Source organism: Microbacterium oleivorans, from assembly GCF_023715745.1.
Taxonomy (GTDB): domain Bacteria; phylum Actinomycetota; class Actinomycetes; order Actinomycetales; family Microbacteriaceae; genus Microbacterium; species Microbacterium oleivorans_D.
Window position 1 is genome coordinate 566372 of the sequence record NZ_JAMBOV010000002.1, and the last position, 57671, is coordinate 624042.

At 70.4% G+C, this 57671-nt stretch carries 52 protein-coding genes and 2 tRNA genes (2 of these 54 running past the window's edge); 32 read left to right on the forward strand and 22 right to left on the reverse strand.

Features of this window, described 5'->3' with window-relative positions:
* On the forward strand, positions 1-2392 hold the 3' portion of the coding sequence (locus M3190_RS15380) for an ATP-dependent helicase (protein WP_285875932.1). It extends 686 nt beyond the left edge of the window; only the last 2392 of its 3078 coding nucleotides appear in the window; the start codon falls outside the window, past its left edge; the stop codon is at positions 2390-2392.
* On the forward strand, positions 2392-5673 hold the full coding sequence (locus M3190_RS07510; protein WP_439958020.1) for an ATP-dependent DNA helicase: 3282 nt from the start codon (positions 2392-2394) through the stop codon (positions 5671-5673). Before M3190_RS15380 ends, M3190_RS07510 begins: the two co-directional genes overlap by 1 nt.
* An 11-nt stretch (positions 5674-5684) precedes the next feature.
* On the opposite strand, the gene M3190_RS07515 is transcribed toward M3190_RS07510, so the two are convergent.
* On the reverse strand, positions 5685-6923 hold the full coding sequence (locus M3190_RS07515; protein WP_251580335.1) for a phosphotransferase: 1239 nt from the start codon (positions 6921-6923) through the stop codon (positions 5685-5687).
* Between the two features lie 64 nt (positions 6924-6987).
* On the opposite strand from M3190_RS07515, the gene nudC reads away from it, so the two are divergent.
* Positions 6988-7890: an NAD(+) diphosphatase gene (gene nudC, locus M3190_RS07520; RefSeq protein WP_251580336.1), complete on the forward strand. Its 903-nt coding sequence runs from the start codon at positions 6988-6990 to the stop codon at positions 7888-7890.
* Positions 7887-9599, forward strand: coding sequence for an ATP-dependent helicase (locus M3190_RS07525; RefSeq protein WP_251580337.1), 1713 nt, complete (start codon positions 7887-7889; stop codon positions 9597-9599). The genes nudC and M3190_RS07525 overlap by 4 nt, the downstream gene beginning before the upstream one ends.
* Positions 9600-10386: 787 nt before the next feature.
* On the opposite strand, the gene M3190_RS07530 is transcribed toward M3190_RS07525, so the two are convergent.
* Positions 10387-11808 carry a zinc-dependent metalloprotease gene (locus M3190_RS07530; protein WP_251580338.1) on the reverse strand — a complete coding sequence of 474 codons (1422 nt, stop codon included), beginning with the start codon at positions 11806-11808 and terminating at the stop codon, positions 10387-10389.
* 126 nt (positions 11809-11934) lie between these two features.
* Between M3190_RS07530 and M3190_RS07535 the strand changes: the two genes are divergently transcribed.
* Together M3190_RS07535 and M3190_RS07540 are read left to right on the forward strand one after the other, a co-directional pair.
* Positions 11935-13059 carry a YlbL family protein gene (locus tag M3190_RS07535; protein ID WP_251580339.1) on the forward strand — a complete coding sequence of 375 codons (1125 nt, stop codon included), beginning with the start codon at positions 11935-11937 and terminating at the stop codon, positions 13057-13059.
* 86 nt (positions 13060-13145) lie between these two features.
* Positions 13146-16073, forward strand: coding sequence for a UPF0182 family membrane protein (locus M3190_RS07540; RefSeq protein ID WP_251580340.1), 2928 nt, complete (start codon positions 13146-13148; stop codon positions 16071-16073).
* Positions 16074-16100: 27 nt separating this feature from the next.
* Here the strand turns inward: M3190_RS07540 and M3190_RS07545 are convergent, their stop codons facing one another.
* Genes M3190_RS07545 through idi form a run of 7 tightly spaced genes read right to left on the reverse strand, consistent with a single transcriptional unit; the run spans position 16101 to position 21659 of the window.
* Positions 16101-16976 carry a prenyltransferase gene (locus M3190_RS07545; RefSeq protein ID WP_251580341.1) on the reverse strand — a complete coding sequence of 292 codons (876 nt, stop codon included), beginning with the start codon at positions 16974-16976 and terminating at the stop codon, positions 16101-16103.
* Positions 16973-17281: a lycopene cyclase domain-containing protein gene (locus M3190_RS07550; protein WP_251580342.1), complete on the reverse strand. Its 309-nt coding sequence runs from the start codon at positions 17279-17281 to the stop codon at positions 16973-16975. Before M3190_RS07550 ends, M3190_RS07545 begins: the two co-directional genes overlap by 4 nt.
* A complete protein-coding gene (locus tag M3190_RS07555; protein WP_251580343.1) occupies positions 17278-17613 on the reverse strand; it encodes a lycopene cyclase domain-containing protein in 336 nt (111 codons plus the stop codon). The genes M3190_RS07550 and M3190_RS07555 overlap by 4 nt, the downstream gene beginning before the upstream one ends.
* 5 nt (positions 17614-17618) lie before the next feature.
* Complete coding sequence (gene crtI, locus M3190_RS07560; RefSeq protein ID WP_251580344.1) at positions 17619-19172, reverse strand: phytoene desaturase family protein; 1554 nt, start codon at positions 19170-19172, stop codon at positions 17619-17621.
* The gene (locus M3190_RS07565) at positions 19169-20053 is read right to left on the reverse strand and encodes a phytoene/squalene synthase family protein (protein ID WP_251580345.1); all 885 of its coding nucleotides are present in this window, start codon (positions 20051-20053) and stop codon (positions 19169-19171) included. The genes crtI and M3190_RS07565 overlap by 4 nt, the downstream gene beginning before the upstream one ends.
* Positions 20050-21114 carry a polyprenyl synthetase family protein gene (locus tag M3190_RS07570; protein WP_251580346.1) on the reverse strand — a complete coding sequence of 355 codons (1065 nt, stop codon included), beginning with the start codon at positions 21112-21114 and terminating at the stop codon, positions 20050-20052. Before M3190_RS07570 ends, M3190_RS07565 begins: the two co-directional genes overlap by 4 nt.
* Positions 21111-21659, reverse strand: coding sequence for an isopentenyl-diphosphate Delta-isomerase (gene idi, locus M3190_RS07575; RefSeq protein WP_251580347.1), 549 nt, complete (start codon positions 21657-21659; stop codon positions 21111-21113). The genes M3190_RS07570 and idi overlap by 4 nt, the downstream gene beginning before the upstream one ends.
* A 73-nt stretch (positions 21660-21732) precedes the next feature.
* Here idi and M3190_RS07580 point away from each other — a divergent pair, with 73 nt between their 5' ends.
* Positions 21733-22206, forward strand: coding sequence for a MarR family winged helix-turn-helix transcriptional regulator (locus M3190_RS07580; protein WP_251580348.1), 474 nt, complete (start codon positions 21733-21735; stop codon positions 22204-22206).
* A 69-nt stretch (positions 22207-22275) separates the two neighbouring features.
* Here the strand turns inward: M3190_RS07580 and M3190_RS07585 are convergent.
* A tRNA-Met gene (locus tag M3190_RS07585) sits at positions 22276-22349 on the reverse strand.
* An 82-nt stretch (positions 22350-22431) separates the two neighbouring features.
* Here M3190_RS07585 and M3190_RS07590 point away from each other — a divergent pair.
* Complete coding sequence (locus M3190_RS07590; protein ID WP_251580349.1) at positions 22432-22941, forward strand: DUF6328 family protein; 510 nt, start codon at positions 22432-22434, stop codon at positions 22939-22941.
* Positions 22938-23747 carry a carbon-nitrogen hydrolase family protein gene (locus M3190_RS07595; protein ID WP_251580350.1) on the forward strand — a complete coding sequence of 270 codons (810 nt, stop codon included), beginning with the start codon at positions 22938-22940 and terminating at the stop codon, positions 23745-23747. Before M3190_RS07590 ends, M3190_RS07595 begins: the two co-directional genes overlap by 4 nt.
* Positions 23748-23768: 21 nt before the next feature.
* Here M3190_RS07595 and M3190_RS07600 read toward each other — a convergent pair whose 3' ends face one another.
* Entirely contained in the window at positions 23769-24977 is a 1209-nt protein-coding gene (locus M3190_RS07600) for an aminotransferase class I/II-fold pyridoxal phosphate-dependent enzyme (protein ID WP_251580351.1), read from the reverse strand.
* A gap of 146 nt (positions 24978-25123) precedes the next feature.
* Between M3190_RS07600 and M3190_RS07605 the strand changes: the two genes are divergently transcribed.
* The 3 genes from M3190_RS07605 to M3190_RS07615 are packed head-to-tail and all read left to right on the forward strand — an operon-like array spanning position 25124 to position 29319.
* Positions 25124-26590 (forward strand): S1C family serine protease, encoded by a 1467-nt coding sequence (locus M3190_RS07605; protein WP_251580352.1) that lies wholly within the window; start codon positions 25124-25126, stop codon positions 26588-26590.
* 42 nt (positions 26591-26632) lie between these two features.
* Positions 26633-27877, forward strand: a complete 1245-nt coding sequence (locus M3190_RS07610; protein ID WP_251580353.1) for a CDP-glycerol glycerophosphotransferase family protein — start codon at positions 26633-26635, stop codon at positions 27875-27877.
* The gene (locus M3190_RS07615; protein ID WP_251580354.1) at positions 27874-29319 is read left to right on the forward strand and encodes a CDP-glycerol glycerophosphotransferase family protein; all 1446 of its coding nucleotides are present in this window, start codon (positions 27874-27876) and stop codon (positions 29317-29319) included. Before M3190_RS07610 ends, M3190_RS07615 begins: the two co-directional genes overlap by 4 nt.
* Before the next feature lie 11 nt (positions 29320-29330).
* Here the strand turns inward: M3190_RS07615 and M3190_RS07620 are convergent, their stop codons facing one another.
* The 6 genes from M3190_RS07620 to M3190_RS07645 form a co-directional block, all read right to left on the reverse strand.
* Positions 29331-30398: a glycosyltransferase family 2 protein gene (locus M3190_RS07620; protein WP_251580355.1), complete on the reverse strand. Its 1068-nt coding sequence runs from the start codon at positions 30396-30398 to the stop codon at positions 29331-29333.
* Positions 30395-32932: a glycosyltransferase gene (locus M3190_RS07625; protein ID WP_251580356.1), complete on the reverse strand. Its 2538-nt coding sequence runs from the start codon at positions 32930-32932 to the stop codon at positions 30395-30397. Before M3190_RS07625 ends, M3190_RS07620 begins: the two co-directional genes overlap by 4 nt.
* Positions 32933-32962: 30 nt before the next feature.
* Positions 32963-34105 carry an acyltransferase family protein gene (locus M3190_RS07630; protein ID WP_251580357.1) on the reverse strand — a complete coding sequence of 381 codons (1143 nt, stop codon included), beginning with the start codon at positions 34103-34105 and terminating at the stop codon, positions 32963-32965.
* Positions 34106-34182: 77 nt separating this feature from the next.
* Entirely contained in the window at positions 34183-34407 is a 225-nt protein-coding gene (locus tag M3190_RS07635) for an SCO4848 family membrane protein (protein WP_251580358.1), read from the reverse strand.
* 9 nt (positions 34408-34416) lie between these two features.
* Positions 34417-35238 (reverse strand): hypothetical protein, encoded by an 822-nt coding sequence (locus M3190_RS07640; RefSeq protein ID WP_251580359.1) that lies wholly within the window; start codon positions 35236-35238, stop codon positions 34417-34419.
* A 40-nt stretch (positions 35239-35278) separates the two neighbouring features.
* The gene (locus tag M3190_RS07645) at positions 35279-35968 is read right to left on the reverse strand and encodes a phosphocholine cytidylyltransferase family protein (protein WP_308222245.1); all 690 of its coding nucleotides are present in this window, start codon (positions 35966-35968) and stop codon (positions 35279-35281) included.
* Positions 35969-36153: 185 nt separating this feature from the next.
* Between M3190_RS07645 and M3190_RS15525 the strand changes: the two genes are divergently transcribed.
* The 3 genes from M3190_RS15525 to M3190_RS07660 are packed head-to-tail and all read left to right on the forward strand — an operon-like array spanning position 36154 to position 39337.
* A complete protein-coding gene (locus M3190_RS15525) occupies positions 36154-37500 on the forward strand; it encodes an ABC transporter ATP-binding protein (RefSeq protein ID WP_251580360.1) in 1347 nt (448 codons plus the stop codon).
* Positions 37476-39029 (forward strand): hypothetical protein, encoded by a 1554-nt coding sequence (locus tag M3190_RS07655; RefSeq protein ID WP_251580361.1) that lies wholly within the window; start codon positions 37476-37478, stop codon positions 39027-39029. The genes M3190_RS15525 and M3190_RS07655 overlap by 25 nt, the downstream gene beginning before the upstream one ends.
* A gap of 41 nt (positions 39030-39070) precedes the next feature.
* Positions 39071-39337: a DUF3039 domain-containing protein gene (locus tag M3190_RS07660; RefSeq protein WP_064001855.1), complete on the forward strand. Its 267-nt coding sequence runs from the start codon at positions 39071-39073 to the stop codon at positions 39335-39337.
* Here M3190_RS07660 and M3190_RS07665 read toward each other — a convergent pair.
* Positions 39316-40644, reverse strand: coding sequence for a nicotinate phosphoribosyltransferase (locus M3190_RS07665; RefSeq protein WP_251580362.1), 1329 nt, complete (start codon positions 40642-40644; stop codon positions 39316-39318). The two genes, M3190_RS07660 and M3190_RS07665, sit on opposite strands and share 22 nt — an antisense overlap.
* A gap of 56 nt (positions 40645-40700) precedes the next feature.
* Between M3190_RS07665 and murI the strand changes: the two genes are divergently transcribed.
* From murI to M3190_RS07690, 5 genes are all read left to right on the forward strand, one after another.
* Entirely contained in the window at positions 40701-41528 is an 828-nt protein-coding gene (gene murI, locus M3190_RS07670) for a glutamate racemase (RefSeq protein ID WP_251580363.1), read from the forward strand.
* Positions 41525-42268, forward strand: a complete 744-nt coding sequence (gene rph, locus M3190_RS07675; protein ID WP_251580364.1) for a ribonuclease PH — start codon at positions 41525-41527, stop codon at positions 42266-42268. The genes murI and rph overlap by 4 nt, the downstream gene beginning before the upstream one ends.
* Positions 42214-42852, forward strand: a complete 639-nt coding sequence (gene rdgB / locus M3190_RS07680) for an RdgB/HAM1 family non-canonical purine NTP pyrophosphatase (protein ID WP_251580365.1) — start codon at positions 42214-42216, stop codon at positions 42850-42852. The genes rph and rdgB overlap by 55 nt, the downstream gene beginning before the upstream one ends.
* A gap of 96 nt (positions 42853-42948) precedes the next feature.
* Positions 42949-43860 carry a cation diffusion facilitator family transporter gene (locus M3190_RS07685; RefSeq protein WP_251580366.1) on the forward strand — a complete coding sequence of 304 codons (912 nt, stop codon included), beginning with the start codon at positions 42949-42951 and terminating at the stop codon, positions 43858-43860.
* 17 nt (positions 43861-43877) lie between these two features.
* On the forward strand, positions 43878-44240 hold the full coding sequence (locus M3190_RS07690) for a bleomycin resistance protein (protein ID WP_251580367.1): 363 nt from the start codon (positions 43878-43880) through the stop codon (positions 44238-44240).
* A 7-nt stretch (positions 44241-44247) separates the two neighbouring features.
* Here M3190_RS07690 and M3190_RS07695 read toward each other — a convergent pair whose 3' ends face one another.
* Positions 44248-46626 (reverse strand): ATP-dependent DNA ligase, encoded by a 2379-nt coding sequence (locus M3190_RS07695; protein WP_251580368.1) that lies wholly within the window; start codon positions 46624-46626, stop codon positions 44248-44250.
* Between the two features lie 60 nt (positions 46627-46686).
* Between M3190_RS07695 and ku the strand changes: the two genes are divergently transcribed.
* Entirely contained in the window at positions 46687-47565 is an 879-nt protein-coding gene (gene ku / locus M3190_RS07700; protein WP_251580369.1) for a non-homologous end joining protein Ku, read from the forward strand.
* Here the strand turns inward: ku and M3190_RS07705 are convergent, their stop codons facing one another.
* Entirely contained in the window at positions 47566-48336 is a 771-nt protein-coding gene (locus M3190_RS07705; protein ID WP_251580370.1) for a DedA family protein, read from the reverse strand.
* A gap of 72 nt (positions 48337-48408) precedes the next feature.
* A tRNA-Leu gene (locus tag M3190_RS07710) sits at positions 48409-48490 on the reverse strand.
* 247 nt (positions 48491-48737) lie between these two features.
* Here M3190_RS07710 and M3190_RS07715 point away from each other — a divergent pair.
* The 7 genes from M3190_RS07715 to M3190_RS07745 are packed head-to-tail and all read left to right on the forward strand — an operon-like array spanning position 48738 to position 53138.
* Entirely contained in the window at positions 48738-49901 is a 1164-nt protein-coding gene (locus M3190_RS07715) for a CpaF family protein (RefSeq protein WP_251580371.1), read from the forward strand.
* Entirely contained in the window at positions 49898-50758 is an 861-nt protein-coding gene (locus tag M3190_RS07720) for a type II secretion system F family protein (protein WP_251580372.1), read from the forward strand. Before M3190_RS07715 ends, M3190_RS07720 begins: the two co-directional genes overlap by 4 nt.
* Positions 50755-51666: a type II secretion system F family protein gene (locus tag M3190_RS07725; protein WP_251580373.1), complete on the forward strand. Its 912-nt coding sequence runs from the start codon at positions 50755-50757 to the stop codon at positions 51664-51666. Before M3190_RS07720 ends, M3190_RS07725 begins: the two co-directional genes overlap by 4 nt.
* 23 nt (positions 51667-51689) lie before the next feature.
* Entirely contained in the window at positions 51690-51893 is a 204-nt protein-coding gene (locus M3190_RS07730) for a hypothetical protein (RefSeq protein WP_251580374.1), read from the forward strand.
* A gap of 9 nt (positions 51894-51902) precedes the next feature.
* The gene (locus M3190_RS07735; protein ID WP_251580375.1) at positions 51903-52292 is read left to right on the forward strand and encodes a TadE/TadG family type IV pilus assembly protein; all 390 of its coding nucleotides are present in this window, start codon (positions 51903-51905) and stop codon (positions 52290-52292) included.
* Entirely contained in the window at positions 52267-52734 is a 468-nt protein-coding gene (locus M3190_RS07740; RefSeq protein WP_251580376.1) for a TadE/TadG family type IV pilus assembly protein, read from the forward strand. The genes M3190_RS07735 and M3190_RS07740 overlap by 26 nt, the downstream gene beginning before the upstream one ends.
* The gene (locus tag M3190_RS07745; RefSeq protein ID WP_251580377.1) at positions 52731-53138 is read left to right on the forward strand and encodes a pilus assembly protein TadG-related protein; all 408 of its coding nucleotides are present in this window, start codon (positions 52731-52733) and stop codon (positions 53136-53138) included. Before M3190_RS07740 ends, M3190_RS07745 begins: the two co-directional genes overlap by 4 nt.
* 18 nt (positions 53139-53156) lie before the next feature.
* Here M3190_RS07745 and M3190_RS07750 read toward each other — a convergent pair whose 3' ends face one another.
* Complete coding sequence (locus M3190_RS07750) at positions 53157-54431, reverse strand: MFS transporter (RefSeq protein WP_251580378.1); 1275 nt, start codon at positions 54429-54431, stop codon at positions 53157-53159.
* 26 nt (positions 54432-54457) lie between these two features.
* On the opposite strand from M3190_RS07750, the gene prfB reads away from it, so the two are divergent.
* The 4 genes from prfB to M3190_RS07770 all read left to right on the forward strand — a co-directional run.
* A complete protein-coding gene (gene prfB, locus M3190_RS07755; RefSeq protein ID WP_251580379.1) occupies positions 54458-55567 on the forward strand; it encodes a peptide chain release factor 2 in 1110 nt (369 codons plus the stop codon).
* A 116-nt stretch (positions 55568-55683) separates the two neighbouring features.
* Complete coding sequence (locus M3190_RS07760; RefSeq protein WP_251580380.1) at positions 55684-56505, forward strand: DUF4397 domain-containing protein; 822 nt, start codon at positions 55684-55686, stop codon at positions 56503-56505.
* 9 nt (positions 56506-56514) lie between these two features.
* A complete protein-coding gene (locus M3190_RS07765) occupies positions 56515-57159 on the forward strand; it encodes a class F sortase (protein ID WP_251580381.1) in 645 nt (214 codons plus the stop codon).
* Positions 57156-57671 carry the 5' portion of an RNA polymerase sigma factor gene (locus M3190_RS07770; protein ID WP_251580382.1) on the forward strand. Its footprint extends 66 nt past the window's final position, so 516 of the gene's 582 nt are visible here — the first part of the coding sequence; its start codon is at positions 57156-57158; the stop codon falls past the right edge of the window. The genes M3190_RS07765 and M3190_RS07770 overlap by 4 nt, the downstream gene beginning before the upstream one ends.

Genomic DNA, 57671 nt, shown 5'->3' on the forward strand with positions numbered 1-57671 from the left:
GCTCGGGGCGGTGTCGGGTCTGCGCGTGATCCTCGTCGACGACGCGCAGGAGCTGACGCTGGGCGGCGTGGAGGTGCTCGAGGCCTGTCGGGCGCGGGGGGTCGCGGTGCTCGCGTTCGGCGATCCCGATGTCGGCTCCGGCTCCTTCCGCGGCGCGCGCCCAGAGAACTTCGCCCGCCTCGCGACGCAGACCCACGTCCTGGACCGCGTCCATCGCGGCACCGCCGCTCAGCGGGACATCGTCGCTCAGATCACCTCGCGCATCGGCGCTGCGGGCCTCGTGGCCCACCGGCATCCGCCCGCCGGCGTCGACCCGGACGACAGCGTGCGCGCCTTCTCTCTCCGCTCGGGGGCGGAGGAGTTCGATCTCATCGCCCGCGCGCTCCGCGAGCGGCACGTTCACGACGGTGTGCCCTGGGAGCAGCTGGCCGTCATCGCCCACGACTCCCGCCAGGTGAACGCACTGGAGGCGGAACTGTCGGCGCGGGACGTGCCGACGGCGGCCGTCGGTCCGGCGCGCGCCCTCGCCGAGACGCCGATCGTCCGGGACCTCCTTCGGGCCGTCGACCTCGCAGCGGTGACCGAGGAGGTCCGCACCGACGACGACGTCCTCGACGTGCTCGTCGGCGGCGGTCTCGACCCGGTCGAGCTCCGGCGGCTGCGCGCGGCGCTGCGTCATGCGGAACTCCGCGGCGGCGGCGAGCGGTCCGCGCGCGAGCTCCTCGCCTCGGGTGTGCGTCACCCCGTGGAGTTCGATGTCATCGACACCCCCGAGGCCCGGCGGGCCGCCCGTCTCGCTCGGACGTTGGCCGACGTGGCCGAGCAGATCCGGTCCGGTGCGACGGCGCACGAGCTGCTGTGGACGGTGTGGGAGCAGCGCGGGCTCGAGCGCCAGCTGCGCACGCTCGCCGACGGACAGGGGCCCTTGGCCGATCAGGCGCGCCGCGACCTCGATGCGGTGGTCGCCCTGTTCGAGGCGGCGAAGCGCCACGGCGAGCGGGAGGATGGCACAGCCCCCGTCGACCACCTGCGGGCGCTCCTGCACTCGGAAGTGGCCGAGGACCGCCTGCGTACGGGTACCGTCGCGACGGGCGTGCAGATCTCCACGCCCGCTGCCGCGCTCGGACTCGAGTTCGACACCGTCGTCGTCGCCGGGGTGCAGGACGGTGTGTGGCCGAACCTCCGACTGCGGGGCAGCCTGCTCGAGACGGCGCGATTGGCCGAGGAGGACACGGAGCTCGACACGGCGGATCGCCGCCGGAGTGTGCTGCACGACGAGCTCCGGCTGTTCGCGCGGGCGGTGTCGCGAGCGCGCTCACGACTCATCGTCACGGCCGTGGACGACGACGACACCGGACCGAGCGTCCTGTTCGACCTCCTGCCGCCCGCCTCGCCGGCACCGCGATCGGCGGAGCACCCGCTGACCCTCCGCGGCCTCGTCGCCGCTCACCGGCGACGCCTGACCGACCCACGGTCCTCGGACGCGGATCAGGCGGATGCCGCGGGTCAGCTCGCGCTCCTGGCGGCGGCCGGTGTGCCCGGAGCAGACCCGGCCCAGTGGTACGGCCTCGCCGATCCCACGAGCACCGCGGCGCTGCGAGACCTCGACGCGGCGCCGTTGCGCGTCTCGCCGTCCCGTATCCACGCGCTCGAGCAGTGCCAGCTGGATTGGGCCATCGGTGACCTGGGCGGAGACCCCGGGACCGCCGTCGCGGGCCTCGGCACCCTGCTCCACGGCGCCCTCGAGCACGTCGCCACCGCAGATGAGGATGCGCTCTGGTCGTACGTCGAGGCCGGCTGGGCGCAGCTGGAGTTCGAGGCGCCGTGGATCGACGAGGCCGAGCGCCGTCGTGCGCGCGATCTGGTCTCGCGCCTGGCCGCGTATCTGCGCGACACGGAGCGGGCGGGCACGACCCTGGTGGGCGCCGAGCCGCACTTCGAGGTCGAGCTCCCGGTTCCGGATGCCGCCCACCCGGCGATCCTCTCGGGCTACATCGACCGCGTCGAGCGGACCAGCGACGGTCGCGTCGTCATCGTCGACCTCAAGACGGGGCGCAGTGAGGCGACCAGCGATCGTGCGGCGACCGACAACCCGCAGCTCGCCGCCTACCAGCTCGCATTCGAGCGCGGCGCGATCCCCGCGGCGGTGGGTGCAGAAGCCGGCGGTGCGAAGCTGCTGGTGCTCAAAGGGACACGCAACGGACCCTACGCCGAGCCGCGGCAGGAGCCGTTCGACGACGAGACGCGTGCCGCGTTCCTCGGCCGGGTCGACGACGCGGTGCGGATCATGCGCGGCACCACCTTCATCGCCCCCTTCGAGGAGCACTGCCGCGACGACCACACACGCGGGCTGTGCCGCATCCATACGATCGGGCCGGTGAGCTCCGCGTGATCCCGGCCCCCCTCAGTCCCGAGGCCGTCGCCGCGGCCCTCGGGCAGTTCCCTCCCACGGCAGAGCAGTCAGCTGTCATCTCGGCGCCCTTGTCGCCTGCGCTCGTCGTCGCGGGCGCAGGCAGCGGCAAGACCGAGACGATGGCCGGCCGCGTCGTGTGGCTCGTTGCGAACCGGCTGGTGCGCCGCGACGAGGTGCTCGGGCTGACCTTCACGCGGAAGGCGGCCGGCGAACTCGCGGAGCGCATCGGATCACGTCTGCGACGGCTTGCGGAGTTCGAACAGCGCGGCCTGCTGCCGCACCTGGGCCGCCTTCACGCCGAGGGCCGCCTCGACGTGTTCGGCGAGCTCGAGCGGACAGGCGCGCCTGAGTCCGCACGGCGTGCGGCTCTGGATGCACTCGCCCCGCCCCCGGCGGCACCGGACGGGGCGGACGGCCTCCTGGAGCGGCCGGCGGTCTCGACCTACAACAGTTTCGCCGACGCCATCGTGCGCGAGAACGCCGTTCGGATCGGTCGCGACGCCGAAGCGGTCGTACTGAGTGAATCCGCGGCATGGCTGCTCATGCGGCAGGTCGTCCTGTCCTCCGATGATCCCCGCCTGCCCGATCGCGCGGAACGTCCGTCCACGATCATCGACGCCGCGCTGCGCCTCGCCCGCGACAGCGTCGACAACCTCGTCGATCCGACGGACATCGAGGCCTTCGCCGCCGCGTTCCAGGACGTGTTGGAGCGGCCGAGCCAGCGGGCCGGGACCACCGTCTACACCGACGTCCGCACGGCGGCCGAGAAGGTCTCGGGACTTTCCGTCCTCGTCGAGCTCGCCCGGACCTACGAGGCGGAGAAGCGTCGTCGGGGGCTCATCGACTTCTCCGACCAGGTCGCCGGCGCCCTGCAGGTCGTGCGGTCGCATCCGGCCGTCGCCGCGGAGCTCCGCGAACGCTACCGGGTCGTGCTGCTCGACGAGTACCAGGACACGTCGGTCGTGCAGACCGATCTCCTCGCGACGCTCTTCGGGGGCACCGCCGTCATGGCTGTGGGCGATCCTCATCAGTCGATCTACGGATGGCGCGGAGCGAGCGCCGGCAACCTCGGCGACTTCGCTCGGACGTTCGACCCGCATGCGGAGGGACGCACCTACGCGCTGCTCACCAGCTGGCGCAACGGCGTCGACGTGTTGCGCGCGGCGGGCGCGGTGCTCGCTCCTCTCGACGCCCCTGTCGACGTGGGATCACTCCGTCCGCGTCCGGGCGCTCCCGACGGCAGGGTCGACATCGTCGTCCGCGACGATGTCGACGCCGAGGCGGATGCGGTCGCCGAGTGGTTCGGGGTGGTGCGGGAGGAACGTCGCCGCATCGGACGGGCGACGACAGGCGCCGTCCTCCTGCGCAGCAAGAAGCACATGCTGCGTTTCGCGGAAGCCCTCGGACGGCGCGGCATCCCGCATCGCATCCTGGGGCTCGGCGGACTGCTGTCGACACCGGAGGTCGTGGATGTCGTCTCGGCGCTCCGGGTCATCAGCGACCCGCGGGCCGGTTCCGCCCTGATCCGCCTGCTCGGCGGACCCCGCTGGTCGATCGGACTCGCCGACCTGCGAGAGCTCGCGCAGGTGGCGGCACGCCTGGTCCGCCATGACACCGCCCTGCAGCCTCTTCCGCCGGAACTGGCGGAGATCATCCGCGGATCCGCGGGCGACGAGGGTGGCTCGCTCGTCGCCGCGCTCGACTTCGTCGCCCGCCAGAAGGCCGATCACGGGTGGCTGAGTGGCTTCACGCCCGCCGCGCGCGAGCGACTGCGTGAGGCCGGTGCCGTCTTCGCCGGGTTGCGGCGGGCGGCCACCTTGCCGATCCCGGAGCTCGTCCGGCTCATCGAGAACGAACTCCGGCTCGACATCGAGCTCGCGGCCAACGAGTCCCGCGGTCCCGCGCGCACGGCATCCGATCAGCTCCGGGCCTTCGTCGACGAGTTGCACGGCTTCCTGCAGACCGACGAGCGGGGATCGCTGCCCAGCCTGCTCGCCTGGCTGGACCGCGCCGAGCGGATCGACGAGTTCGCCCCCCGCACCGAGCCCCCCGAGGACGATGTCGTCCAGCTCCTCACGATCCACGGATCGAAGGGCCTGGAGTGGGATGCCGTCGCCGTCGTCCGCGCCGTCGAGGACGAGCTGCCCGCGGCACTCCGGGACGCACAGGGATGGCTCGGCTTCGGTGTGCTGCCGTACTCGTTCCGCGGCGACCGGGAGTGGCTGCCGGAGTTCCTCTGGCGCGCACACGACGCCCCGACGCAGCAGGACCTGAAAAAGGAGCACGGGGCGTTCAAGGACGGCATCCGCGAGCGGCATCTCGCCGAGGAGCGCCGGCTCGCTTACGTCGCGGTGACCCGCGCGAGGGAGCACCTGTTGATCTCTGCGGCGCCGTGGGCGGGGACGAAGAAGCCGCGAGAGGTCAGCCGTTTCGTGCGTGAGATCGCCGAGGAGCTCGGGACCCCGCTGCCGGAGTCCGACCTGACGGACAATCCCTACGAGGGTGCGCGGGCGACCTTGGCGTGGCCCATCGACCCGCTCGGCGCGCGGGCGACACGCGTGCGGGATGCCGCGGTGCGAGTGCGAGAGGCGATGTCGCTGCCGCCCGCGACGCCGACGCGCGACCTGGAACTCCTGCTCGCCGAACGTGCGGCACGCGCGGCCGGGCGCGCTCAGCCCGCTCCCACGCGCATCCCGGCATCCCGGTTCAAGGACTTCGTGGCCGACTACGCGGCCGCCGCGACCGCCGCTGCGCGGCCGCTGCCGGAGCGCCCGTACCGCCAGACCCGCCTCGGAACCCTCTTCCATGCGTGGGTCGAGCAGCGCTCGGGCCTCGTGGGGCGCGGACGTTCGGCGGACGACGTCCTGTGGGATGACGACGATGATGCGGTGTCGTCGACCTCGCCTGCGGATGCGGAGGCGCTGAACCGGCTCCGGCAGGCGTTCCTCGCGTCGGAGTGGGGAGACCTGCAGCCGATCGAGGTCGAGACGGAGATCGACTTCGTCGACCCCGACGCGCTGGGGGACGGTCGCCCCCACGTCGTGATCTGCAAGCTGGACGCCGTCTACCGCCGCGGCGACCGGATCGAGATCGTCGACTGGAAGACCGGGCGCCCGCCCCGCACCGAGACGGAGCGGACGGAGCGGATGCTGCAGCTCGAGCTCTACCGCCGTGCGTACCACGCGAAGCACGGCGTGCCGATGGAGCAGATCGACGTCGCGCTCTATTACGTGGCCGACGGCATCATCCTCCGCGGCTGACGACGAAACCCTCAGGCGGTGCCCGTCCACCGGCGCAGCGCGTTCTTCGCGGCGTCGTCGGGGTCGCGCTCTTCCGCGGCGGGGGCCTCGTCTGCACCAGGCCAGTCGCTGAACTCGATCGGTTCGGTCTCCTGGTCGAGGGTGCCGGCAGCGGCGGGCTCCGAGGGGGCGTCGTCATCGACGAGGTCGTCGATGAGTCCCGGATCGTACGCATCGGTGTGCATCGACGTGTCGACGGCGTCGGTGGCCCCTGCGGGCACCCGCCCCAGCGCCGCGATGGCGTCGTCGACGCTGACCGTCCCGCTGCCGATCGGCGGCTCGTCGCGCACACTCTCGTCCAAGGACTCGAGCAGCGTCACGGCGTCCGCCATGACGGACTCGGAAGCCGAATCGTGGCCGTGCACCAGCCACTTGGCGAACTCGAGCTCAGCGTGCAGGCGGGCCCGTTCGGCGAGCATCGGGTCGGGGGAGCGGCCGGCGGCGGAGCTGTACGCGACGATGACGTCGGATGCCGCATCGGGCGCGCTCGCGATCCACCGCAGGTCCTCGGCGGGATCGCCGATGCTCACACCGCCCCATGTGAGCAGGCCCGCGACCGTGGGAACCCCGTCGACGTCGGTCACGGTGAATGCGGACGGGTCCACTCCACCGAGGGTCACCGTGGGTTCGACGTGCCAGAGGGCGTCGAGGGCGACGGCGCGGCTCCACCGACGGAGGAGTCCGAACGGCAGGCGACCGGTCGCCTCGGCGCGATCGAGGAGTCGCTCCGTGTCCGCGCGGACCTGCGCGGCCGTGCGCACGGGGAGGCCCGCCCCCTGCACGATCGACGCCGGCAGATCGTGGATGCCGGCGATCGCTGCGGCGATGGCCGTGGCGACACCGCGTCCGGGCGGGATCTGGCTGGCGTCGACGCGGTAGCCGGGCAGGTGGGTCTGCACGCGCGCGGTGCGCGAGCCCAGACGCGTCTGGCCGATGTGCTCGGGGGCGCGGAACGGGATCATGGCCCGGACACCCGCCGTCAGCGCGGCCAGCGCGGTCGTCTCGCGGACGGCCTCCGCCTCGGCCTCGTCGCTCTCGGGCACCCGCACCACCAGACGGGTCCCGTCGTCGAGGTGCACCACGGCGCTGTCGAACCGCCCGCCGGCGCCCTCGGTGAGGGTCGCGGCACCCGTGATGCTCGTGCGCACACCCGTCGCCTGCGAGAGGACCGCCGTGGCAGCCGCGGCTAGAGTGAGAGGAGAGCGTGCCATGCCCCCCAGGGTAGGCGGGGCGCGCCCCGGCGCACCGGCGCCACGCCCGCAAGAGAGGTCCTCGATGACGACGAAGGACGTCCCGCCGCCACTGGCCCGCGCAGTCATCGACCGCGCGGCCGAGGAGCGGCTCGACGAGAATCTGCTCGAGCGCATCCGCGCCGATGCGAACACCCGCGTTCTCCTGCTGCACGGCGACCGTGCCCCCGTGGCGCCGTCGAACGCCCTGCGGTGGGTGGCACCCGATGTCGTGCCCGAGGGGGCACGGTGGGCGTTCCTCGGTCGTGACGACGCGCATCGTGCCGTCGCGGTCGCTGCACTCCCGTCATCCGCCGACGAGCCTGCGATCGCGGACGTCGAGTGGGGCGGCCTGCGTGCCCTGGGCGGCGACCTCGATCCTGATGAGGCCGGCCGCTTCGTGCAGGGTCTGAGCATCGGACGGTGGCTCATCGACGCGCCGTTCTGTCCGGCGTGCGGGGGAGAGACGCGCATCGAGCAGGCCGGGTGGTCCCGCCGCTGTCTGCAGTGCGGTCGGCAGCACTTCCCGCGGACGGACCCCGCCGTGATCGTCGCCGTCGCCAGTGCCGACGGCGAGCGGCTGCTCCTCGGCCGGAACGCCGCGTGGGGGGACATCCCCACGTATTCGACCTTCGCCGGATTCGTCGAGGCGGGCGAATCCCTCGAGACGACCGTCGAGAGGGAGGTCGCGGAGGAGGCGGGGGTCCGGCTCGATCGCGTCGTCTACCGCGGGTCGCAGGCGTGGCCGTACCCGCGATCGCTCATGCTCGGGTTCACGGCCCACGCGGTCGCCGACGACGAGGCGCGCGCCGACGGCGAGGAGATCCTCGACGTCCGATGGTTCAGCCGCGACGAGATCCGCGACGCCCTCGCCGGTCGAGGGGAGATCCGCCTGCCGGGCCGCGCGTCCATCGCGCGGAGCCTCATCCTCCGGTGGGTGGGGGAGTGAGCGTCGACCCCCTCGCGGACCTCGACGAGCGGCAGCGCGAAGCCGCATCGACCCTGCGCGGCCACGTGTGCGTGCTCGCGGGCGCCGGGACCGGGAAGACCCGTGTCATCACGCATCGGATCGCGCACGGCGTCGACACCGGCGCCTACTCCCCGCAGCGGGTCATGGCGGTCACGTTCACGACGAAGGCCGCGGGGGAGCTGCGCGGGCGTCTGCGGGCCCTCGGCGTCGAGGGTGTCGCCGCGCGGACCTTCCACGCTGCCGCCCTCGCCCAGCTGAACTTCTTCTGGCCGCAGGTCGCCCGTGACACCGCGCCCGCCATCGTCGACAGCAAGGTGCGGCTTCTTTCGCACGCCGCGGACGGGATCGGCCTCCGGCTGGACGCCTCCACGCTGCGCGACGTCGCCTCGCAGATCGAGTGGCGCAAGGTCACCATGCGGTCGATCGAGCAGTACGCGATCGACCGTCCCGGCGGCATCCCGGGTCTGGCCCTCGACCCCCTTCTGGCGCTGCAGCACACCTACGAGAAGCTGAAGGACGAACGCCGGCAGCTCGACTTCGAGGACGTCCTGCTCGCGTGCGCGGGGATGATCGAGTCGGAGCCGCGAGTCGCCGCAGCCGTGCACGAGCAGTACCGGCATTTCACCGTCGACGAGTTCCAGGACGTGTCACCGGTGCAGAACCGGCTCCTGGAGCTGTGGCTCGGCGACCGGCGTGACCTGTGCGTCGTGGGTGACGCCAGCCAGACCATCTACTCGTTCGCGGGCGCCGACCCCCGGTATCTCCTCGACTTCGCCTCGCGCGAGGACGATGTGACCGTCGTGCGGCTGGAACGCAACTATCGATCGGATGCCGCGGTCCTCGCCGTCGCGAACGAGCTCATGCGCGGTCGTCCCGGAGCTCTGCAACTCGTCACACCGGCACCGGCGGGGCCCGCGCCCGAGGTGACGGCGTACGACGACGACGCCGCCGAGGCCGACGGCATCGCGAACCGGATCGCGGCGCAGATCGCCGCCGGGGTCGATCCGCAAGAGATCGCCGTCCTCTATCGGTTGAACGCCCAGTCGGCCCCGCTGCTGTCCGCGCTGTCGTCGCGCGGCATCGCGGCCACGGTCCTCGGCGGGAAGAGGTTCTGGGACCTTCCCGAGGTCCGCCAGGCTCTGCTGGCCCTTCGCGGTGCCTCCGTCGCGCCACTGTCGGGATCATTCCTCGCGACCGTCCGGGACGTGCTCCGCTCACTCGGGCTGACGGATGAAGCGCCACCCGCGGGCGGGGCGCTTCGCGATGCGTGGGAGGCGCGCGCCGCCGTGCTCCGTCTGGCCGAGGAGGCCTCCGACGGCACGACGCTTCGCGCGTTCACGGACGAGCTCACCGCGCGGGCGAAGGCGCAGCATGAACCGACGATGCGGACGGTGACCCTCGCGACACTGCACGCCGCGAAAGGCCTCGAATGGCCGCACGTGCACCTCATGGGGCTCAGCGAGGGTCTGCTCCCGATCTCGTACGCGACGACCTTCGAGCAGATCGACGAGGAGCGCCGTCTGACCTACGTCGGGGTCACGCGGGCCGCGCGTACGCTGTCGCTGTCGTGGGCCCGGCGTTCCGGGAATCGTGAGCGTCAGCGCTCCAGATTCCTTCAGGAGATCGGCAGAGGCACGCTGCGTGAGGGCGGTGCACGCGGGTCTCGCACTGTCCGCCGGTCGCGCTGAGGACGACCGACCTCCCCGCGTCCCCGGTGCGCAGGATGCGTGCGGCGAGCGCCGCCGCCTCGACCGCGAGGAGCGGTTCGGTGGGCACGGACGGTCGCGCGAGCAGCTGAGCCGCCACGAGCGGCCAGTCCGGATCGCTGTCCCGCCGGTCGGCGTGCAGGCACGCGATGCAGGCCGAGGTGCCCGGGACGACGAGCGGGCCGACGACGACTCGATCCCCGGCCAGTTCGACGGGGAGGTGCGGGGTGTCCTCGGCGGTGAGACGCGCGGCGCGGTGTGGGTCGATGAGATGCGCGGCGACGACCACGACCGGGCCCCTGCCCGGCGGCAACGGCCACCGTTCGCACGCGTCGATCTCGATCCCGGCACCGGCGAGGCCCGCCAGCAGCGTCCGCTCGTCGTCGTGTCCGAGATCGGCGGGCAGCTCGACCCGCACCGGCGGCACCGGCTCGGCCTCGGTGACCAGGGCGTCCGCGATCTGCGTGAGGAACGCCCGCGCCTGCTCCGGGCTCGCTCCGAGCTCGCGAGCGAGCGGGACGAGCCGGCCGTCCGGGATGCCGCTCACCAAGGCGTCGAGCAGACGCTCCTGCCACGGCTGCACGCCGGTCAGGGGGCGTCGATCGTCGATGCCGAGCTGCACACTGCTGGGGGTGCGCCACAGCGGGGGATGGGAGGCAGCCAGTCGGAGCATGGGGCGATTCTGACCGGGATGTGCCCGGCCGCCGCCCTGCCGTCCACAGATCCTCCGCCGCGCGGCCGCGGCTGTCGCCTGTGGAGGAGGCGGGCCTCAGACGGGTCGAGGTCCGCCGGGGGCGGTGTCCCCGTCGTGCGGGTCGTCGGACGACGACGTGTCGTTCTGCCCGCCGGTCTCCTCCTCGAGCAGCGCCTCGAGGGCGTCGTCGAAGGCGTCCCGCTCGGGCGCCTCGCCGCGCTCCCGCGCTTGAAGCCGGGCGACGAGTCCCGCGGGGTCGTCGAGGTCCTCGGCGCTGGGCATGAGGTCGGGGTAGTCCCAGAGACCATCGCGCACCGCGGGGCCCACGGCATCCGTCACGGCCCGCCACATCGCCGCAGCCTCGCGCAGGCGGCGCGGGCGCAGCTCGAGACCGACGAGCGACGCCATCGCCTGCTCGCCGGGACCGCCGACGGCACGTCGGCGACGCACCGCTTCGGCGATGCGATCTGCGGAGGGGACCCGGGTGGTCGCATCGGCGGTGACGACGTCGACCCAGCCCTCGATGGTCGCGAGGAGGTTCTCGAGCCGGGTGAGGGCCGCGACCTGAGCCTCGGACCGCTGCGGCAGGAGTGCGCCGCTCTCGATCGCGGCCCTCAGCTCCTCCGGGGAGGAAGGATCGAAGCGCGAGGCCAGGTCCTCGAGGGCGTCCGTGTCGACGTGCACTCCACGGGCGAAGTCGGTCACCTGCGAGATGACGTGCAGACGCAGCCACTTCGCGTGACGGAAGAGCCGCGCGTGAGCGAGTTCACGGGTCGCGAGGACGAGCGCCAGCTGATCCTCCTCGATCTCGAGGTCGCGTCCGAAGTCGGCGAAGTTCTGGGGGAGGATCGCGGCCTCGCCGGTCGGCATCAACGGGATGCCGACGTCGCCGCCGCTCACCACCTCGAGCGAGAGCTTGCCGATGACCGCGCCCAGCTGACCGGCGAACAGGGCGCCGCCGACGCGCCGCATGAGGCGCCCGGCGCCTTCGATGGCGGGACGCATCTCCTCGGGGGTCTGCGACTCGAGCGCCGCCGTCAGGGCATCGCTGATCGAGCTCGCGACCGGTTCGGCGAGCTCCTGCCACACAGGGAGCGTCGCCTCGACCCACTGACCCCGCGTGATCGGGCGCGGTGTCTGCGCGAGTTCGCCGATGGACGTCGCCTCGCTGAGCCATAGGGCTGCCAGGGCGAAGGCCTGATCGAACTCCGTCCGTGCGCCCGCGGTGATGCCGAGCCCGTCGCGGTTCGCGATGTGCAGCGCCTGCGTCCTCGCTGCCGACCAGTCGACTCCGTCGTCTCCGCCGTCGCCCGCCATGGCGGCCTGGAGCTGCTGCATGATCGTCCGCATCATGGCCGGGTCGATGCCCATGGCCGACAGCTGACGCAGCTGCTCCGGGTCGATCCCGCCCTGACCGCCCAGCATCCGCCGCAGCATCTCGGCGAGGTCGTCGTCGCCCGGCAGATCGTCGCCGGTCTTGTCCGCGTCATCGGTCATGTCAGGCGCCTTTCAGCAGGGGGGAGACGTCTCGATCTACGCTAATGGCAGGTTTTCTCCGCCCGGTCCGAGCGGGAGACATCCCGTGTACGCCGGTCGCGAACGAGCGCCGGAGGAAGGACCCGTGTGTCGCTCTTCGAGGACGCCGATACCCCCGTCGCAACGCGATCATCCCGTCGCCCCCGCCGCTTCTCCGGTGGTGTGTGGGCGCTCGTGATCGCCCTGGTGGCGCTCCTCGTGCTGAGCTTCCTGCCCACGGGGTTCGTCATCCAGCGCCAAGGACCCGTCGTCAACACCCTCGGTTCGGTCGAGAACGCGGAGGGTGACGACGTGCCCCTCATCTCGGTCCGCGGTGCCGAGACGTATCCGACGGCCGGCGCCCTCGACCTCACCACCGTGCAGATCGCGGGTACCCGGGAACGCACGCCGTCGTGGTTCGAGCTCGCGATGGCCTGGTTCGACGCGTCCGAGGCCGTGCTGCCGATCGACCAGGTGTTCCCGGCCGGGACGACCACCGAGCAGCGCAACGAGGAGAACGCAGCGCTCATGGTCGACTCGCAGAAGGAGGCCACGGCTGCCGCGCTCACGGAGCTGGGCTACACGGTGCGCGCCCATGTCGGCGTCGGCGCGCTCACCGAGGACTCTCCCGCCACCGGCATTCTCGAGGTCGGTGACGAGATCGTCTCCGCAGACGGAACCTCGATCGAGGACACGGCGCAGCTGCGCTCCGTCATCAACGCGGGGCAGGGGGACCCCGTCGAGCTCGTGATCCGCCGCGACGACGCCGAACGCACGGTCCGCGTCACGCCCGTGCAGACCGAGTCGGCGGACGGCCCGGTGTGGATCATCGGCATCACCACGGCGCGCGACTTCGAGTTCCCCATCGACGTCACGATCCAACTCGACCGCATCGGCGGCCCCAGCGCCGGCCAGATGTTCGCACTCGGGATCATCGACACCCTCACTCCCGGCGAGCTCAACGGCGGTGAGCAGGTCGCGGGGACCGGGACGATCGACTCGGCGGGGACGATCGGTCCCATCGGCGGCATCCGTCAGAAGCTGTACGGCGCTCTGGATGCCGGCGCCGCGTACTTCCTCGCTCCGGAGAAGAACTGCGACGAGGTCGTGGGACACATCCCGGGCGACCTCCGGGTCATCCCCGTGTCGACGTTGGACGACTCGCTCGCCGCGCTCGACGCGATCCGCACGGGCGACGGCGTCGACGACCTCCCGGTCTGCAGCGCCGGCTGAGCACCCCCGCGCTCTGCCCCTGCGATTCCGCCCAGAGCGGAGCCGGCCCGGCCGTGCCCGTGACGACCCCCGCCTAGGATGAGGGGGTGACCTCGACACCTGCCGGACCGGCCACGTCCACTCCTCCGAATCCCGTCCGTCGCACGATCGCCATCACCGTCGGCGTGCTCGTCGTCCTGGTGATCGCGTTCTTCGCGTTCGCGGGGCTGTACACCGACTGGCAGTGGTACCGGCAGCTGGGCTTCGACGGCGTCCTGGTGACGCAGTGGACTGCCCGCGTCATCATGTTCCTCGTCGGATTCGTCGCCATGGCGGCCCCCGTGTTCGCGGCCATCCAGCTCGCCTACCGGCTCCGACCGGTCTACGCACGGCTGAGCTCGCAGCTCGACCACTACCAGGAAGTGGTCGAGCCCCTCCGCCGTCTCGCGATGTGGGGCATCCCCGTCTTCTTCGGGTTCTTCGCCGGTTTCGCCGCGTCGGCGCAGTGGGAGACCGTCTGGCTGTGGGTCAACGGGGTCCCCACCGGCATGACGGACCCCCAGTTCGGTCTCGACACCGGGTTCTACCTGTTCCAGATGCCGTTCTACAGCGTGGTGCTCGGGTTCGCCTCCGCCGTCCTCCTGATCTGCCTGTTGGTCACCGCCGTCGTCTCGTATCTGTACGGCTCGGTGCGCGTCGGTCAGCGTGAGCTCCGCATCTCGAAGGCCGCCCGCATCCAGCTGGCGATCGTCGCCGCGCTGTACCTCGCCGTGCAGGCGGCGAGCCTGTGGCTCGACCAGTACAAGACCCTGACCACGCAGGGCGACCGCTTCACGGGTGCGAGCTACGTCGACGTCAACGCGGTCATCCCCGGCCTCGGGATCCTCTCCGTCGCGGCAGCCATCGTCGCAGCCCTGTTCGTCGTCACGGCGATCATCGGTCGTTGGCGGTTCCCGCTCATCGGCACCGCACTGCTCATCGTCTCCTCGCTCGTCGTCGGCGTCGCCTACCCCTGGGCCGTCACCCAGTTCCAGGTGGCGCCGAACCTCGAGACGTACGAGGCGCCGTACGTCGAACGCAACCTGGAGGCGACGAAGTTCGCCTACGGCATCAACGGCCTCGACAAGACCGAGTACGAGGCCGTCACCACCGCGGAGCAGGGCCAGCTGCGTGCAGACGCCGAGACCACGGCATCCCTCCGGATCATGGACCCCGCCATCATCGGCCCGACCGTCCGCCAGCTCGAGCAGTACCGCTCCTACTACCGGTTCACGGACCCGCTCGACGTCGATCGCTACGAGATCGACGGAGAGACGCAGGACGCCGTCGTGTCGGTGCGGGAGCTCAACCTCGACCAGCTCGGCAACGCGCAGTCCTGGTACAACAACACGCTCGTCTACACGCACGGGTACGGCATGGTCGCCGCGAAGGGCACCGATCGGACCGCCGACGGCGATCCCGTCTTCCTCGAGCGCGGCATCCCGACCTCGGGCGACCTCACGACCGAGTCCGACTACGAGCCGCGCATCTACTTCGGCGAATCGTCGCCGACGTACTCGATCGTCGGTGCGCCCACCGACAGCGACCCGGTCGAGCTCGACTACCCGCGCGGTGAGGACGGTGCCGGTCAGACCCGGTACACGTTCACCGGTGACGGCGGGCCTGACGTGGGCAATCCCTTCAACCGTCTGCTGTACGCGCTGAAGTTCCAGTCGACGGACATCCTCTTCTCGGACGGCATCAACGACCAGTCCCAGATCCTGTACGACCGCAACCCGGTCCAGCGCGTCGAGAAGGTCGCTCCCTACCTCGAGCTCGACAGCGACCCCTACCCGAGCGTCGTCGACGGCCGCGTGGTGTGGATCATCGACGGCTACACCCTGAGCAACAACTACCCCTACTCCTCGATCGTCAGCCTGCGAGACGCCATCTCGGATTCCACGAACACGCAGCCGCGAGTCGCTCTCGACGACGTCAACTACATCCGCAACTCGGTCAAGGCGACGGTCGACGCGTACGACGGCTCGGTGACGCTCTACGCGTGGGACGACCAGGATCCGCTCCTGCAGGCGTGGCAGAAGGTCTACCCCTCGACGCTGAAGCCCGTCAGCGAGATGTCCGCGGAGCTCATGAGCCACGTGCGCTACCCGACGGATCTGTTCAAGGTGCAGCGTGCGATGCTCGGGATGTACCACGTCGATGACGCGCAGTCCTTCATCCGACGCGACAACGCGTGGCGGACCCCGCAGGACCCCGTGACCGAGACGAACCTGCAGCCGCCGTACTACCTGACGATGCAGATGCCGGGCCAGGACGACCCGACGTATTCGATGTTCACGTCGTTCATCCCGGCCGCCGAGGGGGACAACGCGCGCAACGTCCTCATGGGGTACCTCGCGGTCGACTCGAACGCAGGGAACACCGCGGGCGAGAAGAGCGCGGACTACGGCAAGCTCAGAATGCTCGAGATCAGTGCCGACGTCTCCGTGCCGGGTCCGGGCCAGGTGCAGAACACGTTCAGCTCGAACGAGACCATCGCGCAGCAGGTCAACCTGCTGCGACAGGGTCAGTCGCAGGTGCTTCCCGGCAACCTGCTGACGCTGCCCGTCGGTGGCGGTCTGCTGTACGTGCAACCGATCTTCGTCCAGGCCTCCAGCGGCACGCAGCTGCCGCAGCTGCGCAAGATCCTGGTCGCCTTCGGTGATGAGGTCGCCTTCGAGGACACGCTGCAGGAGGCGCTCGACCAGCTCTTCGGCGGCGACTCCGGTGCAACCGCGGGCGACGACGGCACCACGCCCACACCCTCTCCGACCGAATCCGCGGGACCGACGCCGACGCCGACGCCCACCGATGACGGCGGCGGGACCGACGCCCCGGGCACCGGCGACGAGTTCGCGCGACTGCTCGACCAGGCGCAGCAGGTGATGATGGACCGCAACGAGGCGCTGCAGTCCGGTGACTGGGCGACCTACGGCCAGCTCGACGAGCAGCTCACGAACATCATCAACCGGCTCATCCAGCTCGAAGGGGAGTGACCCCGCACCGATCCGAGTGGTGGCTGCTCAGCGACTGAGCAGCCACCACCAGATCAGGAGCAGCGTCACGAGGAACCCCGCGATCTGATTCAGCCACAGGAAGCGGTCCCAGCCTCGGGTGGCTGCCGCGGCATCCTCGTCCCGGATGGAACGGTACGGCCACACCGTCACGAGGTAGGGGATCACCACCATTGCGGCGAGAGGGCCCGGCCACGAGGTCGCGAGCATGAGCATCCCGGCGGCGCCGTACGCGACGAGGGCGAATCGCACGGTCCAGGCGCCGCCGCGCGCCGTTGCGATGGAGGAGATCGCCGCCTCGCGGTCGGCGACGACATCCTGGACCGCGCCGAACGCATGGGATGCCAAGCCCCACAGGGCGAAGGCGACGATCACGATGACGAGCTGCGGCGTCCAGGTCGCGCCTGTGAGGACGAGGGCGTACACGGCGGGTGAGAAGAAGTGGATGCTGCTGGTGACGGAGTCCGCGAAGGGACGCTCCTTGAGTCGCAACGGCGGCGCGCTGTAGAACACGACGGCGAGCAGGCTCAGGGCGAGGACGAGCCAGGATGCCGGGGGACCTGCGACGATGAGGAACACGGCGAAGGGGGCGCACAGGAGCCCCGACGTCCAGAGGACGGCCGAGTGCAGCCCCTTGTCGAGGATGGCGCCGTGCGCACCGCCCTTCCGGGGATTGCGCAGGTCGGATTCGTAGTCGAAGACGTCGTTGATCCCGTACATCGCGACGTTGTAGGGGATGAGGAAGAAGAGCGTGCCGATCACGAGCACGAGGTCGACCTCACGCGCGCTGAGCAGGTAGGCCGCAGCGAACGGGTAGGCGGTGTTGATCCAGCTCACCGGGCGCGACGAGACGAACAGCTGACGGGCGAACATGAGCGGACTCATGCGGTCTCCGTCCGCGAAGGCAGGAGCGCGCCGATCGCCGGCAGCAGGAATGCGGCGCAGAGCGGATACGAGAAGTCCTCGATCGGCGCGAGGCCGACGCGGATGCCGCTGATGTGCTCCTCCGGGTAGGTGAACAGATCGGCGGCGATCATCAGATTGTCGAAGACCGCGGTGAAGGCGATGAGCACCAGCGCGGTCCACAGCGAGGCGACGAAACGCTCACGGGCGCCCGGGCGTCGGAGCGAGACGAGGGTCACGATGACAGTGACGGCCGCGAACGGGACGATGAGCAGCGGATAGGTCACGCCGCCTCCCGCCGGTCTCGCCGGCGCGCTGCGATCCGTGTGGCGAGCGCGTGCACCACGAGGGTCAGGTGGCAGAGGAACGCGAGGAAGACGGGCTCCTCGAGCGGCAGGTGCGGGGCGAGGTCCACGCCGAGCAGGAGCGGACTGTCGCCCCGCACGAAGACACCGGTCGCGATCCCCGCGAAGTCCCAGATCAGCAGGAAGACGGTCCCGCAGGCGACGAGGAGAAGCGTCCTGCCGGGCGCGGCCCCGAGAGCGAGTCGGTGCCGCAGGTCGACGGTCAGCACTCCGAGTGCCGAGACGACCAGGGCGACGAGATACAGTCCCGTCACCGCGTTCAGCTCTCCGCGCGTGCCGGTTCGGCGAGCTGACCCGTGGACGCGTCCCCGTCGAGCAGCTTCACGACGAGCTCCGCCGAGATGAGGCACATCGGCAAGCCGACTCCGGGGAGGACGGTCTGGCCGGCGTACAGCAGGCCGTCGACCTTCGACCGCAGGCCGGGGCGGAACATCGCCGACTGACGGAGCGTGTGCGCGAGCCCGAGCGCGCCCCCGCGGAACGAACCGAAGTCCGCGGCGAAGTCGCCGGGGGTGATCGTCCGCCGGACACGGATCCGATCGGCGAGGTCGGCGACCCCCGTCCAGTCGGCGATCTGGGCGATCACGGCATCGGCGGCCGCCTCGATGCGGGCGTCCCCGGCCCCGTCGACCCCTCCGCGTCCCATCTCCGGCGCCGGGGGCATCGGAACGAGCACGAACAGGTTCTCGTGGCCGGCCGGAGCCACGTCGCCGTCCGTCGCGCTCGGCTTGCAGACATACAGCGACGCCGGGTCCGGGATGCCGGCCGACGCGCCCTCGCCGAAGATCGCGTCGAAGTTGGCCTTCCAGTCCTTCGTGAACAGCAGCGTGTGGTGCTCGAGCTCGGGGAGGTCACCCTCGACGCCGAGCAGGATGAGGAGCGCGCCGAACGACGGCGTGCGCTTGTCCCACCACGCCTCGGTGCGCGACCGCGACTCCGGCTCGAGCAGCGCGGTCTCGGTGTGGTGCATGTCCGCGGTCGAGATGACATGGTCGGCCGTGACGACGGTGCCGTCGTACAGGCGGATGCCGGTGGCCCGCCCGCGTTCGGTGAGGATGCGCTCGACCCGGCTGCCGGTGCGGATCTCCGCGCCGCGGCCCTCGGCCAGACGCGCGATCGCACGGATGACCTGCACCAACCCGCCGCGCGGGTAGAGGACGCCGTCGTCGAGGTCGAGGTGGCTCATGAGGTGGTACAGGCTCGGAGCGTCGTAGGGCGAGCCGCCGAGGAACACCGCCGGATAGCCGAGCACCTGCTGCAGGACCGGGTCGGCGAACCGGCTCTCGACGTGCGCGGAGAGCGGACGCAGCAGCAGCGGGATGAGGGTGCCGAGCTTGCGGAGAACGTCGGGGTGGACGAGGCCCTTGAGCGACACGTAGGGGTCGTACAGGAATCGGGAGACCGCGAGGTCGTAAATCTCCGCGGCCGAGTCGAGGTAGGTCGCGAGCTTTGCGCCGGCGCCGGGTTCGCGGCCCTCGAAGGCGGAGACGGCGGCCTCCCGCCCGGACACGACATCGAAGGGGGCGGGCTCGCCCTCGTGGTAGACGCGGTAGGCCGGCTCCAGTCGGACGAGATCCAGTTGCTCGTGGGCGCTCGTCCCGAGAAGCGCGAAGAAGTGGTCGAACACCTCGGGCATGAGGTACCAGCTCGGGCCCGTGTCGAAGCGGAAACCGTCCTTCTCCCAGCTGCCGGCGCGTCCGCCCACGTCGTCCAGGGCTTCGAAGACGGTCACGTCATCGCCTCGGTCGGCCAGGAGGGCGGCGGTGGCGAGGCCCGTGATGCCGCCGCCGATGATCGCGATGCGCCGGCTCATTCGGAAGGTCTCCGGTTCTGTCGTGTCGTGTGACGGGAAGACGTGCGACGGTGTGCGACCGCGGCGCGAGCCGCGATGGCGGCCTTGACCGGCGTGGGCACGCGGACGCGGACGCTCAGGTCCTCCGTCTTGCGGAGCCGTTCGGTCAGCTCCGCGAACAGCCCGTGCGCGGTGGCCACCGCGACCCGGCAGTCGGGGGGCAGGAGCGGGATCGTCGCGGCCGCGGCATCCAAGTCGCGGTCGATGCGGGCGAGGACCTCGCGCCGACGTGCGGCACCGTCGGCCACGCCGAGGTAGTCCCGCCCGAGCCGTCCGGCGTCGTCGGCGTGGTCGCGGAGGAAGTTGATGTCCTGGAAGGCGGCGCCCAAGCGGCGCGCGCCGATGACGAGGACGGGCTCGGGGTCGCGCGGTGCGGGCGCGCCCGCGTTCACGAACACCTGCAGGCACATCAGGCCGACGACCTCGGCGGATCCGTAGACGTAGTCGTCGTGCGAGGCGTCGTCGTGCTCGGCGCGCTCGAGATCGGTGCGCATGGACGAGAAGAACGGTTCGATGTGCCGCCGGGCGATGCCGCATTCGCGGGCCGTCCGTGCGAAGGCGTGGACCACGAGGTTGGCGCTGAATCCGCGATCGATCGCCGCGTAGGTCTCGGTCTCGAGGGCATCGAGGACCTCGCGCTGCTCGTCCTCCGGCACGCCCGCCGCCGACGCCGCACCGTCGACGATCTCGTCGGCGACGCGCACGAGCGCGTAGACGTTGCGCACGTGGGGCCGCACTCGGGGACCGAGGAGGCTCGTCGCCAATCCGAACGAGGTCGAGTAGGCACGGATGACGGATGCGGCAGCCGCGACGGCCGTCTCGTCGTAGAGCGTGTCGGTCATCGCGGGATGCGATCCTCCACGGCGGCGGCGAGTGCGGCGAGGAGGACGACGGCGTCCCGGGGGAGCGCGGCGTCCGCGGCGAGGTTGCGTGCGGAGCGGAGGGTCTGCGCGATCATCTCGACGGTCCGCTCGCGCGCACCGCTCGCGGTGAGCTCGCGCTGAGCCTGCTCGATCGCGATCGGGCCGGTGGGAGCCAGGGCGAGGGCGGACGCGACCTGCGGCCACGCCTCGGTCTCGGCCGCCATCGCGATCAGCGGGGTCCGCTTGGATGCGCGCAGGTCCGCGCCGGGCTCGCGCCCGGCTTCGGCCCGCGTGCCGAAGGTTCCGATCAGGTCGTCGGCCAGCTGGAAGGCGACGCCGATGGCGGAACCCGCCGATTCCAGGGCGGCGCGCTCGTCGTCGCTCGCACCGGCGAGGAGGGCACCCGCGGCCAGGGGGGCCTGGAACGAGTAGAACGCCGTCTTGTCTCGCGCCGTCCGCAGCAATGAGTCCGTCGGCGGGAGGTCCGCGCCGATGGACTGTTCGACATCCGCCAGTTCCCCTGCCGCCGAGACCAGGATCGCGTCATCGAGCAGGACGAACAACGCCGCTCGCTGGGGTGCCGTCACGGGCGCCGTCGCGATCAGTCGCGTGGCCTCGAACAGCAGCAGATCTCCGGCGAGCACCGCTGCAGCCGAGCCGAGCAGGCGCGACTCGTCGGCGTCGCCGCCCCGGGCACGGGCCCGTTCCTGGAAGCGCCCGACGACGTTCGGGATGCCGCGCCGTTCGACGTCGCCGTCGATGAGGTCGTCGTGCACGACGAACGCGGCGTGCAGCAGCTCGAAGGCGGCGGCGACCCGCCAGAGGCCGGGGGAGCGACCGGTGTCGCCGCCGAATGCCTCGAACGCGGCGACGACGAGCGCGGGCCGGAGGCGCTTGCCCCCCGTGGCCGAGGCCGCGGTGGCGTCACCGAGCGCGGCGGAGGCCTCGCCCAGTGCCGCCGATCGCACCCGCAGTCGCTCGAGGGCGACGTCCAACGCGTCGTCGATCTCGCGCCAGGTGGACGACGGCAGGGCGATCACGAGGCCCTCCGTTGCTCGTGCGGAGCGAACAGCTCGAGCTGCTGTGCCTGCAGGACGAGCCACGGGCTGAAGGCCCACGGTGTCGTCGTGATCGAGGCGTCCAGGTCGGCGGGGTCCACCCAGCGAGCCTCGGCGACCTCGTCGGGGTTCAGGTGCGGTTCGTCATCGGTGTACGCGACGTACACGGGGCAGATCTCGTGCTCGACGATGCCGGAGGCGTCGGTGGCGCGGTAGCGGAAGAGGGGGAGCGCGAGGGAGACGTCGCGCAGAGTGAGTCCCACTTCGAACGCGGCGCGGCGGTGGACGGCATCGATCACGGGCTCGGCGGGGGCGGGGTGTCCGCAGAACGAGTTCGTCCAGACCCCCGGCCATGCGGCTTTGCCCAGTGCGCGGCGCGTCACGAGCAGCTCCCCGCGGGTGTTGTAGACGTGGCAGGAGAATGCCAGGTGCAGTGCGGTGTCCGTACCGTGGACGCTAGCCTTCGGAGCCGTGCCGATCTCGCGTCCGTCATCGTCCAGCAGAACGACGTATTCGATGTCCGACACGATTCCTCCCGTAAGTTTGCTAGATTATCTAGCAATCACTCGACATGCTACAGACCGACCGGAAAGGTGTCCAATGGTGGCGGAACCATGGATTCCGAGCAATGAACGCGATGCCGTGGTGCTCGGTGCCCTGGAGGCCGTCCGCGCCTTCTCGGACGCCTTGGACCGAATGTACGCCTCGATGCGCGGCGACATGGACATGAACACGACCGACCTGGCGGCCCTGCGGATGCTGATCATCCGCGAGCAGCACGGCGAGGTGGTCAAGCCGCACGATCTTGCGACGCATCTTGCGATCTCGACGGCATCGACGACGAAGCTCCTCGATCGCCTCACGGCGGACGGATACCTCACGCGCAAGCCGCACCCGCACGATCGTCGTGCACGTGTCGTCGCCTTGACCGACGAAGCGCGTGCCACCTTCCGGCGCCATTTCGGCGAACGCCTCCGGCGCATGAAGGAGGCGACCGAACCGTACTCCGATGACGAGCTCCGCACCATCGTGCGCTTCCTCGCCGACATGGAGCGAGCGATGCTGCCCGAGTGACGCGGGCCTGGATGACCCGGAAAGCGAAGAAGGCGCCCCCTCCGGAGAGGGAACGCCTTCTTCTTTTTGTTGCGGGGACAGGATTTGAACCTGCGACCTCTGGGTTATGAGCCCAGCGAGCTACCGAGCTGCTCCACCCCGCGGCACAAGAGAAAACTCTAGCACGGCTTCTGGCGGTGCGCGAATCGGTCCGGTGAACGGCCACGCCGTCGGCAGGATGGGTTCATGGTCCGCCTTGACACCGATGCCACCGCCGATGCCCGGCCCGACGGTCGCGATGAGACGCGCGACGAGCGCGCCGACCGCAACTGGAGCGAAGTCCTCCAGGAGCTGCGGGTGCTGCAGACCGGCACGCAGATCCTCACCGGGTTCCTTCTCGCTCTGGCGTTCCAGCCGTCGTTCACCGATCTGGGATCCGCGCAGCGACTCGGCTACCTGGTCCTCGTCGTCCTCTCCGCCCTCAGCGCCGTCGTGGCGCTGGCACCGGTCTCGGTGCATCGGCTCCTCTTCGCCCGTGGCGCCAAGCCGGTGATCGTCCGGTTCGGGCACGTCTGCATGATCGGAGCCCTCGTGCTGGTGTCCGCCCTGCTCGTCGGGGTCGTCGCGTTCGTGTTCGACGTCGTGGTCGGCGGTGCGGCATCCTGGATCTCGGGTGTCGCCCTCGCCGGCGTGATCCTGGCGCTGTGGCTGCTCGTCCCGCTCATCACGCGCCGTCGTTCGGAAAGGACTCCATGACCGTCGCTCCGCTCGGCCTCGCCGTCGCCCAGTTCGCCCCGTCCGCCGACGAGGCGGCCAATCTCGACGCCATCGCCGACCTCGTCTCTCGTGCGCGCGACCGCGGGGCCGGGGTGGTCCTGTTCCCCGAGTACTCCAGTTACTTCGTGGACCCGTTCGACGCGTCCCTCGCGGCCCACGCCCAGAGCCTCGACGGTGCGTTCGTGAGCGCCCTCGCCGGCCTGGCCCGCCAGCACGAGCTCCACATCGTCGCCGGTCTCGTCGAGCGCGCCTCGAGCGGTGATCGCGTCCGCAACACGGTCGTCGCGGTCGGTGCGGACGGCGTCGTCGCGCGCTACCGCAAGCTGCACCTCTACGACGCCTTCGGCCAGCGCGAGTCGGACTGGGTGGAGCCGGGCACGATCGAGGCGCCCGAGACGTTCGAGGTCGGCGGCATCCGTTTCGCCCTCATGACCTGCTACGACCTGAGATTCCCCGAGGTCGCCCGCACCCTCGCCGACACCGGTGCACAGGTCGTCCTCGTGGCTGCCGAGTGGGTGCGGGGGCCGCTGAAGGAGGATCACTGGCGCACGCTCCTGCAGGCACGTGCCATCGAGAACACGCTTTACGTCGCGGGCGCCGATCATCCGCCCCCGCTCGGCGTCGGTCACTCCCTCGTCATCGACCCGCTGGGGGTCCCGGTGGCGTCGATCGGAACCGCGACCGACGTGGCGGTGGCCTACATCGACGCCGGAGTCGTCGACCGGGTGCGACGGGTGAACCCCGCACTCAAGCTGCGGCGGTACACGGTCGCCCCCCGCGCCTGACGGCCTTCGGATGGTGCGCGGTCAGCCTGCGGAAGCCGCCAGGCGACGCGCGGCCTCGGCGATGACGTCCGTCCGTTTGCATGCCGCGAAACGGACGAGACTCGCGTATTCCGCGCGGTGGTCGTCGGACACGAAAGCCGTGAGCGGGATCGCGGCGACGCCGGCCCGCTCGGGGAGGGCACGGCAGAAGTCCGCCGCATCTTCGCCGGACTCGAGCGCAGGCCGAACGTCGGCGACCGTGAAGTACGACCCCGCCGGAGTGGAGACGTCGAAGCCGGCGGCGATCAGGCCGCTGCCGAGGAGATCGCGCCGTTCGCGTTGCGTCGCGGCGAGGTCCTCGAAATAGACGTCGGGCAGTCCGAGCCCCACCGCGATGGCGGGCTGGAACGGAGCGCCGTTCACGTATGTCAGATACTGCTTCACCGCCAGGACGGCGTCGATCAGGTCGGCCGGACCGCTGACCCAGCCCACTTTCCAGCCGGTCGTCCGGAACGTCTTGCCGCCGGACGAGATCGTCAGGGTGCGCTCGGCGGCGCCGGGCAGAGTGGCGATCGGGGTGTGCGTCCCCTCCATGATCAGGTGCTCGTACACCTCATCGGTGACGATCAGGGCGTCGTGAAGCTCGGCGAGGCGCAGGATCTCGCCGCGCACCTCGGCGGAGAAGACCGTGCCCGTCGGGTTGTGCGGGTCGTTCACGAGGATCACCCGCGTCCGGTCGCTCACCGCCGCCTGGAGATCCGCGAGGTCGGGCTCCAGGGCCGGCCACCGGAGCGGAACGGGGACGAGTCGCGCGCCGGCGAGAGCGATCGCTGCGGCGTACGAGTCGTAGTACGGCTCGAAGACGACGACCTCGTCGTCGGGGCCGTCGAGAAGGGCGAGAAGGGTCGCGGTCAGCGCCTCCGTGGCGCCGGCGGTGATCAGTATCTCCCGCTCAGGATCGAGGTCGATTCCGTAGAACCGGCGCTGGTGATCCGCGACGGCCTCGCGGAGGACCGGCATGCCGCGGCCGGGCGGGTACTGATTCATCCCTGTGCGGATGGCACGGATCGCCGCATCCAGGACCTCGGCGGGTCCGTCCTCGTCCGGGAAGCCCTGACCGAGGTTGACGGCGTCATGGCGGACAGCCGCGGCGGTGATCTCGGCGAAGATCGTCGGGGCCAGCATTCCGTCGGGGGCGAGGAGGCCGGCGCCGCGGGCTGCGCGTTGCCAGGCACCGGGGATGTGCAGCACCGGCCCAGCGTACCGTCCGCTCGCGCCGACGACACCCGGTACGACCCCGGGCGTCATCCACTCCCATAGGCTGATCGGAGGGTCGGCATAGCTGGTCCACAGACTCCGGGAGCACTCTGAAGTCGCCTCGAAGAAGGAGCAGTCCCATGAGCGATTCGAACACCCCCGACCCGAACACGTCCGGCGCCTCTGTGCCGCCGCGTCCGCCGCTGCCCGACTCGGGTGCCACCGGTCACCCCGCTCCCGGCACGGCCGGCCAGCCGGAGACCGGCGCCCCTCACCCGGGGAACGGGTGGTTCGCCCACGCGCCGCAGACGTCGCAGCACCCCCAGACGTCCGGCCACCACGCCGCGGGCGCCGGCTTCGGTGCGCAGCCGACCGACACGCACGCCTCCCGCACCACTGAGGCGAAGGTCGGCTCCGGCAAGATCGTGGCCGTCCTCGTCGCCGCCGCCATCGTCGGCGCGGTCTCCGGGCTCGGCGGCGCGGCCATCGGCAACGACATGTTCGCCGCCGACGGCGGCTCCGTGGTGTCGCAGGGATCGACGACGGTCACCGTCAACGACCCCGACACGGTCAACCAGACCACCGGCATCGCAGCCAAGACCCTCCCGAGCGTCGTCACGATCAGTGCGACGTCCTCGAACGGCGGCGGCACCGGCTCCGGGGTGGTCCTCACCTCCGACGGCTACATCGTGACCAACACCCACGTGGTGACGCTGGACGGCGCGAGCTCCGACGTCGCATTGCGCGTGACCACCTCCGACGGGAAGGTCTACGACGCGAAGGTCGTCGGGACCGACCCGATCTACGACCTCGCGGTGATAAAGCTGACGGGCGCGAGCGGGCTCACGCCCATCACCTTCGCCGATTCTGGCAAACTCAACGTGGGCGACACGACGGTCGCCGTGGGCGCCCCCCTCGGCCTGGCGAACACCGTGACCACGGGTATCGTCAGCGCGCTGAACCGCTCCATCCAGATCGCCTCCTCCGCCGTGCCGGACTCGGGCGAGCAGCAGCAGGACCAGGGGCAGAACGGAGAGTCCCCCTTCCAGTTCGACTTCGGCCAGGGTCAGCAGGGCGGCTCGGGGTCGTCGGGCACGATCTCCATCGCGGTCATCCAGACGGACGCCGCCATCAACCCGGGCAACTCCGGCGGCGCACTCGTCGATGACAAGGGTGACCTCATCGGCATCAACGTGGCGATCGCGACGGCCGGCGGCGGATCCTCCTCCTCGAGCGAGGCGGGATCGATCGGTGTGGGATTCTCTATCCCGTCGAACATCGTCAAGCGCGTCACGGACGAGATCATCGCGGACGGCTCCGCCACACACGGCCTGCTCGGCGCGATGGTCGGGAACGCCGCCGACGCGCAGGACAGTGACATCGCCGGCGCCCTCATCAGTGACGTCACCTCGGGAGGCGCCGCGGCCCAGGCTGGACTGAAGTCCGGCGACGTGGTCACCGAGTTCGACGGCGTCCCGGTGCGGGACGCGACCGACCTCACGGCGCAGGTGCGTGCATTGGCCGCCGGCGCGAAGGCCAGTCTCGTGTACGTCCGAGACGGCAAGACGCTGAGCGCCGACGTGACACTCGGCGAGCTCACCGAGTAGCAGCATCCGGAGCACGACCCCACCCCGCGATAGGCTCGCGGGGTGGGGTCGTTCTCTTTCGCGTCGGGCAATGCCGCCCAGGTGATGAGGCTCCCGCTGCACGTCCTGGGCGTCCTGGCCACCCGGGTGGTCCCGCGCTCGCGCGATCTGTGGGTGTTCGGTTCCTCGATCGGGATCGGGGAGGGTGCCCTCGCGCTGTGGCAGGTCGCGACTGCCGCGGGAGAACGCGCCGTCTGGCTGACCGGGACGGAGAAGGATGCCGACGCTGCGCGACGTGCCGGGATGCCCTCGGCGCCCAAGCGCGGACTTCGTGGCTTCTGGCTCACGGCGCGCGCCCGCGTCGTCGTCATCACCCACGGTTCCGGTGACGTGAACCGTTACGCCACGTCCGGGTCCTACCTGGTCCAGCTGTGGCACGGCATCCCGCTGAAGCGGCTGGGACTCGATTCCCCGGTCACGGCGCGCGCTCCGTTGCCCGTGCCGGGACTGAGCCGACTCCTGCAGATCGCCTACCGGCGCACGCAGCGGCGCATCCGCCTGCTCCCCGCCGCGTCGCACCTGGTCCGGGGCCGACTGGAATCGGCCTTCGGCCTCGGTCACGAGCAGGTCCTCGTCACGGGCGAGCCACGCGTGGACGTGCTCTCGAGCGGTCGCGAGACGGCAGAGGCACGGGCCGATGTCGAGGGGCTCGTCGGCCCGCTCGACGGCGCGAGGATCGTGCTCTACGCCCCGACCTGGCGCGACGGGGAGACGGACCCGGCGGTTCCGTCCACCGCCGAATGGGACTTGATCGGCGCGGCGCTGGAGCGTCTCGACGCCGTGCTGCTGGTGCGACCGCATCCGCTCGGCGCAGGGGAGTACCGCTCCGGGACGTCGAACCGACGCATCCGTCTTCTGGGGTCGGACCTGCTGGCCGACGTGACCCCCGCGCTTCCCGCGCTCGACGTGCTCATCACGGACTATTCATCGCTGGCGTATGACAGCGCGCTCATTCCGCTGCCGGTCGTCTTCTTCGCACCTGACGAGGACCGCTACGCCGTGGAGCGCGGCTTCTACGGGCGATACCGCGACGTGGCCGGGGATGACGTCGCGACGGACTGGGCAGGGGTCATGACGCAAGTCGCCACCGTCCTCACCGATGACGTCGAGCGCGCGCGCCGGCTTGCCCGCGCCGAGGCACTGAGCGCACGCGTGCACGCGTTCCGCGACGGATGCAACGCGGAGCGCGTCTACGGCGCCATCCGGCGTGGGCTTGCGACGACGACCCGGACGAGGAGGCAGCCGTGATCGAGGTGTCCCTCCTCCCCGGCGACCGACTGGCCCTCGACGGTACCGGCGCCGTCCCCGCCGGCGTGCGCGCGGTCGGCCCTCGAGCGTCGTCCGACGCGGTCGTCAGCCGTACGGATGCCGGGTGGCGCGCCGTGCTGCCGCTGCGGGTGTCCCGGTGGGGAAGAACGGAGCTCGCCCTTCCGAGCGGCGACTACCGCCTGGAACTCGACCTCACGGGGTCGTCCGCGCCGGAGCTCGCGCCGCTGCGGCGCACGGTAGGGGAGAGCGTCGCCGTCGAGATCCGTGGCGGAGAGCTGATCGTGGGGCCGCCGCTGACGGACGTGGACGGAACCGCCGCGGGTCAGGCTGCGCTCGAGCGCGCGTATGCGGAGGGCACCGGCGACCTCGAGAACGCGGTCTTCTTCGAGAGCTTCTACGGACGCAACGCGAGCTGCAACCCTCGCGCGATCGACGAGGAGATCGCTCGGGTGGCCCCGACCGTCACCCGCTACTGGAGCGTCGTCGACCGATCCGTAGAGGTGCCGACGGGTGGGGTGGCGGTCGTGGAGGGGTCACCGGAATGGTGGCGTGCGCGCGGCGCGGCGAGGCTGCTCGTCGTCAATGACTGGCTGCGTCGTCGTTTCGTCCGGCGACCGGGCCAGCACGTCCTGCAGACGTGGCACGGCACACCGCTCAAGCGGCTCGCACTGGACCGGCCGGGGTTCGACCCCCGTCGGGTTCTCGCCGTCCTCCGGGAGAGCCGGCGGTGGGACGTGCTGCTCGCGCAGAACCCCTATGCCGCCCGCATCCTGAGTACGGCCTACGCCTTCCGTCGCCGTCCCGTCTGGGTGGAGGGGTACCCGCGTAACGACGTCCTCCTCACCGGCGATCGAGCCGCGATCCGTCGTGGACTGGGTGTCGCCGAACAGGAGAGGGTGATCCTGTACGCCCCGACGTGGCGGGACGATAGGGATCAGATGGTCGACTTCCTCGACCTGCAGGCGTTGGCGCGGGATGCCGAGGCCACCGTCCTCGTCCGCGGACACTCCCGGACGCTCCTACCGGGCTCGGACGCGAGCGGCCATCGCGTCATCGACGTGACCGGGTACCCCGACATCTCGGCGCTCCTGCTCGCGGCGGACGCGCTCATCACCGACTACTCCTCGGTCATGTTCGACTTCACGGCCACCGGGAAGCCGGTTTACTTCTTCGTCCCGGATCTCGAGCACTACCGCGGTCGGCTGCGAGGGTTCTACTTCGACCTGGCCGAGCGTGCGCCGGGGCCCGTCGCCATGACGCAGGAGGATCTGACGGCGGCGCTCGCAGACCCCGCCGTGCCGGAGCGGTTCGCCGACCGGTACGAGTCGTGGTCAGCCCGCTTCAATGCCCGCGACGACGGGCACGCCGCCGAGCGTGTCGTCGCACGTCTGCTCGATCAGGGGATGATCGCGCGGGACTGAGACCGCACCGGTCAGGGGAGCGGAGTGTTGCGATCCAGACGTGACGTGTCGATCGTGTCCTTCGCCCCCCGCACCAGACCGACGAGGAACCCGGCGCCCCACGCGAGGTGCATCGTGGGCAGGACGACCAGGAGCCAGCACCGCTCCCGCAGTGCTCGACCCGCGATGAGGCTGACGGCGACGATGCCGAGGACGTAGAGGGCGAGCGGAAGGTGGAACACGGACAGGACCGCCGAGAGTGCGCCTCCCACGATGCCCGCACCCTGCAGCACACCCACCACAACGCTCGCGACGACGGCGAGGACCAGCGCCGGCGGAGCGAAGAACCGCAGCGAGTTCGACCGCCCGAAGCGGCGCACGAGCTCGCCGCGCCACGTTCCGGTCGCGAGGAACTGCCGAGCCAGTCGCACCCAGCTCTCCCGCGGCCAATAGGTGACGGCGAGCTCCGGATCGAACCAGACGCGGTACCCCGCGCGCCGGATGCGGAGGTTCAGCTCCCAGTCCTCACCACGGCGGATGGTCTCGTCGAACAGCCCGACCTGCTGGAGCACCTCGCGCCGCATGACCCCGAGGTACGCCGATTCGGCGGGACCTTCCGGTGCGCCGACGTGGTACGCCCCCCCGCCGAGACCGATGGGCGAGTTGTAGGCGATCGCGACGGCGCGCTGGAACGGCGTGCGTCCGTCGGCACGCATCACCCCCCCGACATTCGCGGCGCGGGCGCGTTCCAGGGTGGCGAGCGCACGACGGGTGTACCCCGGCGCGAGCTCGGAGTGGGCGTCGACACGCACGATCGTGGGGTGGTGGGCAGCGCGGATCGCAAGGTTGAGGGCGACCGGGATGTCCGCACGCGGGTTTTCGACGAGTCGGATGCGGTCGTCCTCGTCCGCAAGTCGCCGGGCGAGCTCCGTGGTGCCGTCCGTCGACGGTCCCAACGCGAGGATCAGCTCCGCAGGTCCGTCCACATCCTGCTGCAGGACGGTCTGCACGGCGCGCTCGAGGTACTCCTGTTCGTTGAGCACGGGCATCACGAACGTGACACCCGATCCGGGCACGGGAACGGGCGCGTCGACTGTCACGGAGTGCCCGAGGATCGCGCGGCAGAGCCGTGGGACGCAGGCGCGCGGGGGACCAGGGTGTCGAACTGCGCGAGGACCTCGGAGGTGTAGGTCCCGACATCGAGGGATGCCGGGGCGACCCGACCCGCGAGGAAGTCCGCCATGCCCGCGGCGAGGGCCGAGTCGTCGCGGTCGACGATGTGCATGTCGTCCCCGGGGAGGGCGCCGCGAGCCGAGCCGAAGGCGGTCGACACGATCGGCAGCCCGAGTTGAGCGGCCTCGATCAGCACCATCGGCTGGCCCTCGTAGTCGCTCGAGAGGACGAAGCAGTCGCAGCGCCGCATGACGGATGCCGGATCGCGCAGCGGTCCTGTCAGGATCACGCGACCGGTGAGGCCGGCGTCACGCACCTGCTGCTCCAGCTCCGTCCGGAGGGGGCCGCCACCGACGATGAGCAGCTGCGTGTCGGGGTCAGTGGCGGACAGCATCGCGAAGGCCCGGATCAGTCGGGCATGGTTCTTCTCGGTCGAGAGCCGCCCGACGGTGATGAATCGGCGGATGCCGGGCACAGCGAGCGCGGCGTCCAGCGTCTCGCCCAGCGCGGCATCCTCCTCCGGCTCCTCGCCCTCCTCATCACGTTCGTCGAGCGCCGGCGTGGAGACGAGGTCGGGCAGGTTCCGGAGGGTGACGAAGCGGTCGCTCGGGGCGTACTCCGCCAACTCGGCCCGGTTGAGGTCGGTGAGGGCGGGCGAGACCGAGACGAGCTGGTCGTAGGCGCGGTACATCGCGAAGACGCGACCGAGCGAACGGCGGAAAGGCTGCTTGCCGTTCACGGTGCGATCGCGGTCGGCCGCCATCTCGTTGTGCAGCCAGATCGCCCGCACCGCGCGCGGTGAGTGCAGCATCAGGTGCGCCCAGAAGGGGCTGTATCCGCTGAAGTCGGCCACCCAGTCGAACTTGGCGGACCCGAAGATGCGCGTCCATTCGTCCCGCCACAGCGTTCGGTGCCCGAGCCGCCGGTGCGCACGGAGCGGGTCGGTGCTGACGTCGGCGACGCGACGCATGATCTGTCGAGCCTTCGATCCGTTCATCCCGCCGAGGCGGAAGACCTGCCGGATGCCGGGGTCCAGGCGGGACTGGTTGTGCTTCGTCGTCGCTCCGCGGGGGAACGCCATCAGCGCCGTGACGTCGTACCGCTCGGGGTCGAGGGAATTGAGGAGGTTCACGGCAGCGGTCGTGATCCCGTTCAGGCGCATCCCTCCGAGGTAGAAGAGCAGGCGAGGGCGCTCATCGCGTCGCACGGGGCGGACGCGGCGGTCGGCTGTGCGCCCGCGGAACACGATGTCGACGACCCGGAAGGTGGCCGAGCCGTCCTCGTAGGGTACGAAGCGACGGGCCCACTCCGCGTACCGCGGGTGCGCATCGGCTCCCGTTGCCATCAGCGGTGCGAGTTCGCGTCCGAGCGCCTCGGCGGCGGTGTGCACGGGACCGGGGAGCTGGTCGAGCGGCATGTAGGTCCCCCGCTCGGCGCCGTAGGCGTCGCCGTCGGGGACGAGGAAGCCGATCGGGCGATCCGTCGCGAGGAAGTCGAAGAAGATCGACGAGTAGTCGGTGACCAGTGCATCCGCGAGGCCGAGGAGGACGTTCGTCGGAGTCGTGTTCGGTACCAGAAGGCGACGGAGCGCGGGGATGCCGCTCGCCGCGCGGTGCACCACCTGGTGCGTCTTCAGGAGCACGATCGAGTCATCGCCCAGGGCGCGCTGCAGTCCAGCGGCCTGATCGGCCAGGTGCGCGAGATCGGCGTCCGGAGCCTGGAAGGAACTCCCGCGCCAGGTGGGTGCGAACAGCACGATGCGCTTGCCGGTCAGGTCGACCCCGAGAGCCGCGCCGAGGTCGGCGATGCGCTGCCGACGATCGACGTCGGACATCCGCTGTCGATCGATGCGCGGATAGCCTTCCTCGATGATGGCGCCGCGGTACACGTTGCGCAGCTGATAGGCGTCCTCGTACATCGTCTCGGCCATGAACGGGTTGGCGGCGAGGAGATAGTCGGCGTTCAACAGGTTGCGGAGGGTGTTGGCGGATTCCCGCGCGCCCCCCGGCATGTCGAAGCCCATCAGCTTCAGCGGCGTGCCGTGCCACGTGTTCAGGTACACCTGTCCGACCCGCTTGCTGAACGCGGGAGGGAAGGTCGCGTTGTTGATGAGGTAGCCGGCGGTCGACACCGCGCGCCAATAGGCGCCGCTGCCGCGACGGACGATCACGACGCGCCGGTCCCCGTCGAACTCCGCACGGAGCGCGGCTGCGGCGTCCGCGTCACCGATCGCCCAGATGTGCGTGAGATCGGCGAACTCCGGGTCAGCGAGGAGGGCCCGGAAGATCGCCTCCGGATTGCAGAGCGCGCCGTTGCCTGCGAACGATTCGTACAGGACGGTCCGGGACTGGATGGGTCGCGACCGTGCCCAGGCGATCAGTTCGGAGGTCGGCACGCGCTTCGCGCGGGTGAGCAGCGATCGGACGGCGCGGGTGACGGCGGGCGGAAGGGGCGAACGCATGAGGGGTGCTGTGCTCTCGTCGACGGCAGGTCAGGGCGCGACTTCTCCGGCCCGGCGACGCGCTCGCGCCGCAACTGCTCGGTGAACGCGTCGCGCCGCCTTGTGCATTCTAGCTTCGACCGCCTCGTAGAACCCCCAGGCGACGAGCAGGCTGAGGGGTACACCGAGCGCGCCGACGAGGGCCCAGGCCTCGGAACCGAAGGCGAATGCGAGTGTGGCGAGCACGGGGACGTGGACGAGGTAGAGGCTGAAGGAGATCTTGCCGAGCCACTGGATCGGGCGCGTCTCGAACAGTCGGATGGCCGGCCCCCACGCGAGGGCGACGAGGACGATGCCGGCCGCGCCCGGCGCGGCGAAGGCCCAGAGGAGATGGTTGAGGTCGGTCCCGCTGGGGAAGATCGGCCGGGCGAGCCAACTGCCGATCAGCATGAGGACGCTCACGACGGTGAACAGGGGCATGAACCACCGCGGCCTCGGGCGCTCGACCCAGGCGAGCAGGTCGGGCATACGCGCCGCCATGATGGTGCCGATGACGAAGACGGGGAAGTAGAGCAGCTCGCTCTGTTCGAAGAGGCGCCCGACGACGCTCAGCGCGCAGCAGACGATGACAGCCGTGAGGGCGTGTCGACGCACCAGGAGCGCGAGCGCGGTGGCCAGCGGCAGCACGATCGAGTAGAGCAACTCCCAGTGCAACGACCACAGGGGGTTGTTCAGGGGATACTGTCGCGGCACGAGCGACGCCTGAGAGAGGAACGACCCGACCGAGACGCTGTCTGCGTGGGTCTCCGCCATCCAGGACCCCTCCGGCATGCTCGAGCGGTCGCGCGGCACCAGCAGGATGAGGATCGCGCTGAGTGCGAGGGACGCGATGACCGGGCCGTAGAGACGGACGACGCGGGCCGAGAGGAACCCCATCCAGGAGAAGTTCTGACGGAAGACCGGGAGGACGACCACCAGTCCGGAGAGAACGAAGAAGACCAGCACCGCCTCGTTCCCCGCGGTCAACAGCTTCACCGGGGACTGGGAGATGACCGCCCAGCTGACCGTTCCTTCGAGGAGCGGTTCGGCGATCAGCAGCCAGTGGTGCAGGAGGACGACGAGCGCAGCGACCCCGCGGAGCCCGTCCAGGCTCTGGATCCGGCCGGACGGCTGCTGCGGGGGAGTCGTGACCACTCGTCAACGCTAGTCACTGTTCGCCGGCCGTCCACACCACTTGCGCGCCGCGGGCCCGGTGTGCAGACCCGCCCGGCTCAGGCGCCGACGCCGGCCGCGGCGAGGATCGCGGCGATCGAGGAGGCCACCGCGAGAAGGAGGGCGACACCGATGAGGACCGCGTGCACGATCAGGAACCTGGTGGGGCGACCCTGCGAGTCGCGGGCCCGGGCGTCGCGCGCGACACGACGGAAGAAGGTCGGCCAGACGAGCAGGTTGAACAGCGCGTTGATGATGAGGAGCGTGATGAGGAGCGCGAGCACGCGGCCACGCTACCGGTCGAGGTCGGGTTCGGCGCCGCGCGCCTTCCGGCGGACGCGCAATGACCGGCGCGGCTCGACCGTCGCCAGCTCGGCGGGGAAGCTGACCGGCGCCGGCCCGAAGGCGCGCCGGGAGCCGACGATGACTCGGCGTCCCAGGAGGTGATTGCCTCCGCCGCCGATGACAGCTCCGATTCCGAAGGGCAGGGCCCGTCCGAGGAGCGACGCGCTGCCTTGGGCGGCGAACCGTCGGAGGAACGCTCCTTTGAGACGGTCGATCAGCGGTCCGACTGCCGCACGTGGCAGAGAGGTCGTGATCATCTGCCCCCAATACGCGTCGCGGGTGGGGCCTGTGCCGCTGACCTGGCGGGCGAACTGGCTCACCAAGTCGACGCCCTCGCGCCCGACCATCATCGTCAGGACGAGTGCACGCGCCCGGTCGGGGTCATTGACGCGGATGCCGTGAACCTCGGCGAGTGATTGAGCGAAGAGGGCCGTCGCCTCGAGGAAGCCAACGGTCTCAGCCCCGCTGAGCGCGAGTGTCACCCCGGTGCCGATGCCCGGGACAACGGCCGTGGCGCCGACAGCGGCTCCCCCCGTCGTGACGGCGGCGAGATAGCGACGCTCGAGGATGCGCGCGATCTCCGCCGGCCCTGCCTGCGGGTGTCGAGTGCGGATCGCGCGCAAGTGGGCGAGGACGGCCGGCCGCTGGACGGCAAGCACCCGGTCCAGCACGCGGATCATCCACGGATGCTCCGGGGAGCCTTCGGGAGGAAGACCGCCCACCCACGGCGCGTCATCGGGGAGTGAGTGTATGCGCGGCACATCGCTCATGGCGGATCTGACGACGCGGTCGGACGCGTCGTTCCCTGTCTCAGACGTAGAGGTTCGCCCGGTCGAGGTCCTCTGCGAAGTCGACTTCGACAGCGTAGAGGTCGGAGATGTCGAGCGGGCGCAGCTTCAGACCGTTGTCGGCGATCGCCAGCTCGAGGCCGCGCTCGAAGTAGTCCTGGTTGTCGACCTGCGTCAGCTGAGCGATCAGCGCGGGCTTGTCAGCGCGGGAGATGAAGTTGATGCCGACAGCCTCGCCGAGGCCGCCGACCACGGTCTTGGAGAGCTCGGCGATGTCGCCGTTCTGGTCGACCGTGTACTTGACCTCTTCGTCGCTCACCTTGGAGGTGTTGACGGTGACGAAGGACTGCTCGGCCTCGATCAAGGCGAGTGCGCGTCCGAGAACACGCGGATCGAAGACGACGTCACCGTTCATCCAGAGGACACCCGACTTGCCGGTGGCTTTGAGCGCGCGCAGAAGGCTCTTCGAGGTGTTGGTCTGGTCGTACCGGTCGTTGTACACGTAATCGACGTCGGGGAACGCTTCGACGATCGTCTCCGCGCGATAGCCGACGACCGTCGTGATGTGCGCCTTCGGGCCGAAGGCAGCGTGGATGTTGTCGTGCTGCTGACCCATGATGCTGCGACCGTCGCTCAGCGCGGTCAGCGGCTTGGGCAGACTCCGGCCGAGCCGCGAGCCCATACCGGCTGCGAGGATGACGATCTTGGTCACGTGGTGCTCCTGACGATGTGGTCACTGTCCGTACATCGGAAAGACACATCTTCGTGCCGTCTGAAATGCTATCGGTGTCACCTGAAAAGGGCCCGTATCCTGGCCTGCCGTTGTGCATTCGTGATAGTGCGACGTCGGGGATAACGCCTGAGGGTCGGCCAGTCCGGCCTTGCTAGGTTTAAGGGGTGACGCCTCCCAAGACACGACCGCCCCGCAAGAAGGCTCCCGTGTCCGGCGCCGCCACTGCGGTTCCGTCGCCGCCTCCCGTTTCGACCGACGAGACGACGCCGCTTCCCCCCAAACCCGACGTGCCCGCGGCGGTTGCGGCGGCCCGCCTCGAAGAAGGCCTCCCGGTCGTCGAACCTTCTTCTCGCGAGCCGTCGTCCGATCCGGTCATCACCTCGGATGCCGCGGTCCCCGACGTCGAAGACCCAAGGGGCGATCCGGCCCTCGACGACAGAGACGCCGCTGTGGCGCCCGGGTCGGACCTCGACGTCGCGCCCCCGGAACCCGCCCCGGCCCCTGAGCCTGAGCCTGAGCCTGAGCCTGAGCCTGAGCCTGAGCCTGAGCCTGAGCCTGAGCCTGAGCCTGAGCCTGAGCCGGAGCCGGAGCCGGAGCCGGAGCCGGAGCCGGAGCCGGAGCCGGAGCCGGAGCCGGAGCCGGAGCCTGAGCCTGAGCCTGAGCCTGAGCCTGATGCAGATCTCTCGCCGGCTGAGGAGCCGGCGACAGCGGTCCTCGCCGTCGACGAGGTCGCGGATTCGGACGACGCTCCCGCGCCGGCGTTGCTTCTGACGCAGGTGTCGAAGTCGTTCGGTCGGACTCGAGCGGTCGACGCGGTGGACCTGGAGATTCCTGCGGGCACCTTCTACGGCTTGGTGGGACCGAACGGTGCGGGCAAGACGACGACTCTGTCGATGATCGCCGGTCTGCTGCGACCGGACGCGGGGTCGATCGTGGTCGGCGGGGTCGACCTGCAGCGCGATCCCCGGGCCGCGAAGGCGCTCATGGGTGTCCTGCCGGATCGCCTGCGGACGTTCGATCGCCTGACCGGTCGGCAGCTTCTCCACTATTACGGCGTCCTGCGCGGTCTCCGCCCGGCCGTCGTCGCCGAGCGCACCGAGGACCTCGCCCGCGCCTTCGATCTGACGGCCGCACTCGTCCGGCCCGTGTCCGACTACTCCGCCGGCATGACGAAGAAGATCATGCTCGCCGGCGCGATGATCCACGCGCCTCGACTCCTCGTGCTGGACGAGCCCTTCGAAGCCGTCGACCCGGTCTCGAGCGAGGTCATCCTCGACATCCTGACGGCTTATGTCTCGCGAGGCGGCACCGTGATCCTGTCGAGTCACGGGATGGAGCTCGTCGAGCGCGTCTGCGACGGCGTCGCGGTCATCGTGGCCGGGCAGGTGCTCGCTCAGGGTTCAGTGGACGACGTGCGCGGCGATCACACCCTTGCGGAGCGCTTCGTCCAACTCTCCGGCGGTCTCAGCGACGTGGAAGGCCTGGAGTGGTTGCACACGTACTCCGACTGAGGTTGGCGCTGCTCGCGGGGTCGCTCAATGCGCGTCCGATCGTGCTCGTCCGCCGTCTTGCGGCCTTCGGCGTCCTCGCGGTCGCGGTGGCGGCGGTGTGTGTCGCGCTCGTCCGACTCGATCGTGTCCCGGATGCCGATGCGGCGACGCTCATCGTCGTGGGCGGCTCGCTCTTGGTGGGCGGCTTCCTCCTCGTCCCGCTCTTCACCGGTGCCGATGACCCCCTGGATCCGCGCCGATTCGTCGTGACGGGAGCGGATTCGCGCACGGTCGCGTGGTCGGTGATGGCGGCATCCCCTCTCGGACTTCCCGGGCTCGTCGTGATCGCCGTGGCCGTCGCGATGATCGTCGCGTGGACCGGTCACGGAGCGCCGGCGGCTCTCGCGGTCCTCGCCGCGCTCCTGCTGGTCGCCACGACGGCGCTTGCGGCTCGGTGCGCGATGGCGGTCTCCGCTGTCGCGCTCCGCGATCGCCGGTCGCCGCAGCTCACGGGGCTGATGGTGACGGCGGCGGCCATCGTCGTGATCCCGGTGGCCGTGTTCGCGTTCTCGCTCGAGTGGTCCGGCGGGCTGCCCTCGCAGCTCGCTGAGGCGGCTCAGGTGCTCGCCGTCACGCCGTTCGGGGCGGCTGCAGCGATCCCGCTTCGCTCCGGCGGCGCCCTGATCGTTTCGATCCTCGTCGCGCTCGCGACGATCGTCGCTCTCGCCGCGACGTGGCGGCTGCTCGTCGGCGTCATGATGAGCGCCACGGAGCGAGAGGTGTCGATGCGCGAACGTCGCGGCCTCGGGTGGTTCGCGGTCATGCCGGGAACTCCGGGCGGCGCGGTCGCCGCACGCAGCATCGTCTACTGGTCGAGCGACCCGCGGCATCTCGCGAACGTGGTGATCGTCCCGATCGCCTCCGTTCTGATCGTGCTCCCGTTGCTCGTCGTCGGAGTACCGCTGCAGACGGTGGCGCTCATCCCGCCGCCGATCCTCGCGCTCTTCCTCGGCTGGCTGGTACACAACGACGTCGCCTACGACTCGACGGGCGTCTGGCTGCACATCTCGGCCGGCGTCCGAGGTGTGGCCGACCGTGCCGGCCGGCTCGTGCCGGTGCTGCTCATGGGAGTGCCGTTGCTGGCACTCGCGGTGACGGCTGCGGTCTGGGTGCATGGACGATGGGCGGTCCTCCCCGCTCTCGTCGGTGTCTGTGTGTCGCTGTTCGCCACGGGGCTGGGGCTGAGCTCGATCGCATCGGTTGCGGCGCCCTACGCGGTGTCCCGTCCGGGGGAGGGGCCGTTCGAGCAACCCCAGCGCACGGGGGGTTCCGCCGCGCAAGCCGCGGTCCTGTTCGGCGCCATCGTCCTGTCGATGCCTGCTCTCTGGACGGCGTGGCTCGCCCTGGGCGGAGACGAACAGGCTGCCTGGACATCCTTCTGGAGCGGAATCGTCGTCGGAACCGTTGTCCTGGCAGCGGGAATCGTGATCGGCGGGGTGGTCTTCGAGCGTCGCACGAGCCGGATCATGGAGTTCGCAGAAACCCTCTGACGCCCCGCCGTGCCCGCCCGACCCGCAGTACACTCGGGGGAATGAGCACGCCGATCGACAGCCCGGATCAGGGCGGCCTCGCCACACTCGACCGCGAACTCGAGGAGCTGATCCGCGAGGAGTCCATCGAGCCGGGTGACCATGAGCGGTTCTCGCACTATGTGAAGAAGGACAAGATCCTCGAGTCGGCGATCACCGGGAAGCCGGTCCGCGCGCTGTGCGGCAAGAAGTGGACTCCGGGGCGGGACCCGGAGAAGTTCCCGGTGTGCCCCACGTGCAAGGAGATCTACGCCTCGCTGACCTCGTAGACCGTCGGCAGAGCCGGGTCGGCCCGGCTGAGAGCGAGGGCGGTCACCGGGAGCTCCTCCCGGACGCGGAGGTGGTGCTCCCGCGCGGCGGTCACGCCCGACGGGCCCAGGGCGGCGGCATCCGCTGACCCTCCCTCGACGAGAAGGACCTGCAGAGGTCGGGCGTCGGGGTGCGCAGCGGGCGTGTCGAGGTCGTCGAAGCCGGCGGCGATCGCCACGAGCTCGCCGGTCGCGACGCCGTCGACGCGCGTGCGGAACGCCGCCTTGCGGCCGCCGACCGACGCCTTCGAGGTGGACGCCTTCGCGACGGAGACCCATCCGCCGTCCTGTCCCTGGCGGGCGACGAGCTTGTAGACCATCCCCGCCGTCGGCGTGCCCGAGCCTGTGACGACCGACGTCCCGACGCCGTAGGCATCGACGGGGGATGCCGCCAGCGCGGCGATCGCGAATTCGTCGAGGTCACTCGTCACGGTGATGCGAGTGCTCGTCGCGCCGAGCTCGTCGAGCTGTTCGCGCACGGACGCGGCGACGGTGGGAAGGTCACCGGAATCCAGGCGCACGCCGCCGAGGCCGGGACCCGCGACACGGATCGCGGTCTCGACGCCCTGGCGGATGTCGTACGTGTCCACGAGGAGGGTCGTGTCGGTCCCGAGAGCCGCGATCTGGCTGCGGAAGGCGTCCTCTTCCGTGTCGTGAAGCAGGGTCCACGCGTGGGCGGCGGTGCCCATCGTCGGGATTCCCCACGTACGCCCCGCCTCGAGGTTGCTCGTCGCGGAGAAACCCGCGATGTAGGCGGCGCGGGCAGCGGCGACGGCGGACCGCTCGGCGGCGCGTCGCGAGCCCATCTCGGCCAGAGGACGGTCACCCGCGGCGATGCTCATGCGGGCTGCCGCGGTGGCGACGGCCGAATCGTGGTTGAGGATGCTCAGGGCGAGGGTCTCGAGGATGACCGCCTCGGCGAACGAGCCCTCCACCGTGAGGATGGGCGAGCCCGGGAAGTAGAGCTCGCCCTCGCGGTACCCGCTGATCGTCCCGCGGAAGCGGTAGTCCTCGAGGTAGCGGACGGTCTCGGCGCTGACGATGCGGTTGTCCCGGAGGAAGGCCAGCTCCGCCTCGTCGAAGCGGAAGTCGGCGAGCTCGGAGAGCAGTCGCCCCGTTCCCGCGACCACTCCGAATCGGCGCCCGCCGGGCAGTCGACGACCGAACAGCTCGAACACACAGCGCCGGCTGGCGGTGCCGTCGCGGAGCGCGGCGTCCAGCATGGTGAGCTCGTAGCGATCGGTCAGCAGCGCCGTGGAGATGCCCATGCGGTCACTCTATCCACGCGCGAACGCGCGCCCGCGCGAGACTAGGCTGGACGATCGTGACGGACGCACCGATCGGGATCTTCGACTCCGGAGTGGGCGGTCTCACCGTCGCCCGGTCCGTCTCGCAGCTGCTGCCGAGGGAGTCGGTCCTCTACATCGGCGACACCGCACACTCTCCCTACGGGCCGAAACCGATCGCCGACGTGCGACGCTACGGCCTGGAGGTGCTCGACGCTCTGGTCGCAGAGGGCGTCAAGATGCTCGTGATCGCCTGCAACACCGCGTCGGCGGCGTTGTTGCGCGATGCCCGCGAGCGCTACGACGTCCCGGTCGTCGAGGTCATCGGTCCCGCCGTCCGCACCGCCATCTCGACGACGCGCAACGGTCGGATCGGGGTCATCGGCACGGCGGGGACGATCGGTTCGGGTGTCTACCAGGACATGCTCGGCGTCAATGAGCGGCTGAGTGTCTTCGCGCAGGCGTGCCCGCGTTTCGTGGACTTCGTGGAGGCGGGCATCACCGACACGCCGGACGTGCTGCGCGTCGCCGAGGAGTATCTCGCGCCGCTGCGTCACGCCGGGGTGGACACCCTGGTGCTCGGCTGCACCCACTATCCGTTCCTCGAGGGTGCCATCAGTTACGTGATGGGCCCCGACGTGTCGCTCGTCTCGAGCGACACCGAGACCGCCAAGGACGTCTACCGTCAGCTCGTCTCGCGCGACCTGCTGGCAGGGGCGGACGCCGAACCCACACACGTGTACGAAGCGACGGGGGACTCCGCAGAGGACTTCCTCCGCCTCGCCGACCGGTTGATGGGACGCGGTGTCAGCACCGTGCGTCTCGTCCAGACCGGCGCCATCGACCTACCCAAGGAGACCTCATGACCGAGACGACACGAGCGGACGGCCGCGCCGTCGACCAGCTGCGCCCCGTCACCATCGAGCGCGGATGGAGCGCGCACGCCGAAGGATCCGCCCTCGTCTCCTTCGGCGGGACGAAGGTGCTGTGCACGGCATCCTTCACCAACGGCGTGCCGCGCTGGCTGACCGGCAAGGGCAAGGGGTGGGTCACCGCCGAGTACGCGATGCTCCCCCGAGCGACGAACTCCCGCAACGACCGCGAGTCGATCAAGGGGAAGGTGGGTGGTCGCACCCACGAGATCTCCCGCCTCATCGGTCGTGCGCTCCGCGCCGTCGTCGACACGAAGGCGCTGGGCGAGAACACGATCGTCATCGACTGCGACGTCCTCCAGGCCGACGGCGGCACCCGCACGGCGGCGATCACGGGTGCCTACGTCGCCCTCGCCGACGCGATCGAGTGGGGTCGGGCGAAGGGCTTCGTCGGCAAGAACGCCAAGGCGCTGCTCGACTCGGTCTCGGCGGTCTCGGTCGGAATCATCGACGGGGAGCCCATGCTCGATCTCGCGTACGTCGAGGACGTGCGTGCCGAAACCGACATGAACGTCGTCGTCACCGGGCGCGGTCTGTTCGTGGAGGTGCAGGGCACGGCGGAGGGCGCGCCGTTCGACAAGCGCGAACTCGACGCGCTGCTCGAGCTCGGAGTGAACGGATGCGGCGACCTGCGCGACATCCAGCTCGCCGCGCTGGCGGAGGAGCGTGCGTGAGCCGCATCGTCCTGGCGACGCACAACGCGCACAAGGTCGAGGAGTTCGGCGCCATCGTCGCGGCGACGCGGCCTGACCTCGAGGTCGTCGGGTACGACGGACCGGAGCCCGTCGAGGACGGGGTGACCTTCGCGCAGAACGCGCTGATCAAGGCGCGCGCTGCCGCCGCCCACACCGGCCTGCCTGCCATGGCGGATGACTCCGGCATCAGCGTCGACGTGCTCGGCGGCTCGCCCGGTGTGTTCTCGGCCTATTGGGCGGGGCATCGCAAGGACGGCGTCGCGAACTACGAGCTGCTCCTCGACCAGCTCTCCGACATCGCGGACCCGCATCGCACGGCGCAGTTCGTCTCGACGATCGCCCTCGTCGTACCGGGCGGTGACGAGCACGTCGTCGAGGGCGTCTGGCCGGGCCGTCTCGCCCAGGCTCCCGCGGGAGAGAACGGATTCGGGTACGACCCCGTGTTCCTGCCCGACGACGCGCAGGGGCGCACAGCTGCGCAGCTGACGGCCGCCGAGAAGAACGCGACGTCGCATCGCGCCCGCGCGTTCGAGGCGCTGGGCCCTCTGCTCGCCGCCCTCTAGGAGGCCACCGGCGTTGCGCTGAGCCTGAGAATCGGATTCATTCCCGAGTTGCTCGGCATCGCCGTGACGGCGTCGGCCGCGTCCTACCCTCGAGGTATGCACGATCACGCGCCGAGCGGCATCCGGGGAGGCCATCCCCGTCGGCTGCTCGCCGTCTCGTTCGGCATCACCGCGACCGTCCTCGTGATCCAGCTCGCGGGGGCGATCCTCACGGGATCGCTCGCGCTGCTGGCGGACGCCGGGCACATGTTCACCGACAGCTCCGGCCTCGTGATCGCTCTCATCGCGGCATCCGTCGCCGCGCGACCCGCCGACGAACGCCAGACGTACGGCTACCAGCGTGCCGAGGTGTTCGGAGCGTTCCTCAACGCCGTCATCCTCATCGTCCTCGGCGCATGGATCGCGGTCGAGGCGGTCGGACGGCTCATGGACCCGGCGGACGCCGAGGTCCAGGGTCTGCCGATGCTCGTCGTCGCCGTGATCGGCCTGATCGCGAATGGTGTCTCGCTCTACGTGCTGAGCGCCGCCCAGCGCACGAGCATCAACGTGCGCGGCGCCTACCTCGAGGTCCTGGGGGACCTCCTCGGCTCCGTGGTCGTGATCATCGCGGCGGGGGTCATCTGGCTCACGGGCTGGATGCCGGCGGACGCCGTGGCATCCCTCCTCATCGCCGCGCTCATCGTGCCCCGAGCCGTCAGCCTGCTGCGCGAGGTGTTCGCCGTGTTGGGCGAACGAGCGCCCGCGGGGACGAAGGTCGCCGACATCCGCGATCACATCCTCGGGACGGAGGGCGTCGTCGATGTGCACGACGTCCACGTGTGGCAGCTGACGCGCGGTGCGCCGGTGTTCACCGCACACGTCGTGGTCGCGCCGGACCACTTCGCCGACGATCGCGCGGGCGCGCTGCTGTCCCGTCTGCAGTCGTGCCTGTCCCGGCACTTCGACGTCGAGCATTCGACCTTCCAGCTCGAGCCCGCCGGTCACGTCGAACACGACGCCCACGCCTGAACCGGGAGGACCCACGCATGACTGATCTGGCGACCCCGAATCTGCCATCGCGGGACTTCGACTCCACCTTGTCGTTCTACGGTCGCCTGGGATTCGCCGCCGCGTACCGCGACGAGGGATGGCTCATCCTCCGTCGCGACGGTGTGCAGCTCGAGTTCTTCCCAGCGCCCGACGTCGACCCGCTCTCGAGCTCGTTCATGTGCTGCCTCCGGGTCGACGAGCTCGACGAATGGTACGAGCGACTCGTAGAGGCGGGTGTGCCGGAGACGACGACCGGCTTCCCCCGCCGTCATCCGCCGCGGATCGAGCCCTGGGGAGGGAGCGTCGCGTTCCTCGTCGACCCCGACGGAACGCAGCTCACCCTCATCCAGAACCGCTGAAACCCGGTCAGTTCTCCATACGAACGTCGTCCGGCGTCTTGTCGGGCCGCAGCCCCCGCCAGCGCGCGTGCCGGAGTGTGCCGTTCGGCGTCGCCTCGGCGTACTCGACCTCGCCGACGACCTCCGGGCGTACCCAGAGCGCATCGGATGCCTCGGCCCGGCCGACGTCGACGAACGGGTTCTCATCGGTCCGCAGCGGGGTGAGAGCCGCGTCCAATCGGGCCAGGGTCGCGTCGCCGAATCCGGAGCCGACGCGGCCGACGTAGTGGAGACCGTCCGGAGTCGGGATGCCCATGAGCAGCGATCCGATCTCGCCCGTTCGTCCGCCTTTCCCTGGACGGATGCCGCCGATCACCACCTCCTGCATCAGGGTGAGCTTCACTTTCAGCCACTGCTCGCTGCGCTGTCCCCGTCGGTAGCTCGACGAGGGGTCCTTGACGACGATCCCTTCCAGGTCGAGGCCACGGGCCGTGGCGAGGGCGTCGTCGACGTCGTCCGCGACGGGCGGCAGGACGATCGGCTCGTTCACGCCGGCAGCGAGCTGTTCGAGGAGTTCCCGCCGCTGTGCGAGCGGCAGTGGCGCGGCATCCGTCCCGTCGATCTCGAGAAGATCGAACAGCATGAACTGCACCGGGATCCGCCGCGATTCACGCTCGATCTCGGCCGCCTTCGTCAGATGCATGCGGTGCTGCAGCAGCGAGAAGCTGGGACGCCCGCGCTCGTCGAGCGCGACGATCTCGCCGTCCACCACGCACGGTGCGGGGCCCAACCCCGGCGCGGCGGTCAACTCGGGGTAGCGCGCCGTGATGTCGGTGCCGCTGCGCGCCCGCAGTCGCAGCTGCTGACCGTCCCAGAGCCCGAGGGCGCGCACGCCGTCCCATTTGAATTCGACCCAGGCCCCCCAGCGCTCCGCCGCGCGGCGCGCCAGGGGAGGGGTGGATGACGTCGCGAGCATCGGCGCCGGGGCGGGCGGCGTCGAGGCGGTCGGCGTCGGCGCGGGCGTTCGCCGAGCGGATGCGGCGGGTGCAGCATCCGTCTTCATCCGGTGGAGGAGCCACTGGGACTTCTCTCCCTCGCCGCTCGTACGGATGAGGGCAAGGCGCACGGAACCGAGCGGGCCGTCGTCGCGCCCCCTCGCGGTGAAGATCACCTCGTCGTCGCGCCACTTCTCGAGATCGAAGGTGCCGGTGTCCCAGATCGACATCGATCCGGCACCGTACTCACCGGCGGGGATCTCGCCGGCGAAGTCCAGGTACTCCATGGGGTGCGGCTCGGTCATGACGGCCAGATGGTTGGTCGAGGGGGAGTCCGGGATGCCGCGCGGCACCGCCCAGCTGACGAGCACGCCGTCGCGTTCGAGGCGCAGGTCGTAGTGCAGGCGGCGGGCGTGGTGCTCCTGGATGACGAAGCGGGCGGTGCCGACGGACGGCGCACCGGCGGGGGAGTCCGGCACGGGTTCGGGCGTCTTCGCCGCGGAGCGTTTCGCGATGTACGAGGCGAGAGGCCCCGCGTCGGTCGGCGCGAGCGGCGCGAACAGGTCGCCGAGGTCCGCGACCCGGTCGAGGACCTCGGCGAACAGCAGATGGCGCAGGTCGGGGTCGTCGAGCTCGTCCCAGCTGCGGGGCGCCGCGACGGTCGGTCGTTCCCGGCCGCGGAGCGAGTAGGGCGCGATCGTCGTCTTCTTGCCGTTGTTCTGGCTCCAGTCGAGGAACACCTTGCCCGGCCGCGCCGCCTTCGACATCTGGCTGACGACGAGGTCGGGGTGGTCGGCTTCGAGCAGGCGTGCGAGCTCCTTGGCGAAGGCGCTGATCTCGTCGCTCGTGCGGGATCCGTCGAGGGGCGCGTAGAGGTGGATGCCTTTGCTGCCGCTGGTGACGGGCAACGGGTCCATCCCCAGGTCGGTGAGGATGGTGCGCGCCCAGCGCGCGACCTCTGCGCACTCGGCGAGCCCTGCGCCGGAGCCCGGGTCGAGGTCGAGCACGAGGCGGTCGGGATTCCTCCGCTCGCCGGTCGCGTCGAACCGCCATTGCGGGACGTGCAGCTCGATCGAGGCCACCTGCGCGAGATAGACGAGGGTCGGTATCCCGTCGACGAGCGGGTAGTCCTTGGCGCCTGTCGAGTGCTCGATCGGGAGGCGGCGCACCCACGACGGCGCACCCGCCTCGAGGTGCTTCGCGAAGAACGAGCCCTCGCTGGTCCCGTCGGGCCAGCGGATGCGGGTGACGGGCCGATCGGCGAGGTGAGGCAGCATCGCCGGCGCGATCCGGGTGAGGTAGTCGATGACCTCGCCCTTGGTGGTCCCCGTCTCGGGGTACATGACCTTGTCGAGATTCGTCAGCCGCAGACGCCGTCCGTCGACGACGACCTCCTGCGGTGCGGCTGGCATGGGCCCAGAGTAGTGCGCAAGCCCTGTCGGAACCGGCTGTGACGGGTGTCTACTGGTGTGATGCGAGCGATCTGGAAAGGCGCCCTGACTTTCGGCCTGGTCAACGTCCCCGTCAAGGTGTACTCCGCGACGGAGGACCACGACGTGTCCCTGCATCAGGTGCATGCGGCCGACGGCGGCCGCATCCGTTATCAACGCATCTGCGAGATCGACGGGGAGGTCGTTCCGTACGCCGACATCGACAAGGCGTACGACGACGGCGAACGCACCGTGGTGTTGACCTCGGACGACTTCGCGGCGCTGCCGAGTGAACGCAGCAGGGAGATCGAGGTGGTCGAGTTCGTGCCGACCGAGCAGATCGACCTGCTGACGCTCGACAAGGCGTATTACCTCGAACCGGACTCGAAGAGCCCGAAGGCCTACGTCCTGCTGCGCCAGACGCTCGAGCAGACCGATCGCACCGCGATCGTCCGCTTCGCGCTCCGGCAGAAGACGCGTCTGGCCGCCCTCCGCGTGCGGGGCGACGTCCTCGTGCTGCAGACGCTGCTGTGGGCGGACGAGGTGCGGGAGGCGTCGTTCCCGGTGCTGGACGAGCCGGTGAAGATCTCGGGCAAGGAGCTGGAGCTCTCGGCTTCCCTCGTCGACAGCTTCTCGAGCGACTTCGATCCGACCGAGTTCACCGACGAATACCAGCAGGAGCTGCGCACCCTCATCGAGGCGAAGCTCGAGAAGGGCGACGCCTTCGACACGGCGGAGACCTTCGGCGAGAAGACGGATGCCTCCGGTGGCGAGGTCATCGACCTGATGGAGGCGTTGCGGGCGAGCGTCGAGAAGAGTCGCGCCGCCCGAGCGGGTTCGGGTTCCGGGAAGAAGGATGCCGCCGCCGACGAGAAGCCGGCGGCGGCGAAGAAGAAGCCCGCGAAGAAGAAGGCGTCCTGATCAGGGGCGCCGGGTCTCGCCGTCGGGACGCTCGTCGAACGCCTCGGGCTCGAGCACGAGCTGCTGCGCCTCGGCCTCGTCGGTGACCCCGTCGGAGCCGGCAGCCATCTCGCGCTTGACCTTGCGCTTCTCAGCGAAGTAGTGCCAGACGATGAAGACGATCGTGCCGGCGACGGCGACGAGGAGGATGACGTCGATGTACTCCGCGACGAACTCGCCGACTCCCGGGATGAGGCTGACGAGGTAGCCGACCACGGTGAGGCCGAAGCCCCAGATGACGGCACCGATGAGGTTGTACAGGGAGTACTTGTGCCACGCCATCTTGCCGACGCCGGCGGCGACGGGAGCGAAGGTGCGCACGATCGGCACGAAGCGCGCGAGGATGACGGTCACGCCGCCGTACCGTTCGAAGAACGCGTTCGTCCGCTCGACGTTGCTGCGACTGAAGAGGCCGGATTCCTTGCGTTCGAACACGGCAGGTCCGCCCTTGCGGCCGATCAGGTAGCCGACCTCACCGCCGAGGAACGCCGCCAGACCGATCAGCAGACCGACCACCCAGACGTTGATGCCGAAGACGCCGTTGGGCGCATGCGTCACCGGATTCGACAGGAGTCCAGCCATGATCAGCAGCGTGTCGCCCGGCAGGAGGAAGCCGACGAGCAGGCCGGTCTCGGCGAAGACGATGAAACAGACGACCACGAGGGCCCACGGGCCGGCCGCGTTGATGATGGTCTCGGGGTCCAGCCACGGGAGCAGTGCGAAGGGGTGCACGGAGGTCCTTCGAGTCGCGACGGGGAATCCGTCGACGGGTGGGCGCAAGGTGTGAGGCACGCCGGTGCCTCGTGCGGAAGGGGGGACTTGAACCCCCACGCCCGAAGGCACAGGAACCTAAATCCTGCGTGTCTGCCGATTTCACCACTCCCGCTGGTCCGTTCAGTCTAGGGCGCGCGGTGGGAGACACCTGAGAGGGATATCCCGACTCCTGGCGGCGGTCGGATCAGCGCGGGGTCGTCCAGCAGGGGCGCCCGGAAGTCGGCGTCCACGTGCGGACCCTGGGCGAAGTGATGGAGGATCCCTTCGCTCGCGTGGGGGGTGCCGCCGCTCCACGCAGGAATCGTGGCGTGTGGATAACTCCCGCGCGGCTCCGGGCGGGGTTGCGAGGATCCCAGGCCATGAGCGTCGCGTCCTCCACGACTTCGCCCCGTGGGCAGTCCACGGTCGCCGAGCGGGTGCGCGAGCGGTTGCGAAGCGAACAGGTCGATCCCTCCCGCGACCCGGACCGCGCGGCGTTCATCGCCCGAGCCGAGGTGCGCAGGCACAACGATTTCGCGCTCGCTCGTGGCGTCGACGTCATCGAAGACGAAGCGGCGTCCGTCCGCGACATCCTCTCCACTGTCGCGGGGTACGGGCCGCTGCAAGCGCTGCTGGATGACCCCGAGGTCGAGGAGATCTGGGTCAACGCCCCCGACAGGGTCTACATCGCTCGAGAAGGCCGCAGCGAGCGCGCGCCGATCGTCCTGACCGACGCGGCCGTGCGCGACCTCGTCGAGCGGATGCTGCACGCCACCGGCCGACGCGTGGATCTGAGTCAGCCCTTCGTCGACGCATCCCTGCCGGACGGCTCACGGCTTCACGTCGTCATCCCGGACATCACGCGCCGCCACTGGGCGGTCAACATCCGGAAGTTCCTCGCCCGCTTCCGCACCCTCGACGACCTCGTCGCCGCCGGTTCGGTCCGTGCGGAAGCAGCAACGATCCTGCGGGAGGCGATGCGCGACGGCACGAGTGTGATCGTCTCGGGTGCCACCCACGCCGGCAAGACCACCCTCCTCGGTGCGCTCATCGCCGCGGCGCCCGGGCATCACCGGATCGTGACGGTCGAGGAGACGTTCGAGCTGAACGCGCAGGCGCCCGATCTCGTGGCGCTGCAGGGCCGCCAGCCCAGCCTCGAGGGAACCGGTGAGGTGTCCCTGCGCCGCCTCGTGAAAGAAGCGCTGCGCATGCGGCCCGACCGGCTCGTCGTGGGCGAGGTGCGCGACGCCGAGGCGCTCGATCTGCTCCTCGCCCTCAACACCGGCGTGCCCGGGGCCGCGACGATCCACGCCAACTCCGCGAGGGACGCGCTCCGCAAGCTCGGCTCGCTGCCCCTCCTGGCCGGGCGAAACATCGACCGGGACTTCCTCCTCCCGGCGATCGCCGCGTCCGTCGGACTCGTCGTCCACTGTCGACGGGATGCTGACGGTCGCCGCGCGGTCGTCGAGATCGCCGCTCCGACAGGTCGGGTCGTCGACGGCGTCGTCGAGACCCGGTCGTTGTTCGGCGGTGACGACGGATGACCACGCTCCTCGGCATCACCCTGGCCGCCGGGATCCTGCTCGCTCTGGCGCCGTGGCTCTGGCCACCGCGCTCCGCAACCCCCGCGCCCGGACGACGGGACGGCGCATCCGCTCGGCTGCTCCAGAACGCCGGATTCGGGCACGCCACACCCGGTCACCTCGTCGCGACCTCGTGCGCTGCGGGAGCCCTGTCGGGCGCGGTCGTGTGGCTCGTCACGGCACTGCCCGCGTTCGCTGCGGTCGCCACAGCTGCGGGATCCTTCGCACCGGCAGCATGGCTGCGCGGCCGAGCCCGCCGCCGCCAGAAGAGCCGTCGACAACTCTGGCCCGACGTGTGCGATCTGCTGGTCGCATCCGTGCGATCCGGGATGTCGCTGCCCGATGCGGTCTCGGCGCTCGGGGAGGTCGGTCCGCCGCCCCTCCGTCCGGCCTTCGCCGCCTTCGCCTCCGACGTCTCGGCGTCAGGACACTTCGACTCGAGCGCACTGCGCCTGAAAGCCCGGCTCGCAGATCCCGTGGCTGACCGCATCCTCGAGGCTCTCCGCATGGCACGACAGGTGGGTGGTACCGAACTCACCAGCGTGCTCCGTGCGTTGTCCGCATCCGTCCGGGCGGAGGCGGCACTTCGCGCCGAGATCGAAGCGCGTCAGTCGTGGATCCGCGGCGCCGCTGTGCTCGGAGTGGTCGCGCCCTGGGTGATCCTCGGACTGCTCGCTCTCCGCCCCGAGGGTGCGGCGGCCTACAGCAGCCCCGACGGGGTTGCCGTGATCCTGCTGGGGGCTGCGGTGTCGGTCGTCGCCTTCCGGCTCATGCTCGGCATCGGCCGGCTGCCGGAGCCGCGGCGGTGGTTCGCATGAGCGGGCTCACGGAGGTGGCGATCGCCATCGTGCTCGGCACCGCTTTCGCCGCGGGCATCGTGCTCGTCGCCACGCGGGTGCCCCGCTTGGCCGCCCCGACGCTGTCGCGGCGCATCGCGCCGTACCTTCGGGACATCGCAGATCCGCGTGGTCTCACACCCCTGGATGCGGCCGGATCGGAATGGCGGACGCGACGCGACCGTCTGATGGCCGCACTGGGCGGCGCGGCCCGACTGGAACAGCGTCTGCGCCAGGCTGGATGGACGCAGGATGCCGCGGCTTTCCGCGCTCGCCAGCTCACCTGGGTCGTGCTGGGGTCCCTCGCCGGCGGGATCGTGCTCGTGGCGTTGGCGCTGATCGGTCGCATGAGCCCGGGCGCCGTCGTGCTCCCGCCGGCAGCGGCGGTCGCGGCCGCCGCTGTCCTGGATCTGCGGCTGACGTCGGCGGGACGCAGACGTCGAGCCCGTGTCGAAGAGGAACTGCCGACGCTGCTGGAGTTCCTCGCGCTCTGCCTGGCCGCAGGCGAAGGGCTCCGTGATGCCCTGCGGCGGGTGGGGGAGCTCGGCTCGGGGGAACTGACGATCGAGATCCGTCGAGCGGTCCTGGACAGCGGCACCGGCTCGAACCTCTCCGACGCGCTCGTCGATCTCGGTCGACGACTCGACGTGCCCGCCCTCTCGCGGGCGCTGGAACACCTCGTCGCGGCGATCGACCGCGGCGCGCCGCTGGCAGGCGTGTTGCAGGCGCAGGCCGGCGACGCGCGCGAGGACGCCAAACGTTCCCTCATCGAGAGCGCCGGCAAGAAGGAGATCGCGATGCTGTTCCCGATCGTGTTCCTCCTGCTGCCGATGAGCGTCCTCTTCGCCGTCTTCCCGGGCATCGTCATGCTGCGGCTCGGGGTCGGCTGACTCATGTTCGAAAGGAGAACACCATGATCCGTTCCGCACTCTCCCGACTGCGCACAGGCTGGGGTGCCGTCGTCACGGACGTCCGCGACGACGAGAGGGGCGACGTGCCCGGCTGGGTGCTCATCACGTTGATGACCGCCGGACTCGTCGTCGTGATCTGGGCCCTCGCGGGGCCCGCGCTGGCTCAGCTGTTCGAGCAGGCGATCGACCAGGTCTCGAGTTTCTGAGAGCCTCGAATGCGGCGGCTGCTGTCTGACGAACGCGGATCGACTCCGGTCGAATTCGTGCTCGTGGGAGTGCTGTTGACCGTGCTGACGCTCGGCGTCCTGCAGCTCGGACTGGCCGTGTACGTCCGCAATGTCGTCCATGACGCCGCAGTCGAGGGCGCGTACCACGCGGCTCTCGCCGACGTCGAGATCGCGGCCGGCGCGCAGCGGGCCCGCGAGGTCGTCGAACGGGCCGTGGGGGATGGGTTCGTCGAGACCGCGACGGCCGCGGACTCGACCGCGCTGGGCTACGACACGGTCGCGGTGACGCTCACGACGCGGCTCCCGCTGATCGGACTGCTCGGCGTGCCGCACGGATGGGAGGTGACGGTCCATGCCGCGGCTGAGGTTCTCGAGTGAGGCCCTCCGCGACGACGAGCGCGGGTCCGCCGCACTCGAGTTCATCGTCGGCGGAGTGGTCCTCCTGGTGCCCATCGTGTACCTCATCGTGGCGCTCGGGACCATCCAGTCGCATGCCCTCGGCGTCGAGTCGGCGTCACGACACGTCGCGCGGGCCGTGTCGCTTGCGGAGGGCACCCGGGATGCCGACGCCCGCGCGGCAGCGGTCCTCGACTCGATCGTTCGGGAGTACGACCTCGACCCCGACACGATCGAAGTCGACGTCTCGTGCGTGGGGGAGTCGGCGGCGTGCCCCGGGCCAGGGGAGACCGTCCGGGTGACGGTCGCGGCGTCCGTCCCCCTGCCTCTCGTGCCGCCGGTGCTGGGACTCCAGGATGCGGCCCGCATCGGTGTCGAGTCCTCCGCCGTGCAGAAGGTGTCGCGGTACTGGAGGGACGGATGACGGCGCGCGACGACGACGGCAGCGTCCTTCTGCTGACCATCGGCTACGCACTGCTCGCACTGGTCCTCGTCTTCGTCTGCGTCGACGCGACGAGTCTCTACCTGGCGCAGAAGCGGACGCAGGCGGCAGCGGATGCCGCGGCCCTGGCGGGCGCGGACGGTTTCACTCTCGAGGTGCGGGACGGTGAGCCGTGGGCGCAGCTCAGCGATGCGGGAGTCCGCGAGCAGGCGGAGGCGCTCATCGGGGTGGACGGTGGGGTGAGGTTGGTCTCGGCGGTGACACCCGACGGCGTCTCGGCGCGCGTGACCGTCTCGGCGACGTGGCATCCGCCGATCTCGTCGGTCTTCGTCCCCGCTGGTGTCGCACTCGACGCGACGGCCACGAGCCGCACCTCGCTCGACTGACGAAACGAAGGGAGACCGTCAGCGGCTCACATGCGGCAGGAACCGCGGCAGCCAGCGCACGAAGGCGACGGCTCCCAGCAGGCCGATCACGCCGACCGCACCGGCGGCGAACGACAGCGACGAGATCGCCGTGATGCCGGTCACGATCAGCGGGGTCGTGGCGCCGCCGGCATCCGTCAACGTCCGCCACGATCCGAGGAAGGGGGCGGGGTCGTCCTTCGGGGCCAGATCCGCGCCGATGGTCAGGAGGATGCCGCTCGAAAGACCGTTGCCGACGCCGAGGACCGCCGCGAACAGTGCGAACCACATCTCGGCGGATGCTCCGTCGTGGGTGACCGACAGCGCGAGGAAGCCGCTTCCCATCAGGATCATCGCGGGCAGGGCCGCCCAGAGGCGCCCGAAGCGGTCCATGACCTGACCGCTCGCGTAGAAGAGGGCGAAGTCGATCGCGCCGGAGACACCGACGACGAGCGCGATCGACTGGGCGTCGAGGCCGATCGAGACACCCCAGAGGGGAAGCACCACCTGTCGCGCGGAGCGCACGGCCGACAGGCACGCCGCCGCGAGACCGACGCGTGACAGGACCCGGCGATGCCGCCACATGGTGCGGAAGACGCCGACGCGCTCAGCCACCGGAATGGACCCCGTGACGGGTTCACCGGAATCCTCGGCATCGTGGCTGCGCGGGGGCGCCGCGACGAACTGCTTCTCCGGGTCAGGACCGAACGTGACCAAGGCGATGAGCGCGACGAGGCAGGCCGCGAAGAACCAGATCGTGGCGCGCTCGTCTCCGAAGAGGCCGATGAGCGCGGCGGCGATGAACGGCCCGGTGAACATCCCGAGGCGGAACGTGCCGCCCAGGAGCGACAGCGCCCGCGCCCGGAACATGACCGGCACCCGCGTGGTCATGAACGAATGGCGTGCGAGACCGAACGCGGCCGCGCACGAGCCGATGAGGAAGACCGCAGCAGCGAACACGGGGAGCGCGGGCACCAGAGCGGCGGCGAGGGAGACCGCCAGCGCGAGCGCGCCGGCGGCGATCATCGTCACCCGTTCGCCCACGCGGGCGACGGCCCACCCGGCCGGAAGGTTGCCCACCAACTGGCCGACGACGAGAAGAGAGGCGATCAGCGCGGACAGGGCCACATCAGCGCCGAGACCACCGGCGAGGATCGGGATGAGGGGGATCACCGCGCCCTCGCCGATCGCGAAGAGCACCGTCGGCGCGTAGACCATGGGTCCGAATCGCCAGAGCACCTCTCGGGCGCTGGGGGAGTCGGGGCGGTCGGTCATCGGCATCCACGTTACTCTGGAGTGTCATGCTTGAATTCGATCCGTCTGCGGACATCCAGGCCCTCCGTTCCACCTTCGGTGAGATCAAGGCGGTCGTCGATGTCGACGCACTCTCCGCCGAGATCGCCCGCCTGTCCGACGAGGCGGGTGCTCCCGACCTCTGGGACGACGTCGAGAAGGCGCAGAAGGTCACCAGCGCGCTCAGCCACCGGCAGTCCGAGCTCAAGCGCATCACCGAGGTCGAGCAGCGCCTCGACGACCTCGAGGTGCTCGTCGAGCTCGCCCAGGAGATGGACGACGAGGATTCCGCGGAGGAAGCGCGTCGCGAGATCGCCGACCTCGAGAAGGTAATCAGCCAGCTCGAGGTGCAGACGCTCCTCGACGGCGAGTACGACGACCGCGGAGCGGTCGTGACGATCCGCTCCGGTGCCGGTGGGGACGACGCCACCGACTTCGCCGAGATGCTCATGCGCATGTACCTGCGCTGGGCCGAGCGCCACAAGTATCCCGTCAAGGTGATGGATACCTCCTACGCCGAAGGCGCGGGCATCAAGTCCGCGACCTTCGAGGTCGACGCCCCCTACGCCTACGGCACGCTGTCGGTCGAAGCCGGCACGCATCGCCTCGCACGCATCAGCCCGTTCGGCTCCGCCGACAAGCGACAGACGAGCTTCGCGGCCGTCGAAGTCATCCCCGTCATGGAGGAGGCCCAGGAGGTCGACATCCCCGAAGGTGACATCCGGGTCGACGTCTTCCGGTCGTCCGGTCCCGGTGGCCAGTCGGTCAACACGACCGACTCGGCTGTCCGCCTGACGCACATCCCGACGGGCATCGTCGTCTCGATGCAGAACGAGAAGAGCCAGATCCAGAACCGCGCGGCCGCCATGCGCGTCCTGCAGACGCGCCTCATGCTCCTGCAGAAGGAGGAGGAGGCCGCGAAGAAGAAGGAACTCGCCGGCACGATCACCGCGAGCTGGGGCGACCAGATGCGCTCCTACTTCCTGTACGGCCAGCAGCTCGTGAAGGACCTGCGCACCGGGCATGAGGTCGGCAACCCTGCCGTCGTCTTCGACGGCGACCTCGACGGGTTCATCGCGGCCGGCATCCGCTGGCGCAAGCGCAAGGACGACGACTGAGTCGATCCGGAGAGATCCGGCGAACTTTTTCCATCCAGCTGCATCCATAACTGGACGACGCACGGAATACCTCTGCAACAGCGCGAACACCTCGCGCCGGATCAGAAGGAGTTCCCATGCGCAAGACACTCTCCGCGGGCGTCGCCCTCGGTGCCGCCGTGGCATTCGCTGCATTCGCCCCGGCATCCGCTGCCACCTCCGACACCGCCGACCTGGCGGTCCTGCACGCGATCCCGGACACGCCTGTCGACGTGTACGTCGACGGTGAGCTGACGATCGACGACTTCCAGCCCGGCGACCTCGGCGGTCCCCTCGAGCTGCCCGGCGGGACGTACTCGGTGGCCCTGACCGCCGCTGACGCCACCGACGACTCCGATCCGGTCCTCGGACCCATCGATCTCGCGCTCGAGGCCGGCATGAACTACACCGCGGTCGCGCACCTCGACGCCGAGGGCACCCCGACCGCCAACCTGTTCACCAACGACACCTCCGAGACGGCCGCCGGCGAAGGGCGGCTGACCGTCCGCCACGTGGCCGCAGCGCCCGCCGTCGACGTCCTCGCCGGCGGCGAAGCGGTCATCACGGGCCTCACCAACCCCAACGAAGAGTCGCTCGATCTGCCGGCCGGGACCGTGAGCGCCGCCGTCGCGCTCGAGGGCACGACCGACCCCGTGATCGGTCCGGCCGACGTCGAGATCCAGGAGGGCGTCCTGACGATCGCCTACGCCTGGGGCTCGGCGGAGGACGGCAACCTCGCCCTCGCCACGCAGACCGTCGACGGCCTGCACTCCGGTCCTGACGGCGTCAACACGGGTTCCGCGGGTCTGGTCGCCGAGAACGGCGCGAACGGCTGGCTGATGGCCGGGGGTGCCGCGCTCATCGCCGGTCTCGTCGCCGGCGGCGTGTACGCGGCCCGGACCTCGGCTGCCCGTCGCTGAGTTCCCGACATGCGCCGCCCGTCGCTCATCGCCGTCGCGCTGACGGCACTGATGCTGGCGGCCTGTGCACCGGTGTCGGGGGTGGAGTCATTCCCCTCCGGCACCGGTTCGGGCGTGGCCGGGACGGTCTCCCCTCAGCCTGCGGCTCCCACACCGCGGGCCTCCGTCCCGGTCGCTCCCGCCACTCCGCAGGCTGTCGTCCGCGCTCCGGCACCGGAGCGCATCGCCATCTCGTCTCTGGACGTCGACATGCCCGTGGAGTCCGTCGGAGTCGAGGACACCGGCGAGATGGAGATCCCGGAGCGGCCCTCGATCGCCGGGTGGTATCGCTTCGGCAAGGCTCCGGCTGACGCGGAGGGAACCACCGTGATCGCCGCCCACGTGGACGACCGGGAGTACGGGGTGGGTCCCCTCGCGAAGCTGCGCAATGCGCGGGAGGGGGACGAGGTCACGGTGACGGATGCCGACGGCACGGTCACGACCTATGTCACCCAGTCCGTCACCTACATTCCCCGCGCGGAGCTTCCCGTCGACGAGCTGTTCACCCGCGAGGGTCCCCGGACCCTCGCCGTCATCACCTGCGGTGGTGATTTCGATCAGCAGACCCGCACCTACAGCGATAACGTGGTGCTCATTGCGAGGGCGCAGTCGTGACGATCACGGTGCCCCGGCTCGCTGCACGGAAGGAGCAGGCCGTAGACGACGACGCGCACCTCGCTGAACGGTTCGCCGCCGGCGACGAGACAGTGGTGAAGGCGATGTACGACCGCTGGTCGAGGATCATCTACACGCTCGCCGTCCGTTCCCTCGGTGACACGACCGAGGCGGAGGATGTCACGCAGCGGACCTTCGTCTCGGCGTGGACGTCCCGCTCGTCCTACCGCGTGGACGGCGCCCCCCTGGGTGTCTGGCTGATCACGATCGCCCGGCGCCGTATCGCCGATGCGCACGAAGCGCGGGCGCGGGCCGCCCGTCTCGAGGAAGCGTTGAAAGCCGTCGTCCCCGAGGCGGTGGCCGAGCACGACGTGTCGGATGCGATGCTCGTGGCCGACGAGGTCGCGCAGCTCGAGCCCGACGCCCGTGCCGTTCTCGCGCTCGCGTTCTACGAGGATCTCACCCACCAGCAGATCTCCGACAGACTGGGGATGCCGCTCGGCACCGTCAAA

Excerpts from the sequence above, each read along its gene's own strand:
- M3190_RS07515 (WP_251580335.1), bottom strand. The coding sequence starts at position 6,923 with ATGGCACGCTCTCCTCTCACTCTAGCCGCGGCTGCCACGGCGGTCCTC.
- nudC (WP_251580336.1), top strand. The coding sequence starts at position 6,988 with ATGACGACGAAGGACGTCCCGCCGCCACTGGCCCGCGCAGTCATCGAC.
- M3190_RS07530 (WP_251580338.1), bottom strand. The coding sequence starts at position 11,808 with ATGACCGATGACGCGGACAAGACCGGCGACGATCTGCCGGGCGACGAC.
- M3190_RS07545 (WP_251580341.1), bottom strand. The coding sequence starts at position 16,976 with ATGAGTCCGCTCATGTTCGCCCGTCAGCTGTTCGTCTCGTCGCGCCCG.
- crtI (WP_251580344.1), bottom strand. The coding sequence starts at position 19,172 with ATGAGCCGGCGCATCGCGATCATCGGCGGCGGCATCACGGGCCTCGCC.
- M3190_RS07565 (WP_251580345.1), bottom strand. The coding sequence starts at position 20,053 with ATGACCGACACGCTCTACGACGAGACGGCCGTCGCGGCTGCCGCATCC.
- M3190_RS07580 (WP_251580348.1), top strand. The coding sequence starts at position 21,733 with ATGGTGGCGGAACCATGGATTCCGAGCAATGAACGCGATGCCGTGGTG.
- M3190_RS07590 (WP_251580349.1), top strand. The coding sequence starts at position 22,432 with ATGGTCCGCCTTGACACCGATGCCACCGCCGATGCCCGGCCCGACGGT.
- M3190_RS07595 (WP_251580350.1), top strand. The coding sequence starts at position 22,938 with ATGACCGTCGCTCCGCTCGGCCTCGCCGTCGCCCAGTTCGCCCCGTCC.
- M3190_RS07605 (WP_251580352.1), top strand. The coding sequence starts at position 25,124 with ATGAGCGATTCGAACACCCCCGACCCGAACACGTCCGGCGCCTCTGTG.
- M3190_RS07625 (WP_251580356.1), bottom strand. The coding sequence starts at position 32,932 with ATGCGTTCGCCCCTTCCGCCCGCCGTCACCCGCGCCGTCCGATCGCTG.
- M3190_RS07640 (WP_251580359.1), bottom strand. The coding sequence starts at position 35,238 with ATGAGCGATGTGCCGCGCATACACTCACTCCCCGATGACGCGCCGTGG.
- M3190_RS07660 (WP_064001855.1), top strand. The coding sequence starts at position 39,071 with ATGAGCACGCCGATCGACAGCCCGGATCAGGGCGGCCTCGCCACACTC.
- M3190_RS07665 (WP_251580362.1), bottom strand. The coding sequence starts at position 40,644 with ATGGGCATCTCCACGGCGCTGCTGACCGATCGCTACGAGCTCACCATG.
- rph (WP_251580364.1), top strand. The coding sequence starts at position 41,525 with ATGACCGAGACGACACGAGCGGACGGCCGCGCCGTCGACCAGCTGCGC.
- rdgB (WP_251580365.1), top strand. The coding sequence starts at position 42,214 with ATGCGGCGACCTGCGCGACATCCAGCTCGCCGCGCTGGCGGAGGAGCG.
- M3190_RS07685 (WP_251580366.1), top strand. The coding sequence starts at position 42,949 with ATGCACGATCACGCGCCGAGCGGCATCCGGGGAGGCCATCCCCGTCGG.
- M3190_RS07690 (WP_251580367.1), top strand. The coding sequence starts at position 43,878 with ATGACTGATCTGGCGACCCCGAATCTGCCATCGCGGGACTTCGACTCC.
- M3190_RS07695 (WP_251580368.1), bottom strand. The coding sequence starts at position 46,626 with ATGCCAGCCGCACCGCAGGAGGTCGTCGTCGACGGACGGCGTCTGCGG.
- ku (WP_251580369.1), top strand. The coding sequence starts at position 46,687 with ATGCGAGCGATCTGGAAAGGCGCCCTGACTTTCGGCCTGGTCAACGTC.
- M3190_RS07715 (WP_251580371.1), top strand. The coding sequence starts at position 48,738 with ATGAGCGTCGCGTCCTCCACGACTTCGCCCCGTGGGCAGTCCACGGTC.
- M3190_RS07720 (WP_251580372.1), top strand. The coding sequence starts at position 49,898 with ATGACCACGCTCCTCGGCATCACCCTGGCCGCCGGGATCCTGCTCGCT.
- M3190_RS07725 (WP_251580373.1), top strand. The coding sequence starts at position 50,755 with ATGAGCGGGCTCACGGAGGTGGCGATCGCCATCGTGCTCGGCACCGCT.
- M3190_RS07730 (WP_251580374.1), top strand. The coding sequence starts at position 51,690 with ATGATCCGTTCCGCACTCTCCCGACTGCGCACAGGCTGGGGTGCCGTC.
- M3190_RS07735 (WP_251580375.1), top strand. The coding sequence starts at position 51,903 with ATGCGGCGGCTGCTGTCTGACGAACGCGGATCGACTCCGGTCGAATTC.
- M3190_RS07740 (WP_251580376.1), top strand. The coding sequence starts at position 52,267 with ATGCCGCGGCTGAGGTTCTCGAGTGAGGCCCTCCGCGACGACGAGCGC.
- M3190_RS07745 (WP_251580377.1), top strand. The coding sequence starts at position 52,731 with ATGACGGCGCGCGACGACGACGGCAGCGTCCTTCTGCTGACCATCGGC.
- M3190_RS07750 (WP_251580378.1), bottom strand. The coding sequence starts at position 54,431 with ATGACCGACCGCCCCGACTCCCCCAGCGCCCGAGAGGTGCTCTGGCGA.
- prfB (WP_251580379.1), top strand. The coding sequence starts at position 54,458 with ATGCTTGAATTCGATCCGTCTGCGGACATCCAGGCCCTCCGTTCCACC.
- M3190_RS07760 (WP_251580380.1), top strand. The coding sequence starts at position 55,684 with ATGCGCAAGACACTCTCCGCGGGCGTCGCCCTCGGTGCCGCCGTGGCA.
- M3190_RS07765 (WP_251580381.1), top strand. The coding sequence starts at position 56,515 with ATGCGCCGCCCGTCGCTCATCGCCGTCGCGCTGACGGCACTGATGCTG.